We start from the raw sequence: 54,231 nt of genomic DNA, 5'->3' as shown, positions 1-54,231 counted from the left end.
ATCCGCGCCAAGACGGCCAAGCTGTTCGAAGCGTCTGCGCGCATCGGCGCCGTGATCAACGAGCGCCCGCCAGCCGAGGAACTGGCACTGGCCGAGTACGGCGGCCTGCTCGGTACGGCCTTCCAGTTGATCGATGACGCCCTGGATTACAGTGCCGAGTCCGCCACGCTCGGCAAGAACGTTGGGGACGATCTGGCGGAAGGCAAGCCGACCATGCCCTTCATCCATGCCATGCGCGAGTCGGACCCTGCCGGACAGGCCGTCCTGCGTCAGGCGCTGGCGGAGGAAGGGCTGGGCAGCCTGGATCAGGTGCTGGAAATCATTGCGTCGACAAAAGCAATTGAATATACTCTTGGGCTTGCCCGCAAGATCGCCGGCCAGGCCAAGTCCACGCTGGACATCCTGCCTGCTGGTCCACAGCGCGATGCACTGGCCTATCTAGCCGATTTCTCGGTGGAAAGACAGTTTTAGTTCTCGAAGATTGACGGGGCGTAGCTCAGCCTGGTAGAGCGCTGCCTTCGGGAGGCAGAAGCCGGAGGTTCGAATCCTCTCGCCCCGACCATATAAATCAAAGGGTTTAGCTCTCCGGCTAAACCCTTTTTCTTGCTCCGATTTTGCTCCACGAGTGTAGCCGGGCGCAAGACTTGGCACTGATTAGCGCGGAATTTGGCGCAGCATCGCCCCAGCTTGGGTCGGGCCGGCCCGCAATGATGGGGGCGGGTTGACCATGATGATCCGGCTAGGGTTGCAATTCCAGTCGCCGTTCGATGCGCTCGATCCGGTCGTTCAGCCGATCCATGCGTACACTGATTTACGCGTGACTTTCATCAAAGTGCGCCATGTCCCGACGTAACCCAGCGATGGCTAGTTCTACCCGGCCCGTACGGTGGGTCAGGTCGCGCAGGTCATCGCGCGCCGCGGCCAGATCGGCGCGAATCGCCTTGAGATGTTCCAGCACAAGATTTTCAGTGTCATCAGCCATGGCGCCCTCCATTCCATCATGCTATCAATAATGCCCCGCCCCCAGCAAATCTCAGGCCCCAGAGCCGGGTTCCCTGATCTGCTACATGGCAATGCAGTATGCATAGGTATCCTGCATGCGGGTGTTTTCAATCGTTTCCAGAACCGAGCCTTGAATTCGCCAGCCAGTGCCCCCATCCTGCCTGCAGATTCGTTCAAATAAGCAAGGAGCGTCCGCATGGCCGTCGAGCACCACAAGGAAACCCTGGAATTCCAGACCGAGGTGAAGCAACTGCTGCACCTCATGATCCATTCCCTGTACTCCAACAAGGACATCTTCCTCCGCGAACTGATCTCCAATGCCTCGGATGCCTGTGACAAGCTGCGCTTCGAGGCGCTGTCCGATCCTTCGCTGTACGAGAACGATGCCGAGCTGCGCATCCGGGTAGATTTTGACAAGGCGGCGCGGACCATCACGATCACGGACAACGGCATCGGCATGAATCGCGAGGAGGTGATCCAGAACATCGGCACCATCGCCCGTTCCGGTACCCGCGAGTTCTTCAGCAAGCTCAGTGGCGAGCAGTCCAAGGACGCCAACCTCATCGGCCAGTTCGGCGTGGGCTTCTACTCGGCCTTCATCGTTGCCGACCGGGTGACGCTCACTACCCGTCGCGCGGGCATGACGGCCGAGCATGGCGTGCGCTGGGAGTCCGATGGATCGGGCGCCTACACGCTGGAGACGGTCGAGCACCCGGCGCGTGGCACCGAAGTGGTGCTGCACCTGAAAGAGGGCGAGGACGAGTTTCTGAATGACTGGCGTCTGCGTCAGGTCATCCAGACCTACTCCGATCATATCCCGCTGCCGATCGAGATGCGCAAGCGCAACGAGCAGGATGAGCCCACCGACGAATGGGAAGTGGTCAACAAGGCCTCGGCGCTCTGGGCGCGGCCGCGCAACGAGATCAGCGAGGACGAATACAAGGCCTTCTACAAGCATGTGGCGCATGATTTCCAGGATCCGCTGGCCTGGACCCACAACCGGGTGGAGGGCAATCAGGAGTACATTTCGCTGCTGTATGTCCCGTCCAAGGCGCCCTTTGATCTCTTTGACCGCGATCAGCCGCATGGCGTGAAGCTCTATGTGCGCCGGGTATTCATCATGGACGGCGCGGAAAAGCTCATGCCGCGCTATCTGCGCTTCATTCGCGGCGTGATTGACTCCAGCGACCTGCCGCTGAACGTCTCGCGCGAGATCCTCCAGTCCAACAAGCTGATCGACAACATGCGCGCCGGCTCGGTCAAGAAGGTGCTGGGCCTGCTGGAAGGCCTTGCCAAGGACGAGCCCGAGAAATACAAGACCTTCTGGACGGAATTTGGCCGGGTGATGAAGGAGGGGCCGGGCGAGGACTACGCCAACCGCGAGCAGATCGCCAAGCTGCTGCGCTTTGCCTCGACCGAGAACGACAGCGCCGAGCAGACCGTTTCGCTGGAGGATTACATCAACCGCATGAAGCCTGGGCAGGAGAAGATCTATTTCATCACCGCCGAGAGCTACAATGCCGCGCGTCACAGCCCGCATCTGGAGATCTTCCGCAAGAAGGGCATCGAGGTGCTGTTGTTGTCGGATCGTGTCGATGAGTGGCTGATGAGCCATCTCTTCGAGTTCCAGGGCAAGGCCTTCCAGTCGGTGGCCAAGGGTGACCTGGACCTCTCGAAGATCGGCAGCCCCGAGGAAAAGGCCGAGCAGGAAAAGATCGAGCAGGAAGCCAAGGGCCTGGTGGAGCGCATCAAGAGCGCGCTCGGGGATGAAGTCGCCGAGGTGCGGGTGTCGCATCGGCTCACCGACTCACCGTCCTGCATCGTGCTCAATGAGCAGGACATGGCGCTTTACATGCAGCAGATGCTCAAACGCGCCGGCCATGATGTGCCGGTGAGCAAGCCGGTGCTGGAAGTCAATCCGGGGCACCCGCTGGTGAAGCGGCTGGAGGCCGAGCAGGACGGCGAGCGCTTTGGCGACTGGTCGCGCCTGCTGCTGGAGCAGGGCGTGCTGGCCGAGGGCGGACAACTGGAAGATCCGGCAGCCTTCGTGGCGCGCCTGAATCAGCTCATGCTGGCGCTGTCACGCTAGATGGCGTGTTGAAAGCCGGGGTATCCTGCGGGGTACCCCGGCTTTCCTGCGTTCAGGCGGCGGATCTCGGCGTTTCCCCGAAAAGACTTTTGAACTCATAACGCAGGGATTGCATCTGACACCAGGTGCGCTGGGGGATTGGCTGCTGCCCGGCCTCGATGGCCAGGTAATCCTGCAGCGACAGATCCAGACGCCGGGCAATGCTTGTGGGGTCCAGTCCTGCCTGTTCGCGTAGCTGGCGAATGCCTGTTGCGGTGGGATGATTCATGACGGTTGCTCCTCTCCGGCCTGTCTTGCCATATCATAGTTCGGCCTTGTGACAGCTTGATGAACAGGCCGCAGAGGAATGTAAGACCTTGGTCCTGGCTTGTTGACGCGTCAATCAGCGGCACTCCGCCAGCAAACTGTCGATCATGCGCCGGGCCTGGGCCAGATAGCCGCCGCCAAAGAGATTGAGGTGATTCAGGACGTGGTAGAGATTGTAGAGGGTCTTGCGCAGCGCATAGCCGGCATCGAGCGGCCAGGCTTCGCGGTAGGCGGCATAAAAATCCGGCGGAAAGCCCCCGAAAAGCTCGGTCATGGCGATATCCGTCTCGCGATCGCCATAGTAAAGCGCTGGATCGAAGATCACCGGCGCGCCGTGCTCATCGAAGGCATGATTGCCGCTCCAGAGATCACCGTGGAGCAGCGAGGCCTGCGGCTGATGTCCTTTCAAAAGCATTGGGAGACAACTCAGCAACTTTTCGCCGCGCGTTTGCAGTTCGCGCCCATGGCCCTGCTGCGCTGCCCGTTCTAACTGAAATCCCAGACGCTGATCGCGCCAGAAGGTGGTCCAGTCCGTCTGCCAGTCATTGCATTGGGGCGTGCTGCCAATGGTGTTGTCGCGATGCCAGCCAAAGCGTGGCTGGACATGGCGGTGCATTTGCGCCAGCGCCTGGCCGAGCGCTACGCCCCCCTGCCTTCCCGGCTTGCCAAGCGGGATGTATTCCAGCACGAGATAAGCCTGCCCGCCGCTGACGCCGCTGCAAACCGGCCGGGGCACGCGGATGGCCTGCGTTGCCGCCATGACGGCAAGTCCTTCGGCCTCGGCCTCGAACATGTCAGCCAGATCCGCGCGGTTGAGCTTGACGAAAAACCGCCTGCGGCCATCATCGAGCAGCAGGGCCTCATTGATGCAGCCGCCTGCCAGGTCCCGGCTTTCCCGCGGCGTGAAGGCCTCCCCGGTAGCGGCATGAATGGCGGCTGCGATGGCATCGATCAGGGACATGTGACGAGCCTAAGTCCGGGAGGGCAGGAGGGCAAGGGCATCAGCGCTGATAGCTGCGCATCTGCCCGATCACCACGCCCTGGATGCAGACCCGGCTGGCGGGATACTCCATGGCCTGCATGCTGCTGTTAGCGGGCACCAGCAGGATGATGTCGCCCTGTGGATAGAAGCGCTTGAGCGTGGCGTTCTCGCCATCCACCAGGGCCACCACCACCTCGCCGGCACGGGCGGTCGGGCGCGGTTCGATGATGACCACGTCGCCATCGAGAATGCCGTCTTCCATCATCGAGTCGCCCTTGACGCGCAGGGCATAGTGCGCGCCACTGCCGAGCAGGAACTCGCCCAGCTCGATCTCTTCCGGGATCTCCACCGCCTCGATGGGCTGGCCGGCGGCGATGGCCCCCAGCAATCGTACCGTGACCCTGCCGCCCAGTTCGGCCAGTTCGATGCCGCGCGCCCGATGTGCGGTGAGCCGGATGAAGCCATCGCGGGCCAGGGCCTGCACGTGCTTGCGCACGGCACTCTTGGCGCTGATGCCCAGGCGCTCACCAAGCTCGCTCAGGGTGGGCGGATAGCCAAATTCCTGCTGATACTCGCGAATGATGCTGAGTATGTCCTGCTGGCGTGGTGTCATGTATCCTCCCGGGTATGTTCTCCATTTGTGCGCTATCATAAGGAGAACGAAGAGAGAACGTCAAGTGGGCAGCTTGGGTCTATACTGGAAAGATAGGTTGATTGCCTACCGTTGCAGGCAGCCTGCAGGCGCTGCCTGGACCCCAGTCATGGAGAACGGCATATGATCCAGTACGGGGCCAGTGGACCGGATATCGGAAAATGCCAAGCAGCCCGGCCTTTCCTGATAACGCTTTTGCCCGTCCTGGCCTTTCTGTTTGCCTGGTTCGCAGGCGCCGGAATTGCCCAGGCGCAGAGCGCGCCGGTGCTTGTCATGCGCATCGAAGGCGCCATTGGCCCGGCGACGGATCAGTACGTCGGGCAGGGTCTGGCGCGGGCGCAGGAGACCAATGCCCAGCTCGTGCTGATCGAACTCGATACGCCCGGCGGGCTGGATACATCCATGCGCGCCATCATCAGCAGGATACTGGCCTCGCCGGTGCCCGTGGCGGTCTATGTCACGCCAGCCGGCGCCCGGGCTGCGAGCGCCGGCACCTATATCCTCTATGCCGCCCACATCGCCGCCATGACGCCCGGTACCCATCTTGGCGCAGCCACTCCGGTGCAGTTCGGTGGTGGTGGCGAGAAACAGCCGACAGATGAGGCAGGCGCGCCTGATGCCATGGAACGCAAGCAGCTCAATGATGCCATCGCTTACATCCGCTCGCTGGCGCAGCTTCGTGAGCGCAATGCCGACTGGGCGGAACGGGCGGTGCGAGAGGCCGCCACCCTGACTGCGGAGCAGGCCTTGCAACTGCGCGTGATCGATCGCCTTGCGCCCAACACAAAAGCGCTGCTGCGCCAGCTCGATGGCCAGACCGTTCGCACCACAACCGGGACCCACACGCTGGCGCTCAGGGATGCCCCGGTACAAACACAGATGCCCGACTGGCGCAACCGCCTGTTGGCGACGATCACCGATCCCAACATCGCTTACATCCTGATGCTCATCGGCGTCTATGGCATCATCTTCGAACTGGCCAGCCCCGGTTTCGTGCTGCCCGGCGTGCTTGGCGCGATCTCGCTGCTGCTGGCGCTCTTTGCCTTCCAGGTGCTGCCGGTGAACTATACTGGGCTTGCCCTCATGTTCCTGGGGTTGATGTTTATCGCGGCGGAAGCCTTCGTACCGAGTTTCGGTGCCCTGGGGCTTGGGGGTCTGGTCGCATTCGTGCTCGGTTCGGTGATGCTCATGGATAGTGAAATTCCCGGTTTTGGTATCTCCTGGCTATTGATCGCCACTGCCGCGCTGGCCAGCGCCGCTGTCATATTCGGCATCGCCGTGCTGGCGCTCAAGGCGCGTCAGCGGCCGGTGGTCACCGGTGTTGAGGGGCTCGTCGGCGGCGAGGCCGAGGCCCTGGAGGACTTCATCGGGGAGGGCTGGGTGCATGCCGACGGCGAGACCTGGCAGGCACGCAGCACACAAGCCGTGCGCAAGGGCGACAGGCTGCGGATCACCGCGCTGCATGGCCTGACTCTCAGTGTCGAACCGATCAGGGACGCTGCTTCCCTGTCCTGATTACCATCCAAAGGAGTGAACATGTCCTCGGCTCTCATGTTTCTGCTGATCCTGGTCGTCGTCTTTCTCGCGGCATCCCTGAAGGTGCTGCGCGAGTACGAGCGCGCGGTGGTGTTTCAACTGGGCCGCTTCTGGAAGGTCAAGGGGCCGGGGCTTTTCATCCTGATCCCCATCCTGCAGCAGATGGTGCGGGTGGACCTGCGCACCATCGTGCTGGATGTGCCCACCCAGGACGTGATTTCGCGCGACAACGTCTCGGTGAAGGTCAATGCCGTCATTTATTACCGGGTGGTGGATGCAGCCAAGACCGTGATTCAGGTCGAAAATGCCGCGGCTGCAACCAGCCAGCTTTCCCAGACCACCCTGCGCTCCGTGCTCGGCAAGCATGATCTCGATGAAATGCTCTCTGAGCGGGACAAGCTCAACAAGGATATCCAGACCATCCTCGATGCCCAGACCGATGCCTGGGGCATCAAGGTCGCCAATGTCGAGATCAAGCACGTGGACATTCCGGAAAGCATGATCCGCGCCATCGCCCGCCAGGCCGAGGCCGAACGCGAGCGCCGCGCCAAGATCATTCATGCCGAGGGCGAATATCAGGCCTCGGAAAAACTGGTGGATGCCGCCCGCGTGCTGGCAGGCGCGCCCGCGGCCATCCAGTTGCGCTATCTGCAGACCCTGACCGATATTGCCGGCGAGAAGAACTCGACCATAATCTTCCCCTTGCCGATTGATCTGCTGCAGGGCTTCATGAACTGGCAGAAACCGGATTCTCGCGAGTAAACATGGCGACAGGATGACAAGCGCCGAGCCATGTACTACATTGCTGAAGAGGGAGGGCAGGGTAGCTCAGGACACAGGAAATCAAAAAACGGCCATCAAATCCTGCTGATTTGGATATGTTGAAGTATCTGCTGCTGCTGTTCATCATCTGGCTGGCCTGGCGCGTCTATCGCGTCTCGCGCCAGCGTCTTGCCAGAAGGTCCGAAGCGGCCCCGTCCGCGCCGCAGGACATGGTTCAGTGCGCCCGCTGCGGCACCTACCTCCCCCGGAGCAACGCCCTTACCGACAATCTGGACCCCGGCCGCTGTTACTGCCGGGATCATGCGCCCGCGAGTCACAATAAACCATGAACCCACTGCTCGTGCTGCTCCCACTGCTGGCCTTCATTACGGGTTGGTCCTTCAATGGCCAGGTCATTCCGCTGCTGGCATCGAGCATGATCCTGCTGCTCGCCTGGATCGGTCTGCTGCTCTGGCGGCGCAGCAAGGATGGATTGCAGTTGCCGCGCGGCCGGCTGACTGTCTTTATGGCTGTCTGGCTAGGCTGGTTCGGCCTTACCCTGCTCTGGTCGGGCACGCCCTATACGAGCTGGTTCTATTTCTGGATTCTCGGCAGCCTGCCACTGGCCTATCTCGGCTGGCAGCTCATCCCGGCCCCGGATCGCGCCTGGCGCGCCTTCTGGCCCTTGCTGATGCTCAGCGCCCTGGTGCTGGTCGGTTGGGGTATCCAGCAGTACATCGAAGCGCCGGGCTCCCGCCCCAAGGGGCCGCTGCTGGACTGGAACAGCTATGCGGCACTCCTGAACCTGCTGTTCTTCCCGGTACTGGCGCGCTTTTTCCTGCACCGCCAGCGCTGCGGCGGCGACTGGGCCAGCATTGGATATCTAGTGCTGCTCACCGGGCTTTTGTTCGCCTTTTTCACTACCGCCTCGCGCGGTGGCACCCTGGCCTGGTTGCTGGTCCTGCCGCTGGCCTTCTGGAGCCTGCGCCGCCAGCCCGCGTTCAAGTCCAAGGCCCTGGCGGTAATGGGCCTGGCCCTGCTGGCCTTCGTCAGTACTTCGGTCATTTCCGATAACCAGCTTGCCAGCCGCATGGACGCCCAGTTCATGAAGCAGGACCGCTCGGTGGGCTCGCGTTTCGACATGTGGGCCTCCACGCTGGAGATCTTCAGGGATCACCCGGAGGGCACCGGGCTTGGCAGCTATTTCATCTACTATCCTGAATATCGCGCCCCGCAGGAGCGCGAATCCGCCGGCACCTACGCCCACAACGACTATGTGCAGTACCTCCAGGAAGGCGGGCCCCTGAATCTGGGTTTCCTGATGGCCTTCGCCCTGGCACTCCTGTGGCTTGGCTGGCGCTCCCTGCGTCATCCTGATGATCCGCGCCAGGTCGAGGCGCTTGGTCTTTATATTGCCGGACTTGCCATCAGCGCCCACGCCGCGGTCAATTTCATCTTCTACAACCTGCCCATCAGCCTGCTGGCGGGACTGATGCTCGGGCGCGCCTATCAGCTGACACACCCACAGCAGCTCACCCGGCCATTGCTCGCGGCGCTGCAGCTACGCCCGGCGCTTGCCCGCCTGACCCTGGCCTTGCTACTGGCCTGGCCGGCCAGTGTGCTGATGCTGGACGCCGCGGTCTCGCAGCTTGGACGCCCGGACACTGCCTTCATGCGCCTTGCATCGCGCTACACGCAGATGGCTCCCGAGCAGCTCGCCCTGAAAACGGCGCAGGCGCTTAGCATTCTGCGGCCACTGGCGCCTGCGCCGCATCTGTATCTGGCGGACTGGGAAGCGCGCCTGCTGGCAAAGCCCGTGACAGCCGCGCAGAAAAAATCGCTCGCAGAGGATGCCCTGGCCGGCTATGAGGCCGCGCTGAAGGGCAACCCGCGCGCGCTGGGGCCACTGCTGGCCGAGGCGCGCCTGCTGATGGACCAGCCGGCGCTCTGGCCCGACGGGCAGGCGCGGGCGGAGGCCTTGCTGAACCGGGCGCTGAAATACAACCCGCAGGCCCTGGAGCCACGCATGATGCTGGCCCAGCGCTATTTCAACCGGCAGGAAAACGACAAGGGATATGCGCTGCTGCGAGCCGGCCTGGACCGGCCCCTGCGGCGCCAGGATCTGGCGCAGTTGCGCTACAACACGGCGGAAATCGCCTGTGATCTTGGTTTGCGCCAGGATGCCGCCAGCCTGAGCGCGGTGCTCTTGCGCGAGCTGCCGGACAATCGCGAGGCCGCCATGCTGGCCCGGCGGGTGAGCAACCCGAAGGGCTGCTCGCAGGCACCGGCGCCTAAGTCACCGGTGTAGCGCTGGCGTCCTTGATGTCTTCCATCTGAATGAACTGCATGAAGGTCTGCTCCAGCCGCAGGCCAACGGGCCGGATCTCCAGGATCTGATGCCCGGCGGCCTGGAGCATCTGCAGGTGGGCCCAGAGCGATGCGGCTTGCACCTGCTGCTCCCAGTTGCCATCGGGCCGCCTTGCGGCCTCGGGCAGGGGACTCTCGCCCTGGCTGACCACCAGGCTCTCCTTGCTGCGCCCGCCACGCAGCTCCGCGGGCGAGCCCAGCGTGCGCAGGCGGCCTTTATGGATGATGCCGAAGCGATCCCCGAGTTGCTCCACATCACTCAGGATGTGCGATGAAAAGAAGATGGTGCCGCCCTGTCGGCGGTAGGCCATGAGGATGTTGACCACGGTCTGGCGCCAGAGCGGATCGAGGCCAGACAGCGGTTCATCGAGGATCAGTAGCTGCGGATTCCCCACCAGGGCGTGGGCCAGGGCCACCCGCTGCGTCATGCCCTTGCTGAGATGGCGGATGCGTTTTTTCGCCACCGCCGCCAGCCCGAACTGCTCCAGCCAGTCCATGCAGTGCGCCTTGAGGCCGCTGCGGGCCATGCCGCGCATGCGCGCGCCGATGCGCAGCATCTCCAGCGGCGAGAGATAATCATAAAGATAGGGATTTTCCGGCACGTAACCGAGCTGCCGGCGCGCGCGGTGATCCTGCACGTCCATGCCCTGGATGAGCGCCTCGCCGCCTGAAGGCCTGAGAATGCCGGTGAGGATCTTGATGGTGGTGCTCTTGCCCGCGCCATTGGGCCCGACAAAGCCGAAGGCCTCGCCCGGATCGACGCGCAGGCTGACCCCACCGAGTGCGGTCACGGCGCGAAAGCGCTTGTCGCGATAGATTTTCTGCAGGTTGTCTAGTTCGATGGCCGGTATGGACATGGTGCCTTAGCCTGGTTTCTTTGGCGTGATGAGGATGGGCTGGCCGGTGGCGTCCAGGGCATAGCCCTGGCCCAGGGGATCGGCTGGAAGCTGCGCGATGAAGCCTGCCCGCACGAGCTCATCGAGCCTGGATGCGGGCTTGCCGCTGGCTTTTTGAAAGCGCGCAGCGGCCTCTCTGAGCGCCAGCAAGCCCTGCAGGCGTTGAACCCGCAGGCCGAGATACTGCTTCAATGCGGCGTTGCGCGTGCTTTGCATCAGGCCTTCGATCATCTGGATGGCGAAACGCGGATCATCGCCCTTTTCGTACCAGCGCCCGGCAATGTTCAGCAGGGCCTCGCGGTTCTGCGGCTCGCTGCGGTTCGCGGCCAGCTTGATCCAGTTGGCCCCTGTTGCTGGTTCATGGTCGAAGTAAAAGTAATCGAAGCCCAGAAAAAACGGTGGCAGGAAGTCATGGGGGCGCGCTGCCGTGGCGCGTCGCAGGATGTCCTGAGTCGGGGCGACCTCACCGGCCCAGGGCAGGATGGATTGCGCGGTATAGTAATTGTCTTCCTGCGCCGGGTTCAGGCGGGCGGCGTCCTGCTGCACCCGCGCCAGCACCCGGTAGCCATCGGCATCGAGGTTCTCGGTACCGACCATCATGGCGCGGAAGGTGCCGATGTTTGCGGCCAGATAGCGGTCGCCGCCGGCCAGTAGCACCTGGGCGGTCACCGGCAGGGCCACCCGAATGCTTTCCGAGGCCTTGGGGCGGGAGAGGGGCTGGCTGTGCTGCTGGCCGGCCACATAGCCCCCAATCGCCAGGATCAGCAGCAGTCCAGCAAACAAGGCTTCCCGGCTTACCATAGCCGCTGCACCTCATAGGCATCCAGGACGGTATCGGCGCTGAGGATCGGCAGCTGTTCTTCCAGACTCTGCGCCAGCAGCAGGCGGTCGAAAGGATCGCGATGATGAAAGGGCAAAGTGGCTACCCGTACCGCGTGGTTCAGCTCGATGGGCAACAGGCTGATGGTGTTGCGCTCCAGTTGCTGGCGCAGGAAGCGCCCCAGAGGTTTCGGCATGTCGAGCTTGCCAAGGCTTGCCTTGATCGCGATTTCCCAAGTGCTCGCCACACTCAAGAGCAGGTCATTGGCCGGGTCCAGAAAGGCCTCTCTGGCAATTCCACTGAGCTTTGGGTCGTCCATGAGTGCCCACAGAAAGACGTGGGTATCAAGCAGTAGCCGCATCAACGGTAGTCCTGGAAGTCATCCAGCGGCGCATCAAAATCTTCGGACAGCTTGATCTGTCCGCGCGCGCTGCCGAGTTCGCGCCTTGCCTTGGGTTGTTCAAGGGGTACCAGTTTGACCAGCGGCTTATGATCCTTGGCGATGATGATTTCTTCCCCGCTCAGGGCTGCCTGAATCAGCCGGGAGAGCTGTGTTTTCGCTTCATGAATGTTGATCTGGGTCATCGTGTCTTCCTCGCTCATTAGCCATATTAGTTGGCTAACCAAAGAAAGCAAGCCTCAGGCAAACTCGCGTCGCCGGAAGATCAGCACCGCAATGGCCAGCAGGATGCCGATGTAGCCGATGGCCATGAGCGCCGGCCAGAGCAGGGCATCGATGCTGGGCCACTGGTTGTAGAGCGCGAGCGGGCGCAGGTCGAGGCGCGAGAGATCGGGCAGCAGCCAGCGGATGAGATCGAGGCTCGGTTGCAGCTCTTTCGAGAGATCCTGGGCGGCGCTGCTGCCACTGCTCAGAAATTCCAGGGCAGGACCAAGGCTACGGGCGGCCAGCGCAAAGGCCAGGCCCAGCGCAAAGGGCAGCAGCGGCGTGGCGGCGAAGCTCGCCACGAACACTGTGAATGCGGCAATCACCGCGAGATCGAGAAAGCTGTAGGCCAGGGTCCAGGCAATGTTGGCGCCGAGGCTCACGGGCAGGGCCTGGGCATAGCCGCCAGCCACCAGGTACACGGTAGCGGTCAGGAGTGCTGCAAGCAGCAGCAGGGCCAGCGCGAGCAGGCCGAGGATGCCGACATAGCGGCCCAGCAGATAGGAAGATCGTGGTACGGGATAGGCGAGGGCGGAAAAGACGGTGCGCCGCTCGATGTCCTTGGCAATCAGTTCCTGGGCCCAGAAGAGCACCAGCAGAAGCCCGATGGCGCGGATGGCGGACAGGCCGACATCGAGGGCCACCGTGGCGGGCTGCCGGCCGGAGAATTCGGCGGCGAGATAGGCGCCGCCCATGGCCAGCAGGCCGAGAATGAAAAGCGCCTGGAAACTCCGGCTACGAAGGCCGGAGCGCCAGGCGATGAGGAAGTGTTGCAGCATAAAGCTAAAGTATTTTAACAGCCACTAGAAGAAGCCGTAGGAGCAGCAACGGCTGTCATATCCGAAGAGCATTGGTTTACAGATCCGCCTTGTGTGCTGCCGCCATATCCATGCTTGGAGCTAGCGTGTTTTGTTTGTACCGCTCCAGTTGCATCACTAAAGGTCCATCCAGCACTTACGCCTTTTGAGAGCTGGACGGTAAATGCGTTAGTAATCATTCCTCCAGTAGTGACGGCAGCAGATTTTGTCTCAGCTGCTGTAGCCGTTACAGTACCGGTGCTGTCCGCAGAAGTAGCAATGAGGGGGGCTGATGCCAAAACTCCGCCAATCAGAAGATATATAGCTTTTTTCATAACGTTTCCTTTGGAGTGACTAGCTTCACTCGGCGTTGGCAGTTGCTGAGGTGAGGAGGTTTCGCGCATCACTTTGAGCCGCCTTGTCATAGGCCCTTTCCCGATACTGCGTAAACTGCGGAATCGCGATCGCCGCCAGAATGCCGATAATCGCCACCACGATCATCAATTCAATCAGGGTGAAGCCCTGCTCCTTCCTTTCTTTTGCGCTTCTTAGCTTGAGCATTTTCTACTCCTCTTTGTGGTCATGCATTAGGGTTCATGGTCCCTGATGGCCTCGCTGTGCAGGATGGCCTGGCTCAGAAATTCCGGGCATCACTGCGGGCGCTGGCGTCAAAGCCTCGTTCCCGGTACTGGCTGAAGGAGGCTTTGCGTGCCCTCCTTGCTTCCACTTTTCGTTTAGCAAGGGGCGTGCCAGCGCCCTATCCCTTGTGAATGCTCAAGATTCTGCTGGCTGGGCAGCTTTGTAGATGACAAAAATCGTCAGTGAGGCGTGTGAAAAATCCCACTTGTGTCAGTGCTGGCGCGCATTCGCCAGGCGGACAGGCTATTGATGCCGGGCCTGACTGGCGCGCCGTTGGGCATGAAACCTGCTTGGGTCTCTTATTCAACTATTCAACAGGCTTTCAGGGTGGGCAGGACGTGAACAAAAAAGAAGCAGGTTTTACCTTGATCGAACTCATGATCGTGATAGCGATCATCAGCATTCTCGCTGCCATCGCCATCCCCAACTACAACGAGTACACCAGCAAGGCCAAGCTGACCGAGGCCAAGAGCAACCTGCTGCAGTTGCAGACCCTGCAGGAGCAGTTCTATCAGGATTACCGGGTCTATGCGGGTGGGGTAGCTGCGGCTGCCTCCGCGCCCAGTTCTTCGACCAGTACTGATGGTGTTCTCGCCTGGAATGCGTCCACGCAGGCAAGATACTTCGACTATGCCATTGCCACTGCCAACAGTGGCCAGAATTTCACTGCCAATGCCGCAGGTAAAAATGCGAATGGGCTGGGCAGCTACCAGTTCGCCGTCAACAATCAGAATGTGAAGTGCTGGCGCGAGAATGGCAGCGCCTTCACGCTTGCGCCTGATGCCACGAGCTGCCCTGCGGGCAGTAAAGCCTGGTAAAACTTGCAACCCGGCCAGGCTCGTAAAACGGGTCTGGTCTGTCACTGTTCCTGCTGTTGCCATCCTCCGCCCAAAGTCCTAGCAGCATTGCCCCAGCCGCGCCCGTATCATAGTCATCAGATGCATCAGTCTCTGGGCGAGCGTGTCCCACTCGGGTATGCTTGCCGGATCGAGGCGCAATTCCAAAACGACAAAGGAGACGCTATGGCAGTTCCCGCAGGTATCTTTCGTGAGTACGACATTCGCGGCATTGTCGATCGTGATCTGACCGATGAGCTGGTCTATGACATCGGTCGGGCGATTGGCAGCGAGGCCCGCAGCCGGGGGCTTTCCCGCATGGTGGTCGGGCGCGATGGCCGCCTGTCGGGCCCGCGTTTCCTGGATGCGCTGAGCAAGGGCTTGGTCAGCACCGGCTGCACGGTGATCGATGTGGAGCGCGTGCCGACGCCCACGCTCTATTACGCGGTGTTCCAGTTGCAGGCCGAGGGCGGCGTGATGGTGACCGGCAGCCATAATCCTGCCGACTACAATGGCTTCAAGAGCATGCTTGGCAGTGGCACCCTGCATGGCAAGCAGATCCAGGAAATCCGCCAGCGCATCGAGAACAAGGATTTCGTCACCGGCCAGGGCCATGTCGAGAACGTCGATATTCGCTGGGACTATATCCAGCGCATCGTCGGCGACGTGAAGCTGGCGCGGCCGCTGCGCATCGGCATCGATTGCGGCAATGGCGTGACGGGTGCGGTGGCGCCGCAGCTTTTCCAGGAACTCGGCTGCGAGGTGCACGGCATCTTTACCGAGGTGGACGGCAATTTCCCCAATCATCATCCGGATCCCACCGTCGAAAAGAACCTGCAGGACCTGATCCGCTTGGTGGATGAAAAGGATCTCGATCTTGGGCTGGCCTTTGATGGCGATGGCGACCGGCTGGGCGTGGTGGCCCCCGGTGGCGAGATCATCTGGGCGGACCGGCAGATGATCCTGCTGGCCCAGGACGTGATTTCGCGCAATCCCGGCGCGCCGATCATCTTTGACGTGAAGTGCTCGCGCTTCCTGCCGGCAGCCATCAATGAGGCGGGCGGCAAGGCGGTGATGTGGAAGACCGGTCACAGCCTGATCAAGAGCAAGATGCAGGAAATGCAGGCGCCGCTGGCGGGCGAGATGAGCGGGCACATCTTCTTCAAGGAGCGCTGGTACGGCTTTGATGACGCCATGTACACCGGCGCGCGCCTGCTGGAGATCCTGAGCCGCGATCCCCGCGCGCCGGGCGAGGTGCTGCGCAGCCTGCCCAAGGGTTTTTCCACGCCGGAGCTGCGCATCGACACGCCGGAGGGCCGCAATTTCACCCTGGTGGATGATCTCAAGAAGGCGGCGAATTTTCCGGATGCGAAGATCATCGATCTCGATGGCATCCGCGTGGAGTTCCCGGATGGCTGGGGCCTGGCGCGGGCCTCCAATACCCAGCCGGCGGTGGTGGTGCGTTTCGAGGCGGACAGTCCCGAGGCGCTCAAGCGCATTCAGGAGCAGTTCCGCAGCCTGCTGTTGCAGGTGGAGCCGGGGCTGGAACTGCCGTTCTAGTTGCTGGAGCTGCTTTCAAAGCTGGAAAAAAGGCCCTGGAAACAGGGCCTTTCTGCTGGATGGTTCCGGTGCAAGGCCAGTTCAACCTGACTGCTTCGCTTCCAGTTCCTCCCAGCGTGCATAGGCGCTTTCGAGTTCGCGACCGATGCTTTCGGCCTCGGCCTGCAGGGTGGCGGCCTTTTTGGGATCATCCTTGTAGATGACAGGGTTGCCCAGTTCCTCCCCGATGCTGCGCTGACGCGCTTCCAGTTGCTCGATGCGGGCGGGAAGTTCCTCCAGTTCCTTTTTTTCCTTGAACGATAGCCTGGATGGGCTGTTGGCTGGTTTGGGGATGGGGCTGGCGGCAGGCTTCTGGACCGTGGGAGCGGGCGCGGCCTTGGCCGCGGCAGTCTTTGCGGCATGGGCGCGGGCCCAGTCGTCATAGCCGCCGGCGTATTCCTCGATTCGGCCGTCACCCTCGAAGGCGATGATCTGGGTGACGGTATTTTCCAGAAACTCACGGTCATGGCTGACCAGAAACAGCGTGCCCTGATAGTCCGTCAGCAGGTTCTCGAGCATTTCCAGGGTTTCGAGATCGAGGTCATTGGTGGGCTCGTCCAGCACCAGCACGTTGGCGGGCTGGGTGAACAGCCGGGCGAGCAGCAGGCGGTTGCGCTCACCGCCGGAGAGCGCCTTGACCGGCGAACGGGCGCGTTCCGGCGGGAACAGGAACTCGCCGAGATAGCCGATCACATGACGGCGCTCGTTGCCGATCTCGATGAAGTCGGAAGCGGGGCTGACGGTGTCGATCAGGGTGGCTTCCGGGTCGAGCTGTTCGCGCAACTGGTCGAAGTAGGCGATCTGGAGCTTGGTGCCGAGGCGCACGGTGCCGCTGTCGGGCTTGAGCTCGCCGAGAAAGAGCTTCAGCAGGGTGGTCTTGCCGGCGCCATTGGGGCCGAGCAGGCCGACGCGGTCACCGCGCAGGATGCGGGTGGAGAAATCACGGATGACGGTCTTGTCGCCATAGGATTTCTGCACGTCCTTGAGCTCGACGACCAGTTGCCCGGAGCGTTGGCCGGTATCGAGGTTGAGGCTGACATTGCCCTGGCGCTCGCGGCGTTCGGTGCGCTCGCGGCGCAACTGCTCCAGGCGGCGCACGCGGCCCTCATTGCGGGTGCGGCGGGCCTGGACGCCCTGGCGGATCCAGGCTTCTTCCTGGGCCAGTACCTTGTCGAACTGGGCGTTGTGCTCGGCTTCGACCGCCAGCAGTTCGGCCTTCTTGCGCTGATAATCGCGAAAGCGACCGGGAAAGCTGGTGAGCTGGCCGCGGTCGAGCTCGATGATGCGGGTGGCGACATTATCCAGGAAGCGCCGGTCATGGGTGATGAGCAGCACGCTGCCGCTGAAGTCCTTCAGGAGTCCTTCCAGCCATTCGATGGCGGGCAGATCAAGATGATTGGTGGGCTCGTCGAGCAGCAGGAGATCGGGCTCGGCCACCAGCGCCTGGGCCAGGGCCACGCGCTTGCGCCAGCCGCCGGAGAGTTCGGAAACAAGCCGCTCGGCGGGGAGGTTCAGGCGGGTGATGACGCTGTCAACGCGGCTTTGCAGGGCCCAGCCATTCTGGTTGTCGAGCTCGCTCTGCAGGCGCTGCATGCGGGCGAGCAGGGCATCGATGTCGGCATCGGGCTGGCTCAGGGCCTGGGTGACTTCGTGATAATCGCGCAGGGTGTGCTGGATGCCGCCAAGACCGGCGGAAACGGCCTCGAACACCGTATGCTCCAAGTCCAGCGGGGGTTCCTGTGGCACGTAGGCGATGCGCAGGGTGGGCTCGCGGCGCAGCACGCCGCTGTCGAGCGGCTGCAGTCCGGCGATGATCTGCAGCAGGCTCGACTTGCCGGCGCCATTACGGCCGATCAGGCCAACGCGCTCGCCACTGTCCAGGCTAAGATTGGTGTCGTCGAGCAGGGCCCAGTGACCATAGGCGAGGTGGGCTTTTTCAAGGGTGATCAGGGGCATGGTGGTTGTCTGCGCAAAACACGAATTTTCGCACAGGCGGGCAGGGGGGGAAAGCGCGGATCAGAGAAATACCGGGGCATCGGGCAGTTCATTGGGGCCGGCCTTGCCCGGCGGGAAGTACTCGGCGAGCAGTTCGCCGGTGCGTTCGATGCCGCGCAAGACGCCTGCCTCGAACTGGCCGGCGCGGAAGGCGGCTTCCATCTCGTGGCAGATTGCTTCCCAGATGTTTTGCGGGATCTTTTCGCTGACGCCGCGATCGACCAGGATTTCGACGTCGTGATCGGCCAGCAGCAGATAGATCAGGACGCCGTTGTTCTCCGCCGTATCCCAGACGCGTAGCTGGGAAAAGACCTCGATGGCGCGCTCGCGGGCGGACATGTCGCGCAGGAGCAGGGGGAGATCCAGTGCATGTTCGACGGCAAAGCGGATCTGGCCACGATGGGTGCTCTCGGCGCGGGCGATGGCGGCTTCGATGCGCTGGCGGGCAGGGGCCGGGAAGGCGCGCTTGAGGCGCCAGGGGCTCATGAAGAGATGATGCATGATCCGGCGAATATCCATGATGTCCTTTTACCAGCGGCCGGAGGCGCCGCCGCCCCCGAAGCCACCGCCTCCGCCGCTGAATCCCCCACCACCAAAGCCGCCCCCGCCGCTGGACCAGCCGCCACCGCCCATGCCGCCGAATCCGCCGAAGCCACCGCGCATGAGCCCGGTCAGGGTCAGGATGAATGCGCCGATGCTGGCCAGCAGGGCAAATCCGAGCGAGCCGGCCAGCAGCCAGGCCAGGCCGCCAGCGACAACGCCGGTGGCGGTCGAGCCGAGGAACTGGCCGAAGATCATGCGCAGGATGCCGCCGCCGATCATGACCACGGCAAAGAGCAGAAACAGGAGCTGGCCATAGTCCGCGGGCCTTGCTGTCGGGCTCTGCTGCGGCGCGGGCAGGGGCTCGCCATCGATGACGCGCATCATGGCGTTCAAGCCGGCCTGGATGCCGGTGTAGAACTCGCCGCGCTGGAAATAGGGCGTGATGATCTCGCTGATGATGCGCTTGCTGGTGGCGTCATTGAGCGCGCCTTCCAGGCCATAGCCGACCTCGATGCGCATGTTGCGGTCGTTCTTGGCAATCAGCAGCAGGGCGCCGTCATCGACGTCCTTGCGCCCGAGCTGCCATTTGTCCACCACACGGATGCCATACTGGGCGATGTCCTCGGGCTCGACGCTCGGCACCATCAGCACGGCGATCTGGCTGCCCTTGCGGCTCTCGAATTCGCGCAGCAGGGTGTCGAGCGCCGCGATCTGCTGCGGGGTGAGAGTGTTGGTCTGGTCCACCACCCGGCCAGTCAGCGGTGGCACCGCTACCTCGGCGCGTGCCCCGCCAGCCCAGAGCAGCAGGCCGAGCAGGAAGATCCCGAGCCATGCGCGCATGATCAGCGCGCGGGGGCCGCGGCCGGCGGTGTCGAGAAGTCCACCGTGGGTGCATTGGAGATGGCGCGCTCGTTTTCCACCGTGAAACTGGGCTTGGTCTCGTAGCCGAACATCCTGGCGGTGAGATTGTTGGGGAAGGAGCGGACGTAGACATTATAATCACGTACCGCTTCGATGTAGCGGTTGCGGGCCACGGTGATGCGATTCTCGGTGCCCTCCAGCTGGGCCTGAAGGTCGCGGAAGCTGGCGTCGGCCTTGAGCTGCGGATAGTTTTCACTGACGACGAGCAGGCGCGACAGGGCGCTGGTCATCTGTGACTGGGCCTCCTGGAAGCGGGCGAAGGCGGCCGGATCGTTCAGCAGTTCGGGCGTGGCCTGAATGGAGCCGACCCGGGCGCGGGCCTCGGTGACTTCGGTGAGCACCTGGCGCTCATGGCTGGCGTAGCCCTTGACGACATTGACCAGATTGGGCACCAGGTCGGCCCGGCGCTGATACTGGTTGAGCACCTCGGCCCAGCGGGCCTTGACCTCCTCATCCAGGGCCTGGATGCGGTTGTAGCCACAACCGTTCAGGCTGAGGGTGAGCAAACCCAGAAAGACGAGAATCAGACTGCGCATGTGTCCTCTCACTTGAAAATTGCTGGATTGGAATGACTTGCCGATCTAGCCCGGTGCCGTGCGGCTGTCCTGCTCCATGAAATTACGATAATCGGCCGGTTTTTCAAACAGGGCATCCGCCTGCGATCCGGCCTTGAGCTGCCGCCATTCCAGTCTGATCCGCTTGTTGGCCGATTGCAGGCGCAAGGGCTTGCCTGTGCCGCTCTCAGTCCATAAGTACAACAGGCCTGCCGGTGAGTCGATCCGGTATTTGTCTGTTTTCTGTCCTGCCTTGACTTCGCTGGCCTCGAATTGCGGCGTTGCCGCCTTGCCAAACACGCTCACCAGCACCAGCTCCAGTTCCCTGGGCGGCAACCGCATGAATTCCTTCTGGGCGGGCATCAATACGCAGGCATGTGTCTTTTCCGGCTTCAAAATCACGATTTCGGACACGCCATGCACCCTGGTCTCAACGCGAATCCGGCCCGCGCTGACATTGATCGCTCCTGGCATGGAAACATCGCCCACTTTAGCCATCTGCTGTGCGGAAAACTCCCGGAGGACTTCTGCCGCGGCAAGGGGGCTGATGGAGGTAATCATAAGACAAAGCAACATTATGATCTGCCTGCTTGTCATGCCTGCAGTTCCCCAGTTGTGCATTTTGCTTTGACTTCATGACGATTATAGCCCGTTTCTGGCATGATGAGCGGTAATTGATCAAATGTCGATGAGGATCCATACGCATGAGCCAAGCAGACAATGCCCCCACGGGGCTTGATTTTCTGCGCCATGGCGAGCCCGTGGGGGGCTCGCAGCGCTATCGCGGCCAGATCGATGATCCCTTGAGCGAGCATGGCTGGGCGCAGATGCGCCAGGCGGTGGCGGGGGGACGGCCCTGGACGCGCATCGTCAGCTCGCCGCTAATGCGTTGCCGCGCCTTTGCCGAGGAGTTGGCCGTCGCCATGGGGCTTGAACTGGAGTTCGACGAACGCCTGAAGGAAGTGGGTTTTGGCGTCTGGGAAGGGCGGACACGCGCGGAAATCAGTGCGGCGACCCCAGGCGCGCTGGAGCGCTTTCGCGCCGATCCGCTGCAGCAGCGCCCCGAGGGCGCGGAGCCGCTGGGAGAATTCCTCGCGCGCGTCGGCCGGGCCTGCACGGATCTCGTGACCCGCCACGCCGGGGAGCAGGTGCTGGTGGTCTGTCACGCCGGGGTGATGCGGGCGGTATTCCATCACGCCCTGCAGGTGCCGCTGGCGGCAATTTATGACATTCAGGTAAGAAACGCGGAGTTCAGCCGCTTTCGGCACGAAAACGGACGCTATACCCTGCTGGGCCACGGCCTGAAAGCCCTGCCAGTGGATCGAGGGCGCTAGAGTTGCCGGGCCAGCAGGCCGGACAGGGCTTCGACGACTCTTTCCGTCCAGGGGCGCGCCTGCCACTGGCGCAGCTCGATGCGCTTTGACCGTTGCAGGTCCTGCTGGAAGATGCGGACCTGCTCCTCGGCAAAGGCGGAGTCATAGATATTGAGGTTGGCCTCGTCATTGAGCTGAAAGCTGCGGTTGTCGAAGTTGGTGGAACCAACCGAGACCAGATGGCTGTCCACGATCATGACCTTGCAATGATACATGGTAGGCTGATATTCATGGATCTCGGCGCCTGCTTCCAGCAGCTCACCCCAGTGCGCCCGCGAAGCCTGGCGAGCCACGGCAGTATCGATATACTTGCCCGGCACGAGGATCTGCACCCGTACCCCGCGGTGCAAGGCGGCGATGAGTTGACGTCGCGAGACCGAGTCGGGGATGAAATAGGCGTTGGCCACGCGGATGCTTTCCTGGGCGGCGCTGATGGCCATCAGGTACATCAGGTGCGCGCTTTGCGCCCCTTCCTGCGGGGAGCTCTTGAAAAGCTGGGCCGCGTGTTCGCCCACGGGTTCCAGGGCCGGGAAATATTCCGCCCCATGCGGCACTTCGCCCTCCATCTCGATCCAGTTGTCGAGAAAGGCCGCCTGCAATTGCGCGACTACCGGGCCTTCCACGCGGAAATGCGAGTCGCGCCAGTGCTCGGGGTCCTGGGCATGGCCGGTCCAGAGGTCGGCGATGCCGACGCCGCCGGTGAAGCCGATGCGCCCATCCACGATCAGCAGCTTGCGGTGGGTGCGGTTGTTCAGGCGCGACAGGTTGTACCAGCGCAGCGGGTGATACTTGCGTACCCTTACCCCGGCGGCACGCATCTCGTTGAGATATATTTCTTCCATCTTGTAACTGCCTACCCAGTCGAGCAGCACCAGTACCTTCACGCCAGCGCGGGCGCGCTCCGAAAGCGCTTCGGCAAAGGCCTTGCCGATCTCGCCGGACCAGTAGATATAGGTTTCGAAGTTGATGGTGTGCTGTGCGCCGAGGATAGCGGCGAGCATGGCCGGAAAGATCTCGTCGCCATTCTGCAGGTCTTCAATGCGATTGCCGGGCAGGATGCCGGGGCCGAGCAGCACGCTCATGGCGCGCTGGAACTGCGGGTCGCGCACGCCATAGAGGTGCGCAATCCGATGCTGGATCTCTTTCTTGCTGGCCGACAGGTTGATGAAGATGAGCGTCGCCAGACTGGCCAGCAGCACTGCGATCAATGTGGTCATGGGAGCTTCCGGAGCCTATCCTGGTGGGTTCATGATCCTACAGGGGAGAGATCACGCCTGCCAGCCCAGAACCCTCAGGTTCTTGTTATGTCTAATTAGCAGTATAAGAGATAAACAGCCTTATCCCATCCGCCCTTCTCACCAAAGTCGACCGGTCCAGCGCCAGCCCTGACCGGAAGAGACTGTCGGGGCCTGCAAACGATGAAATTTCTTTGCGATGAAATGCTGAAGGGCCTGAGCCGCTGGTTGCGGGCGGCGGGCCATGATACCGCCGTGGGCGTGGATGGGGCACCGGACCGCGAGTTGTTGCACATGGCCATCAGTGAGGATCGCCTGTTGCTGACCCGCGACCGCAAGATGCTGGAAATGCGCCATGCCGCGGATACGGTGCTGCTGCTCGACAGCATGGATCTCGATGCCTGCGCCAATGAACTGAGCGATAAGCTGTCCCTGAACTGGTTCTACCGGCCCTTCAGCCGTTGCCTGCTCTGTAACACACCGCTGCAGGATGCTGGCATCGACCTGCGCCGGCTGGCCCCTCCCGGCGTGCTCAGCGGCGACATGCCCCTGCGACACTGCCCGCGATGCGAAAAGCTGTTCTGGCCCGGTGGGCACGTGCAGCGCATGCAGCGCCGCCTGGCCATCTGGCAGGGGGCTTCAGTCGGAGAGCACGATGAAGCCGGCGCGATGCCAGGCATGCAGGATGCCGATGCTCTCGCGGTTCAGGCGGGCGGGCAGTTCAAGTCGCCGCTGGTTGGCAAGTGAGCTGAAGCTGGCTGCATCGGCCGGGCTGATCTCGGTGGCCTCTCCATTCATGAAGAAACCCTGGCCGCGATAGAGCAGGCGGCTGGGCAGGGCCAGTTCGATGCTGCCGGCCTGCTTCAGGATCTTGCTGAAGGCCGCCAGGCCGAGGGCTATTTCGGGCGGATCAAAGACCACGTGCGGCCGGGGCTCGGTCAGGAAGCGGCCGAGAAAGTCCTCGAACATGGCTTCGTCCCAGCGCAGGGCGTCGAGCATGGCGCGGCTTTTATCAAGGGTGAAGCTGCTGAGTTCGGCGGGATGGGCCTGCAGCGGCAGGTCGGGATCACTGTAGAGCCCTTCGGGTTGGAGCTGCTCGTGCAGGTAATCGAGAAAGCCCCCCAGCAGTTCCGCCCGACTGGGCGCGCGAAAGCCGATGGAATAGGTCATGCAGGCATCCTGCGCGATGCCGTGGTGGGCGATGCGCGGCGGCAGGTAAAGCATGTCACCGGGTTCGAGCACCCAGCTCTGCTCGGCCTGGAAATTCTTGAGGAGCTTCAGCGGGGCGTCCTCGACCAGCGCAAGATCCGTCTGGGCGCTGATGCGCCACTCGCGCCGCCCCTGGCCCTGCAACAAGAACACATCGTAGGAATCGAAATGCGCGCCCACCGAGCCCTGGGGGGCGGCATAGCTGACCATCAGATCCTCCAGCCGGGCGAAGGGGATGAAGCCAAAGCGCAGCAACAGATCCCAGGCCTCGGGCAGGAAATGATTGACCTCCTGCACCAGCAGGCTCCAGTGACTGTCCGGCAGCTTCCTGAAGTCACGCGCGCCAAAGGGCCCCTGGCGCAGTTGCCAGTGGCTGCCTTCAGGCCCAGTCTTCTCGATCACCAGGCGCGACAGGGCGCTGTCCTCGCAGGCGAGCCCAGCCAGTTCATCGGCATCCATGAGACCCATGAAGCCGGGTATGGCCTGGCGGATCAGCAGGGGCCGCTTCTGCCAGTAGTCGGCAAGGAATTCTTCGGCGGACAGGCCGCCAAGCAGGGGGAGGGCGCTCACGGGAGGTCCTGTGCAAAATTCGCTAGTATAACGGCTGGACAATGAATCTCCAGTCGCCTTGCGGGCTTGCGTGCCTGCTGGCGAATGCCTAGACTGCCAGACGGATCAGGATGGAGAGAACGATGAGGGACTGGGACATCGCGCAGGCGCGTGAGCTGTACAACATGGCCTATTGGGGCAATGGCTACTTCGACATCAGTCCCGAGGGCCATCTGCTCGCCTATCCCGACGGCGATCAGGACAAGCCGGGCGTGGATCTCCATAAGCTCGCGTCTGAACTCAAGGCCGCCGGCCTGACCCTGCCGGTGCTGGTGCGCTTCTCGGATATCCTGCGCCATCGCGTCGCGACACTGTGCAATGCCTTTGCCCAGGCCATGCGCGATGACGGTTATCAGGGTCATTACACCGCCGTCTATCCCATCAAGGTCAATCAGCAGCGGCGCGTGGTCGAGGAGATCCTTGTCAGCGGCGCCGAGCGGGTGGGCCTGGAGGCCGGCAGCAAGCCCGAGCTCCTGGCGGTGCTGGCGCTCTCGAAGCCCAATGGCGTGGTGGTCTGCAATGGCTACAAGGACCGCGAGTACATCCGGCTTGCTTTGATCGGCCAGAAGCTCGGGCATCGGGTGTATATCGTGGTCGAGAAGCTCTCCGAGCTGGATCTGATCATCGAGGAATCCCGGGCGCTGCAGGTGCGTCCCTTGATCGGCGTGCGCGTGCGCCTGGCCTCGGCGGCCTCGGGCAAGTGGCAGAACTCGGGCGGGGAGAAGTCCAAGTTCGGGCTCTCATCCACCCAGATCCTGGCCCTGTTGCAGCATCTGCGCGAAGTGGACATGCTCGATTGCCTGCAGTTGCAGCATTTTCACCTGGGCTCGCAGATCGCCAACATCCAGGACATCAAGCGCGGCATGGGCGAGTGCGCGCGCTTCTACGCCGAACTGCGGCGTCTTGGCGCGAGCATCCGCGTGGTGGACGTCGGCGGCGGGCTGAGCGTGGACTACGAGGGTACCCGCTCGCGCGCCTACTGCTCGATGAACTACTCGGTGCAGGAGTACGCCAACGACGTGGTGCATGCGCTGTGGGAGATCTGCGCCCAGGAGAATCTGCCGCACCCGGACATCATCTCCGAGTCGGGTCGGGCGATGACCGCGCACCACGCCATGCTCATCACCAATATCGTCGATATCGAGCGCGCGCCGGGCGATCTGGCGGTGAACCCGCTGCCGGCGCAAGCACCGCAGATCCTGCAGGACCTCTGGTTTGGCTTGCAGAATCTCAGCAGTCGCTCGGTGCTGGAGGCCTTCCACGATGCCAATTACCTGCTGGGCGAGGCGCAGGGCATGTTCAACCACGGCATGCTGACCCTGGAGCAGCGCGCCTGGGCCGAGCAGATCTATTTCGCCACCTGCCACCGGGTGCGCGAGCTCCTTTCCGGGCAGTCGCGGGCGCAACGCGAATTGCTCGATGAGCTCAACAACCGGCTGGTGGACAAGTACTTCGGCAATTTCTCGCTGTTCCAGTCGCTGCCGGATTCCTGGGCCATCAACCAGATCTTTCCCATCCTGCCCCTGCATCGCCTCAACGAGCGGCCGGAGCGGCGCGTCACCCTGCAGGACATCACCTGCGATTCCGACGGCCAGGTGGACGACTATGTTGCCTTCAGCGGCATCGAACCGAGCCTGCCATTGCACGCGATCCAGCCGCAACAGCCCTATCTGATCGGTATCTTCATGGTCGGCGCCTATCAGGAGATCCTGGGCGACATGCACAACCTCTTTGGCGACACCGATTCCGTGCACGTCGAGTTGAGGCCTGATGGCGGGCACCGGCTGGTGCATCCGCAGCAGGGCGATACCGTGGATTCGGTGCTGCGCTACGTGCATTTCGATGCCGATACCCTGCTCAATGCCTTTGGCGGCAAGATCGATGCCCACCCCGAACTGTCAGATGACCAGCGCCAGGAATTCCTGCGGGAGATCGGCGAGGGTCTGCGCGGCTACACCTACCTGGAAGACTGAACAATGCTCGTGACCACGCCCGAAGCCCTGCAAAGCCTCTGTGACACCCTGCGACAGGGCGACTATATCGCCGTGGACACCGAGTTCATGCGCGAAAAGACCTACTATGCCAAGCTCTGCCTGATCCAGGTGGCCAATGACGAGGTCGTGGCCGCGGTCGATCCGCTGAGCATGGACCTGAGGCCGCTTTGGGAAGTGCTGGCGGATCCGCGCATCGTCAAGGTGTTTCACGCCGCGCGTCAGGACCTGGAGATCATTCTCGATCTCACCGGCAAGTTGCCCGCGCCGGTGTTCGATACCCAGATCGCCGCCACCGTGGCCGGTCATGAGGAGTCGGTCAGCTATGCGCGGCTGGTGGAAGCCATCACGGGCGAGCAGCTCGACAAGACCCTGACCCGCACCGACTGGAGCCGTCGCCCGCTGGACGAGGCGCAGCTGCGCTATGCCGAGGATGACGTGCGCTATCTGCGCGTGGTCTACAAAAAGCTGCGCGACGAGCTGAAGGATACCGGGCGCCTGAGCTGGGTGCAGGAGGACTTCGAGCGGCTGGCCGATCCGACGCTGTATCAGGCCGATGTGCGGGAGATTTTCCGGCGCATCAAGAAAGGCCAGATGCTGCGGCCCAAGCAACTCGCCATCCTGCGCGAGCTGGCGGCCTGGCGCGAGGAGACGGCGATGGCGCGCAACAAGCCGCGCAAGTGGATCGTGGATGATGATGTGCTGTTCGAGATTGCCCGCCAGGCCCCCGCCAGTGCCGAGGCGCTGGGCCGGATACGCGGCCTGCACGAGAGCCAGGTGCGCGAATGGGGCAAGGCCCTGCTCGCCGCCGTGGCGCGCGGGCTGGAGATACCCGAGACGGAGCGGCCGGTCTGGCGCGAGAAGCGCAAGCTCAAGCCCGCGGACATGGTGCTGGTGGATCTTTTGCAGGCCTTGGTGCGCCAGCGCGGCCTGGAGCAGGGGGTTGCGGCGCAACTGCTGGCCGGGCGCGCGGAACTGGAGGCCCTGGTGGCCAATGACCCGGATGCGGAAGTGTTTCAGGGCTGGCGCGGGCGCCTGGTGGGCCGCGAGCTCAAGCGGGTGCTCGATGGCGAGCTGTCCCTGCGGGTGGTTGGTGGACAGCTGGTGACCCTGGAAGGCGCAGGCTAGGGCAGGGCCTGCTTCAGCGCTTCCTCGGGCGCCACATAGGTAAACCCAAGATCCTCGGCCACCGCCCGGTTGGTCACCATTCCCCGAAACACGTTCAAGCCGGCCAGCAGACCGGCATTTTCCTGCAAGGCCCGTGTCCAGCCCTTGCCGGCGATCTCCAGGACATAGGGCAGGGTCGCCTGGGTGAGCGCCTGGGTGGATGTGCGCGCCACCGCGCCAGGCATGTTGCTGACGCAGTAGTGCACCACGCCTTCCTCGACATAGGTCGGCTGCTCGTGAGTGGTGGGCCGGGAGGTCTCGGCGCAACCGCCCTGATCGATGGCGACGTCCACCAAGACCGTACCCGGTTTCATTCCCCTGACCATCTCCCGGCTGATGAGCTTGGGCGCCTGCCTGCCGGGAATCAGCACCGCGCCGATCAAGAGATCCGCCTCGCGACTCAGCGTCTCCAGCGTGTGTCGATCGGCATGGCGGGTCTTCAGACGCGGTCCGAAGAGATCATCGAGCTGGCGCAGCCGCTGCAGGTTGATGTCGAGAATGCTCACATCCGCGCCCAGGCCCAACGCCATGCGCGCGGCCTGGGTACCGACCACGCCGCCGCCGAGGATGAGCACCTTGCCGGGTGCCACGCCGGGCACGCCGCCGAGCAGGGTGCCAATGCCACCGTCAATCATCTGCAGGGCAGTGGCACCGGCCTGCACCGATAGCCGCCCGGCAACCTCGCTCATGGGCGTGAGCAGGGGCAGTGCGCCCTGGGCATCCGTCACCGTCTCGTAGGCAATGCCGATGGTCTCGTGCTCCAGCAGGGCCTTGGTCAGATCCGGGGCCGGGGCGAGGTGCAGATAGGTAAACAGCAACTGGCCGGGACGCAGGAAATCGTATTCCTGGGGCTGGGGTTCCTTGACCTTGACCACGAGGTCGGTGTCCCAGGCGGCTTCCGGGCTGGGCGCAATCGCGGCCCCGGCCTGGCGGTAAACCTCATCGGGGTAGCCGATGCGGCTGCCGGCCTTGCTTTCCACCACGACCTCATGGCCCATCCCGACCAGGGCGCTGACCCCTGCCGGCAGCAGGCCGACCCGGTATTCCTGGATCTTCACTTCCTTTGGCACGCCGATACGCATGAATCCTCCTGGAGTCCCTGATTGGAGTTATGGGAGAAAAATCCGCGGCCGTCCACCCGCTGAGGCAGGAGTGCGCCGGACTCAACCCTTGGTTGGATCAGCGCGGCCTTGCCCGGCGTTATCATGAAAAGCCGTTTCTCGTGGCACAGGAGTCCGGTATGACGACGCGCAAGAGCACCCCCAAACTTCGTGGCGAAAAATTCACCGCGCCCAAATACGAGCAGGTCCGCTATCCCTTCGAAACCATGCCCGCCACCTCGGAAGTCCAGGGCAGCCGCACCCAGATCGAGCGCGGTAGTGGCGATCTTGCCCACTTTGCTGCTGGCGAGCCAGCCCCCTGGCAGGGCATCTATACCTGCTCCTTTTGCGAGGAACCCCTGGGCGTTGAGGCCGATGGCGTCATCCAGCAATGCCCGAGCTGCGGCCGCGCGGACGTCGAGTTTACCTACAGTGGGCAGCGCGAATAAAAGTGCAAGCCGGAGAGGGTCTCGACCCTCTCCCATGCTGAACAGGCCTCATTCATCCTCTCCAACCGACCCCGACCTGCAGATAATGCACGCTGAACAGATGTTCGGCATCCGTCCAGACCCGCAAAGGCTTGAAACCGGCGGTTTCAGCCATCTGCCGGAATTCCTCGGTGGTGTATTTGTAGGAATTCTCGGTATGGATGCTCTCGTTACGCCGAAAATCAAAAATCACATCCGCCACGCGCACGCGCTGGTCCGCAAGGCTCTCCAGATGCATCTCCACACGGCCCTGGTCGGCATTGTAGAAGGCCCGATGGCGGAAATTGGCAAGGTCAAAGTCGCCGTCAAGTTCCTGATTGATGCGCCTGAGCAGGTTCAGATTGAAGGCAGCCGTGACACCCTGAGTATCATTGTAGGCCGCATTCAGTCGCGCCGGATCCTTCTTCAGATCCACCCCGATCAGCAGGGCGCCCGAGGGCCCGAGCAGGGTGGCGGCAGTTTTCAGAAGCTGGGTGGCCTGTAGCGGCGTGCAGTTGCCGATGGTGGAGCCCGGAAAGAAGAGCATGTGGCGGCCATGAGCCTTGACCTCGGCGGGCAAATGGCGCAACTGGGTATAATCGGCGCAGATGGCGTGGATCGGCAAGCCGGGGAAGTGCTGCGTCAGTTCGGCGGCGGCATCCTGCAGATAGCTGCGGCAGATCTCGATGGGCACATAGCCGCACGGCCGCATGGCCTGAATCAGCAGCCTGATCTTCTGGCTGCTGCCGCTGCCATACTCGAGGATCAGCGAATCTGGCCCAGCCAGTCGCGCGATCTCCTCAGCCTGCGCCGCCAGTATCCCGATCTCGGTGCGGGTCGGATAGTATTCCGGCAGTTCGCAGATGGCGCTGAACAGCTTTGAGCCTTCGGCATCATAAAAATACTTGGGCGGGATTTCCTTGCCGGGCTTTGCCAGGCCCTGCAGCACATCGGCGCGGAAATCATCGCTGCCCGGCTCGAGATCATGAAAGGCGAAATCGACAGGTGTAGCTTGCATCAGAGGTCCTCGGCAAGGCGCAGGCCCGTGAACTGCCAGCGGGCGTCTGGCGGGAAGAAATTGCGATAGCTCGGGCGAATGTGGCCTGGCGGGGTGGCGCAGGAGCCACCGCGCAACACCATCTGGTTGCACATGAACTTGCCATTGTATTCGCCGATGGCGCCTGATACCGGCCGGTAGCCCGGATATGCGGTATAGGGGCTCTGCGTCCACTCCCAGACATCGCCAAAGAACTGCTGCGGGCCGTCACCACTGGCGGGCTTCGGGTGCAGGCGTCCACTGTCGGCAAAATGGCCTTCGCAGGGTTGATCCCGGGCGGCGACTTCCCACTCCGACTCGGTCGGCAGCCTCCTGCCGGCCCAGCGCGCAAAGGCATCGGCCTCGTAATAGCTCAAATGGCAGACCGGCTCATCGGGATCGATCATGCGCGCGCCCGAGAGCGTGAACTGCCACCAGTCGCCATTTTCCTGGAACCAATACAGCGGCGCATTCCAGCCTTCGCGTCCCACCGCGCGCCAGCCGTCCGAGAGCCAGTGTTCCGGGCGGCGATAGCCCCCATCATCGATGAAGGCCAGGTATTCGCCATTGCTCACTGGCTTTGATGCGAGCCGGAAGGGCGGGACATACTGCGTGTGCGCCGGGGTTTCGTTGTCGAAGGCAAAACCATCGCCACTGTGCCCGATCCGTTGCAGGCCACCGCTGAACTCAAGCCATTGCAGGGCCGGGGTTGCAACGGCCGGTCCCTGGTGCTGCTGTCGATAGACAGGCCGCAGGGGATTCTGGGCGAGGATGTGCTTGATGTCGGTGACCAGCAATTCCTGATGCTGCTGCTCGTGCTGCAGGCCCAGGGTCAGCAGCGGCGTGAGGGTTGCCAAGGTTTCGCTATCTGCTGCCGCCATCAGCCGCATCATCGCGGCATCGACATGCTGGCGATAGGCCAGGGTTTCGTCCACGTTCGGGCGCGACAGCAGGCCGCGCCGCTCGCGCGGGTAAAAGCTCCCGATCGTCTCGTAATACGAGTTGAAGAGATATGCGTATCGCGGGTGAAATACCCGGTAGCCGGGCAGGTGTGGGCGCAGCAGGAAGGTCTCGAAAAACCAGCTCGTGTGCGCCAGGTGCCACTTTGGCGGGCTCACGTCCGGCATGCTCTGGATGACGTAATCCTCGATGGCCAGCGGCGCGCAGAGTGCCTCGGACTGGCCGCGCACGGCCAGAAAACGCTGCTGTAGTCGCGTTTGCGGCAAGAATGATCCGGGCTGCTGCCGGGCAATCGAATGGTCCATGTATCCTCCTGCTTGCTCCGGACATTGAAGGACAAGGGGCCTGCTTTGGATATAGGCCCGATGGCGCAGTCTGGATGCAGACATTGATGGAACGCCATGCTGCCTGCATACTCTAACAGGTGTAAATTACACTATTGTGAATCCTGGAGAGAATGCAAATGGAAAACACGCAGCTTGATACCGTAAAGCGGCAGTTGATCACCGTGGCCCGTCAGCTCGCTGAAAAGGGGCTGCTGTTCCGTGGCGAACACGCCAATCTCTCGGCGCGCATTGGTGAACAGGTGCTTCTCACGCGCGGCGGGCATGTCAGCCAGCTCGGCAATGATGACTTCGTCCTGCTGGATATGAACGGAAAGGTCCAGACAGGCAGTCTCGAATCCACCAATGCCGAAATCGTCGACATGCACACCCGTGTCTATCAGGTTCGACCGGATATCGGCAGCATCATTCACTGTCATGCGCCGCATGTGACCGCCTTTGCCGTGGCCCAGCAGCCTTTGCCCCTGGCCTACGAGCCGCTGCTGCGCTTTGGCCACGCCGAGCCGACCCCGGTGGTGCCCTGGGCACCGCGTGGTTCCACGGCCTCGGTGCAGGGCATCATCGATGCCGTGGATGGGCATCCGAGCCTGCAGGCGGTGATGCTCGCCAACCACGGCGTCCTGGCCTTTGGGCGGGACCCGATGCTGGCTGCCCAGTTCCTGGCGACCCTGGACGAGGCTGCCGAGCTGGTCCTGGCAGCGAGCTTGCTCGGTGGCGCCAAGCCGCTTCCGGCCGCGGCCTTCGAAGAGGTGCAGGCCCGCATGCGCCAGTTTGCCGGAACACCGGGCGCAGCCGTTCACTAGCCCGCCATGCCACGGACACCACGGACGGGTAACCGCAGCCGCCACCTGCCGGCCTTCCTGCTGCTCTTCCTGCGCGAGGGGCCGGCACATGGGGCGATACTGAAAACCCGGCTCGACCAGTTGTTGCCAGAGTTGGGCATCGAGGCAGGCGCCATCTATCGCACTTTGCGAGATCTGGATGAGCGGGGTGCCCTGGTTTCGACCTGGCAGCCGAGCGAATCGGGGCAGGCGCGGCGTATCTATTCGCTCACCGAGAAGGGACAGGCAGAACTCGCCTGCTGGCAAGCCGACATCCGCCGGCGCCTGCGGGCCCTGCAGACCTTTCTCGATCTCTATGAGCGGGGAGGAGAGCATCATGAATCAGCCGGATGACAGCTCGCTGCGGTCACGGCTGGCCAGTTCCGCCATCTATCCCTGGCTGGTGTTCGCCACCGTCGCCACCGGGACCTTCATGGTCAATGTCGATGGCAGCATCCTCAACATTGCGCTACCCGTATTGCAGCAGGAGTTCGGGGTCGGTCTGGCCCGGCTGCAATGGGTGGTTTCCGGTTACCTCCTGGTGATCACCGCCATCCTGCCCGCCATGGGCGGGCTCTCCGACCGTTTCGGACGACGCAACTTCTATATCAGCGGCCTGGTGTTCTTCAGCCTGGGTTCTCTGCTCTGCGCCCTCGCCACGTCCCTGGACCAGCTCATCGGCTTTCGGCTGGTGCAGGCCCTGGGGGGCGCCATGATGATGGGCAACGGCATGTCCATCATCATTGGCGTGTTTCCCACCGGACAGCGGGGCCGAGCGCTTGGCACCATTGGCAGCGTGGTCGCCGTCGGCGCCCTGGCAGGACCGCCCCTGGGCGGCGTGCTGATCGATCAGTTCGGCTGGTCCGCGATCTTCTGGATCAATGTGCCCATCGGCCTGATCGCGATTGCGCTGGGATGGCTACTGCTGCCCGTGGGCGGCGGAACGGGTCGCGACACGCGCTTCGATAGCCTGGGCGCATTTCTGTTTTTCGTGGGCATGAGCAGCCTGTTGCTCTTTCTTTCCAATGGCCATCTCTGGGGTTGGCTGAGCGCCTATAGTGTGGTGAGCCTGATGGTGGCCCTGCTCGCAGGCGTGCTCTTCATCCGCCAGGAACTGCGGGTGGCTGCCCCCCTGATCGATCCAGCCCTGTTTCGCCGTCTGAGTTTTTCTCTGGGGCTCACCGCCGCCTATCTGTCTTTCGTGATCCTGAGCTTCCCGGCATTGCTGCTGCCTCTATACCTGACCCGGGTGCTTGACATGCCCCTGCCGGAAACCGGCTGGATCATGAGCGCGCAGGCCCTGGCCATGATGCTCAGTGCGCCTGTGGGCGGCTTGATCGCTGACCGCTATGGTTACAGCAAACCGGCTGCCGCCGGGATGGGACTGATTTTCCTGTCGCTGCTATGGATGGCGAGCTTTGGCCTGCACACGCATTACTTCCAGGTGCTGGGCAGCTTGGTGCTGTTTGGCCTGGGCTTGGGGCTCTTCTCGTCTCCGAACAATACCGCCGTGCTGGAAAGCGCGCCGGCGGAAAAGGCGGGGCTGACCGGCAGCCTGCTGGCGACGGTGCGCAATTTCGGCCGGGTCAGCGGCGTGGTCTTTGCCGTGCTGCTGTTCGGTGACGCCGCCACCAGCACCCTGGCTCCCGCCAGCTTTGCCCGGCATACCGGCTTGGTGCTGGGGTTCGCGGCCGCACTCAGTCTGGTGGCGCTGCTGTTGTCGCTGGGGCGGATGCGGATCCGCAGGGCACCCAGCCACAAGGGAATGCCGGTCGATACGATCGAACCTGAAAGCCCGCCGCCAGGCCGTATTCGATGAAATAAAAAACGGCGCGATTCGCGCCGTTTTTCCGTTCCAAGCTGATCAGATCTTCATGATGCCGGGATCATTCGGCTCGATGCCGATCAGGCGCGGCCGGCTGAGTTTCTCAACCTTGACCGTCTTCTGCTCACGCAGCCAGCCGGCCACCAGGTCCCAGATTTCCTGGCCACCCTGCTGCGGCTGCACGCTGGCCCAGCCCGCCACCTTGTACTTCTTGCTGGCTTCCACCGCTTTGCCGCGGATCTGCAGGTTCTGGATGCGCTTGCCGATCGTCGCGGTCGGATCCATGGTGTAATCGATGCCGCCCACGCGCACCATGTCGCCACCCTGCTGATAATAGGGGTCCGGGTTGAACAGATTGTCGGCAACGTCTTCCATGATGTCCTTGATCTGGGCCCCAGTGAACTCGTTCAGGGTCACGATGGGGTAGGTCAGGGCCGTCTGGTCCATGACGTGCTCCATGGTGATCTGCTGGCCGGGCAGTACCGTGGTGCCCCAGCGGAAACCGGGCGAGAAGGCCGCTTCGGCATTCTTGACATCCATCAGGGCCTGCACGATGAGCTGGTCGAAGGTGCCGTTGAAGTTGCCGCGCCGGTACAGAAGATCCTCGCTGACCGCCAGCTTCTCGGTAAGCTTTTCCTTGTAAGGCGCGCGTACCTCGTTGATGAGCTGCTGCATGTCCGGATCGGCCTTGATCAGGTTGGAGAACACCGGCAAGAGGGTGTATTTGTAGCCCTTCACCTTGCCCTTGGCGACATCCAGATCCAGGCGCGACAGGAACTTGCCGTTCGAGCCCGAGTTGATCACCAGGGTCTTGCCGACCACGACCGGCTGCGGGATGGCATCATGGGTGTGACCGCCCAGGATCACGTCGATGCCCTTGACCCGGCTGGCCATCTTGATGTCCACGTCCGCGCCATTGTGCGAGAGCACCACCACCACGTCGGCCTTCTCGTCCTGGCGCACCTTGTCCACCATGCGCTGCATGTTCTCGTCCTGAATGCCGAAGCTCCAGTCCGGGATCAGATAGCGGGGGTTGGCGATGGGCGTGAAGGGGAAGGCCTGGCCGATCACGGCAATGCGAACGCCATTGCGTTCCTTGATGACATAGGGCTTGAACACCGGGTCGCCGAAGGCATTGTCCTTGATGTTCTGCGCCAGGAAGTCAAACTTTGCCTCGTTTTCCACCAGTTCCTTCACGCGGTCCTGGCCATAGGTGAACTCCCAGTGGCCGACCATGCTGTCCACGCCGAGCTGGTTGCAGGCCTTCACCATGTCCAGGCCCTTGGTCCAGAGTGAGGTGCCCGAGCCCTGCCAGGTATCACCGCCATCGAGCAGCAGCGTGCGCTTGTCATTCTCGGCGCGATAACGCTTGACCAGCGTGGCGAGATGGGCGAAGCCGCCAACCTTGCCATATTTCTGCGCGTCCTCGACATAATCGATGGGCGTGTAGGCATGGCTGTAGATCGAGTTCGGCTGGACCTTGAAGTAATCCAGGAAGGCCTTGCCGACCAGGTGTGGGGGGCGGCCCTTGGCGTTGCCGACACCAATGTTGGTATCCGGTTCACGGAAATAGACCGGCATCAACTGCGCATGGCAATCGGTGAAGTGCAGCAGGGTGACATTGCCATAGGTCGGGACTTCATAGATATCGCCGGGCATCTTGCGTGCAGCGAACACGCTCTCGGGACGGATCACGCCGGCGGCCCCGGCGATCGCCATCATCTGCAAAAATTCTCTGCGGGAAAGACTCATGGGCTCGATCCTTGTTCTGCTCTCTAGAAACTGCCTTCCTTGGCCTTGGACATGATGTACAGCATGTCCGACTCGATGCGCTCGGCGATCTTGCGGGTTTCCTGCGGGAAATTCTTCAGATGGGTCAGCGCATAGGTGGGACGATAGGTCAGCAGCTTGTACTTGCCATTCTTTCCATAAAGGATGATCTTGCAGGGCGCAAAGGCACCGAACTCGGGCGCGCCCTTGATGATTTCAGCCCCAAGGCCAAGGTTGCAGACTTCATAGATCATGTAAGGGTCCTTGGCCTCAAAGCCCCGGCCCTTCATGCCTTCCTGTATGTCGAGCTTGTTGACGATATTCATGTTGCGTTCCTGAGAGGCCAGTTCCAGCCCCTGCCGAACGTCCTCCAGGCTGACGCCCTGGTCTACATCTACCTGATACAGCGGGTCCTTGGGGTCGATGGCGGGCATGCCCTCGGGTACCTTGACGCTGCTGGCAAGCGCGGTCGCGGCGGCCTTGCCACCGTGATGGTCCGCCAGAGCGGCGGGTGCGGCCAAGCTCAGGCTCAATCCCAGGATCACGCCGGATAAAATGGTGTTGCGCATGGAAGGTAGCATGGTAGCCTCTCGTGGAAAAAAGCCCGGCAGGGCCGGGCTGGCGATGGTTGGAAATTGACTACTTTCGATAACCGGGCACCTCGATGGGCAAACCGTTGCTCATGTAGGTGTGGAAGAACTCCAGGTTTCGGTAGTTTTCACTTTCAAAAGGCTCAGGCTTGGCGCGAACCTGGGAATTGCAGCCACGGTAGCGATTCTGCAAGGTGCCTACCCGGTTCCAGGCGCCGCGATAGCTCGGAAAGTGGTTGGTCTGGCCCATGGTCATGGAAAGCAGGTCGGCGCGGATGTGCTTGCCGGCATTGTCCACGTGACAGGAGGCGCAGGAGAAATTGAGCTGGCCGCGACGCGTGTAGTAATACTGCTTGCCAGCCTCATACTTGGCCAGGGCTTCCTTGCCACTCACCTTGACGTTGACCGGCATGCCGTTGGACAGTGACTTCAGGTAGGTTTCCAGCGCGACGATCTCAGGCTTGCCGTATGCCAGCGGCTTTTCACCGTTGGCTTCCCGGCACATGTTGATGGTCATCGGCAGCGTCACCACCTGCTTGAGCTTGGCGTCATACTGCGGATAGCCGGTAGCCACGCCCTTGCCGCCATTGGGATAGCAGCTTGCGTAGGTCTTGCCGTTGGCAAAGGGCTTGCTCCAGGCCTGCTTGCCCTCATCGAGCGTCATGTCACCCGGATTGAACTCCATGGCGGCATCGAACTGCGCCTTGAGGTCCGGATCCAGGGCATAGGCACCCAGGTTGTAGTCCTTGTAATCAAGATTCGGAAACTTCTCTTTATAAATCTTCTTCAATGCCTGGAAGTCCTGCTCCGGCGTGGCCTGAGCCGGTGCCATAGTCCCCAACATGCCCAGTGCACTGAATGCGATCAACCATTTTTTCATGGCTTTTCCTCTCTGGTGGTGCGGGATGGCTTGCGCCATCCCTGGACTTCATTATCAGGAGACCTGAACCTTGGCCTCTTCGCTCCAGCTACCGCCTTTGTTATCGGTAAAGGTCAGTTTCAGGGTGCCGCTTTCTTCCGGCTTGATGTAGAAGGACAGAAAGGGATTCTTGCTCACGCCCACGCCCCAGTCCGCTTCCATCACTTTCTTGCCGTTATATTCGGCGCTGACCTGCTGGATGAAATGCTCGGGGATCTTCTCACCGGTCTTGGTGTCCTTGCGCTGTCCGGTTTCCATGGGATGTAGAATCAGCGCACGCACCTGGATGGCCTCGCCCTTCTTGGCACTTTCCGGTACACGAATTTTCGGGTTGCCCATTTGCTCTGCCATGATCGTGTCCTCTAAATTGGCTTGACTGGAAGGAGGATTAACCGCCGCAGCCGCCGATGGTGACCTTGACTTCCTTGGCGGCCTGCATCAGTTCGCCCTTGTTGGTCTTCACCACGGCGCGGACATTGGAGGTCTTGCCCATTTTGATGCGGGTGCTGACCTCGGCCTTGCCGCTCATGGGTGTCAGATGGAAGCTGGCAACCAGGGGCGCTGGATTGCCCTCGGCAAAGATGAAGATGTCCGAGACATAATCATCGGCCGTCATTGGCGAATCCGTCGATACGGTGATGGGCACCACGGCGCCATTCTCGGCGATGGTCGGGGCCTTGATGTCGACCTTGCCTTCCGGCACCTGCGTGGTGCCCAGCACGTCCTGCATGGCTTTGTCGAGCTTGTCGGCCTTGAAGGCATTGGCGGGCCATTCGGCGGCCATGGCGGCCGGAACTTTCAGCAGGCCGGTGCCGGCGGCAGCCACCAGTGCGCCAGTGGCCAGGCTGCTCCGCAGAAAGTTGCGACGCTTGAAATTGATGGAATTTTCCACGGATGTGCTCCTTATGGTATTCGTGAGGAGATTACAGTGACCAGATATAGTCCACGACCTTTTCCAGCTCGTCTTCGGTCAGGATGCGATGCAGTCCGAAGGGTGGCATGACCGTATTGGGGTTGTTCTGCATGGCGTTGTAAACCTGTGCATGCAGGGCTTCCCGCTTCGGGAAACGTTGCTTCATGGAGATGCCCTCATAAGGAAGGGCCGGGCCGATGTTGCCAGGCATGTCGCCTCCGGGCAAAGCATGGCAGGCAAGGCAGTTGCCCTTGGAGCGGTCAAACGCGATTTTCCTGCCTTCCTCGATCCGCGCTGCCATGGAGCTGGCGTCGCCGCTAGTCGGCTTCACGTATTTTTCCGTTTGGGCCGGTGTAGACACTGAAGGGTTGCCAATCGCCGGGGTGGGTCCTGCCTTCTGATGCTCGGCGGCGATGGCCACCTGACCCGCAACCGCCATTCCCAATACGCCTGCTGTTACACAGGTCCCAAGCAGTCGTTGCAGAGATTGTTTCATTAAGCTCTCCTCAATCGGTGGTCATCCAGTCCTATCTGCTACCAGCGTAGGCTGTGGACTAAATCGGATTATGCATTTCGCGTGCCAGAGCCAGATAAATTGGTTCTGGACGGACTTTTTGAGTGTAGACGATATTTTTCCGGGTTGCGGATGCCGTTAAGGATGGGGAAAGAGCCGGATTTGGCGTGGAAATGGGAGTGGATCAAAGAAAAGCTGTCCCAAATGGGACAGCTTTTGGTCTAATCCGCGTCGTCCAGCGGATCGTCCCGCTCGCGCTCGGTGAAAAGGTTGAAGTTCTTCATCTTGGTCCGTAATTGCTTGCGGCTGATCCCCAGAATCTGCGCCGCCCGGCTCTGGTTGCCCTGGGTTTGCTCCAGGGCCCGCACGACGGCCTGACGCTCCATGCCTGGCAGGTCACTGGGCGCCACCTCGAGTTGCGGGGTGGCTTCGCGGCGGCGGCGAATGTGCTCAGGAAGATTGTGCAGATCGATTTCGCCACCCCGGGTCAGGACCACCGTGCGCTCGATCATGTTTTCCAGTTCACGGATATTGCCTGGCCAGTCATAGGCCGCGAGCGCCTCCATGGCTGAAGGCATGACTTTCATCGGAGCCCGACCTACCGCCTCGCACACCTGTGTTACGAAGTGGCTGGCCAGCAGGGGGATGTCACTGCGCCGCTCCCGCAAGGCCGGCAGATGTACCGGAATGACGTTCAGGCGGTAAAAGAGATCCTCCCGGAAGCGATTCTCCTCGATGGCCCGCATGAGTTCCACATTGGTTGCGGCAACCAGCCGGGCGCGGAAGGGAATGCGCTGGTGGCTGCCAAGCCGGGTCAGCTCGCGTTCCTGCAGCGCGCGCAGTAGTTTTACCTGCATTGCCAATGGCATGTCGCCGATCTCGTCGAGAAACAGTGTGCCCTGTCCGGCCGCTTCGAGCTTGCCGATCTGGCTGCGGGTGGCCCCGGTAAAGGCCGCCTTCTCGAAGCCAAACAGCTCGCTTTCCACCAGTTCCAGGGGAATGGCGGCGCAGTTCACCGCCACGAAGGGTTGTTCCGCGCGTGGGCTGGCCTGGTGAATGGCGCGTGCCACCAGTTCCTTGCCGGTGCCGGATTCTCCCGTGATGAGTATATTCGAGGGGGCAGGGGCGACCAGCTCGATGGTTCCCAGGAGTTCCTGGATGGCCGGGCTTTCCCCGATGATGCCGTAGTTCTGGCTGCTGCGAAGCACGGGAAGGGGCTGGCCCCTGCGGCTCAGGATCTGGCGAAGGATGGCCAGCAATTCTCCTTCATCAACCGGCTTGGTGAGATAGTGCTCGGCACCGGCCTTGATTGCTTCCACTGCATGCTGGATCTCACCGTAGGCCGTGGCAATCACGACCGGCAATTCCGGCCAGCGTTTCTTTATCTCTCCCAGCATTTCCATGCCGCTCATGCCGGGCAGGCGCTGATCGCTCAGGACCAGGGCAGGATGCTGCTGCTCGATCAGGGACAGTCCCGCCTGCGCATCCTCGGCTTCCAGGGTGTCGAAGCCCTCGGCCTGAAGCACGGCCGCCAGTACGCGACGCAGATTGCGTTCATCCTCCACGATTAGAATTTGCTGCCGCATGGTACTGATTTCCTGCTGGTTTGACGGAATGGAGATGCATCACGAAATGCGCGCCTTCCGTATTGGGTTTCAATTCCACCAGGCCATCGTGCACCATGGCCACCTTGGCGACGACCGCCAGGCCTAGTCCGTTGCCCTTGGCCTTGGTGGTGATGTATGGCTTGAAGATTTCCTGGGCCCGGGCCGGGTCGATGCCGGGCCCGTTGTCCCGCACACTCAATGCAACGCCCTCATTACCTTCGGGAATGGCACTGATCTCGATGCGCCCGCCATTGTGCAGGGCATCGATTGCATTGAGAAGCAGGTTGCTCAGGGCCTGTTCGATCAGACTGCTATCGAGGTTCAGGGTATAACCTTCAGGACAATGATAGCCCACCTTGAGCTGTTTTTGCTCGATTTCGCAGGTGTGCCGTTGCACACTGCGGCGGATGAGATCGCAGACACTCACCGGCTCCGGGTTCAGTTTATAGGGGCGACCGAAGTCCAGGAAGCCCTCGGTCATCTTGTAGAGTCGCTGAACCTCTTCCTCGATGATGCCGACGAATTCCTGCTTGTCGCCAAGATGCCCATAGCGGGCCAGGTAGCGCGCCGCGCCGCGCAGTGAGGAAAGCGCATTGCGGATCTCGTGCGCGACCTGCGCCGACATCTCGCCGATGGTGGCCAGGCATTGTACCGCCTGCTGTTTTTTGTTGAGCTGATCGAGTTGCTGCAGATACTGGTTCAATTGGCGTTCCAGCTGATGGAAGCCCGCTTCCAGGCGCACGATTTCATCGCCATGCCGGTTCGGTTCCGGGTTCTCGCCGTCCGGCAGTAATTTCAGCCTCGTCTTCATGCCCTCGACCTCCTCGGCAAGCCGCAGTATCGGGCGGGTCACAAAGCCGCTCACCACAAAGGCCCCGATCAGGCCAAGCAGGGTGGCGAGCGCACCCAGCAGCACGAGACGCTGTACCGTGGTATCCAGACGGTGCGATACCACTGAAGTCAGTTGGGCATCGTCGAGGTGCAGAAAGGCTAGCCCGAGCACGTCGGACCTGACCATGATGGGTGTGTGCAGGTTGCCGCGCACCGGACAGCAGGGCCGGTCGGTTTCCAGCACCACAGGATTGCGCGTGCGCTGGTATGCCCGCAGGATGGCGCTCGCTTCCGGATGAATCAAGCCGAGCCGGGATATATCCGTGCTGGCAACGATGATTCCCCGGGTATCCACGATTTCCGCGGCGCGTACGGAAGGATTTTTGCGGAGCTGCTCCACCTGATCGGTCAGATCGCTCAGATCCTTGAGCAGCACGGCATTCGCCGCGCTGGCAGCGAAGGTGCGGGTCATGCGCATGTTGTCATCCCCAAGCTGGTTGAGCATTTCCCGGTGAACCGAGGTATAAAGTACCGCGGAAATGGTCGCGAAGATGACCACGACCAGCAAAAGGACGTAAATGGCGCTTTTGGTGCGAAGGTTCAAGTGATGAAATGCAAATCGGGGCATGGGCGCACCTGTTGTGGCGCGTGCAGTGAAAATTACATTGTAGTCCGACGCCGGAATATTTAGAAGTTGGAGCAACGGGTGCCGGCTTAGAGGGGATCGTCTCCGAAACGCCGTTTCATTTCACGTATCACGTCATACTGGCTGTCGTCCGCGGCTACGAAGTCGAAGGCACCGATGCGCGGGCGATTGTATCCGGCAAGCTGCCCGGTCGGCGTCTGCGCTCCCAGCAGGGCGCGCCTGATCTTCTGTTGCAGGCCCGCCGGGACCAGGGCGTTTGCCGCAATCAGATCAGGGGGGGAATCCTGTGAATAGAGTACTGCCCGGAGAATTCCCTTGCTGATGAACGGCTGGGCCGTGCTCTCGCTGCTGGCGGTCACATCATACAGTCTGGCCGCAACGGCCATCAGGGCAGCCTGGTCTGACCCGGTCTTGCGGGTTTCGAGAAAATCGTCAAGCGTGATGCCCTCCCGCTGCAGCATGGCGCGTGGGATCAGGAATGATGCGGCACAGGCCACATTGCCCAATGCCAAGCTGCGCCCCTTGAGGTCCGCAACGCGATGAATGGGGCTGTCGTGGCGAACCAGGATGACACTGCGATTTCTGCTGGATGGTTCGGTGATGCCAGCCACTGGCGTGTAGGTGCTTTTCTGCGTGACGGTCACGTAGTTCAAGGGACAGAAATAGGCCAGTTGTGGCACCGGCTCGCTGACCTTGCTGCTGAAGTCCTCCAGATTGCGGCTCAGCACCAGTTGCACTGGCTGGCCGCTTTTCCGCGAGAGATAATCCGCGAGCGGCTTGAAGCGGGCATACACCTGGGTAGGGCTGTCGAGTGGCGGGATGAGCAGGCGGATGGACCCGCTTGCGGCCAGACTGGCCTGCGACAGCAGCATTTCGGCCATGATCAGCAGCATTGCTGAAATCAGCACCATCAGTGTTCGATTTTCGCGCCGTTGCATGCCCTTTGCCCATGTCAAGTTTTGTCTTTCCCCTGGGGATTGCCGGAACGCTTCATTTCCACCATGCGCGCATCGATGGCCGCTCGCGCCTTCGTGTCGTTTCCGGAGATCGAACGCGCAATCTCCAGTTGCTGGATGGCGGAAGGCAGTGCGCCAGTCAGAAAATAATATTCAGCCAGGGCGCGATGGGCCTCGGACTTGTTCCCGGCCTTATCCAGTGCCCGGGCCAGCAACTGCTGGTAGAGCGCATTTTGCGGGTGTTCGCCCGCAAGCTGCCTTGCCATGCCGACCGCTGCCTGTTCCTCGTCAGTCTCAAGCAAGGCCTGTGCCAGGCCCGCCCGTGCCAGTGTCGAATCCGGGTGGGCTCTCTGGAGCTGACGATAGGACTTCAGGGCCGATGCATATTTGCCGCTGTCAAGAAGGATCTCTGCCAGGGCCGCCTGATATGCGAATACCGATGGATGCTGCCCGTTCAACTGTTCCAGCCGGGCTATTGCTTCTTTGTACTGGCCCTTTTGAGCCAGCGCCAGACCCAGACCATAGCTCCCGAGCTCCTTTTGATAACTGTCCTGGCTACTGGCCTGTATCCTGAAAAATGAAACGGCTTCATTGGGTGTCATCGAGAACGCGCGCACCCGGGTCTTGAATCGGTCAAAGTCGTGATCCTGTTCAGGATCGGGCCGTTTTCCGGACAACTGTTCCGCCCGGTTGCGGGTGTCGGCAATACGGTCCAGGGTCAGGGGATGCGTGCTCAGAAACTCCATCGGGTTGCCGCCCTGCAGTCTGCTCCAGTTCTGCAGCTTTTCGAAGAAGGCCGGCATGCCTTCCGGATCATAGCCCGCGCTGGCCAGGGCCTGTATCCCGATCCGGTCGGCCTCGCGCTCGAAATCCCGGCTGAACTGCAACTGGTTCTGTATCCCATAGGCAGTGGAGGCCGTCATCGCCGCCTGCCCGGCCTGGCCTCCACCGGCCGCGGACAGCAGGATGCCTGCGAGCATCGCCGCCAGCATGGGCCACTGCATGCGTTGACTTTCATCGATGGCGCGGGAGATATGCCGCTGATTGATGTGCGAAAGTTCATGCGCAACGACACTGGCCAGTTCGCTGGCATTATCGGCCGCCAGCACCAGGCCGCTGTTGATGACGATATAGCCGCCGGGCGCAGCAAAGGCGTTGATGTTCGGGTCTTTCACGAGTATGAACCGGTAATGCGTGAACGGCGGGTTCATATGCTCGAGCAGGCGGTAACCCATGCTGTGCAGGTAATCATTGATCTGATCATCATGCATGATGTCCAGCCCGCTACGCGCCTCCTGCATGAACTCCTTTCCGAGCGCCTTTTCTTCGGATAGGCTAAGTGCCCCCGTCGAGCCACCGAGGTCTGGCAGTTGCAGATCATTGGAGGCATGCACTGGCGTTGCCAACAGTGTGGTACTCAAGGTCAGTGCAAGCAGGATGGTGCGCATGAGGCTGTATCCTTCAGGTAAGCGGTCGGGGTGCGCGGGACAGTGATCAGAGCGGTCCTTCGGCCTTGTGGAGATATTAGACATGAATGACGACGAACTGGAAGGGTTGACGCATTTTGGCAGCGAGGGACAGGCTCGCATGGTCGAAGTCGGAGAAAAGGCCGAAACGCAGCGTACCGCCACCGCGCAAGGCCTGATCGAGATGCATCCGGACACCCTGGCGCGCATCCGCGCCGGCCAGATGGGCAAGGGGGACGTGCTGGGGGTGGCGCGGATCGCCGCCATCCAGGCCGCCAAGCGTACCCACGAACTGATCCCGCTCTGTCATCTGCTGGGCTTGACCGGTGTTGATGTCGAGTTCTCGGACCAGGACCAGCCGGCTGCCGTGCGTTGCCAGGTGACCACGCGGACCAGGGGGCGCACCGGGGTGGAAATGGAGGCCCTGACAGCCGTCAGCGTGGCGCTCCTGACCATCTATGACATGTGCAAGGCCATCGACCGGGGCATGGTCATGCGGGATATACGGCTGCTGGAGAAGCAGGGTGGGAAGACGGGGTTGTGGCGGGCGGATGCGGGGAATGCCGAATAGCATCCCCCGGTTCGTTTCAGGCCTTGCCGAGATTGGGTGCGGAACTGGCGTGAAACATGGTGGTGCGGCTCTTCCAGATCTTCTCGTCGAGAATGGCATTGGGCAGGGTGAACCGGAACTCGGGGTCCACACGCTCCGTCTTCACGATCTTCAGGACATCGGCATAGGGCAGCTTGCGCAGCAGGCCCTCCTTGTCGCGGGCGCGCACGATCATGCTGTCCTTGAACAGCTTGTAGACATAGAAGTTGCCTGGACGCAGCTTGCCGTCTTCGTCACGCCAGGTGACCGTCACCCGGGTATGCTCATTGAAATCTTTCTGTTCCACGAATCGCTCTCCTGAATGCTGGACTGGTGCAAGTATAAAGGTATGCTACCGGAGCCCGTCATTTCAAATAAGGTGGGCTTATCACAAAATCAAAAAAATTAAATTGTTTTATTGGCTTGCAGCCGCCAGAATAAGTCTAGGTTTTTCCAAAGGTTACCGAGGTTTCCATGCCATCCGGATTGAAGTTCGAAGATCATAGCAAACAGCAGATCAAGTATACCACCTGTTACATGTGTGCCTGCCGCTGTGGCATCAAGGTAACTCTGGAGGACAACAAGGTCCGCTTCATTCAGGGCAACCGGGATCATCCCATCAACCGGGGAGTACTCTGCGCCAAGGGTTCTGCGGGCATCATGAAGCAGTATTCGCCGGCCAAGCTGCGCAACCCCTTGCTGCGCAAGCCGGGCAGCGAGCGCGGCAGCAGCGAATTCGTCGAGATATCCTGGGACGAGGCGATCAACCTGCTGACCGATCGCCTGGCCAAGATCCGCGCAACGGATCCCAAGAAGCTCGCCTTCTTCACCGGTCGCGACCAGATGCAGGCCCTGACCGGTCTCTGGGCGCAGCAGTACGGCACGATCAACTGGTCGGCCCATGGCGGTTTCTGTTCCGTGAACATGGCTTCGGCCGGGCTGTACATGCTTGGGCATGCCTTCTGGGAATTCGGCGATCCTGACTGGGACCTGACCAAGTATTTCATGCTCTGGGGCGTTGCCGAGGATCACAACTCCAATCCGATCAAGATCGGTCTGGAGAAGGTCAAGCGCAACGGCGCCAAGTTCGTGTCCATCAACCCGGTGCGCACCGGCTACTCCGCCATTGCCGACGAGTGGGTACCGATCCGGCCCGGCACTGACGGCATGCTGGCGCTGTCCATGGTGCACGTGCTGCTGTCCCGCGAGCTCTTCGACTGGGAGTTCATGGTGCGCTACAGCAACGCGCCCTTCCTGGTGGTCGACACCCCCGGCAAGCCCGGGCATGGCCTCATGCTGCGTGACGCCGACGGCAAGCCGCAGGCCTTCGACATGGAGAAGCAGGCCATCATCAACGGCATGCAGGCCGACATCACGCCCGCGCTCTTTGGCGAATACACCGCGCCCGACGGGCGCCCGGTCAAGACCGTCATGACCCTGCTGGCCGAGAAATATCTCGACGAGCAGTATGCGCCCGAGAATGCCGCCAAGGTCTGCGGTCTGTCCGCCGAGACCATCGAGCGCCTGGCCCTGGAAATGGCGCATGTCGCCTTCAAGGAAACCATCGAGATCGATTGTGAGTGGACCGACTGGGCTGGTCGCAAGCAGACCAAGTTCATCGGTCGTCCGGTGAGCATGCACGCCATGCGCGGCATCTCGGCGCATAGCAACGGCTTCCAGGCCGCGCGTGCCATTCACCTGCTGCAGGTGCTGCTGGGCACCATCGACGTGCCGGGCGGGTTCCGCTCCAAGGCGCCTTACCCCAAGCATGTGCCGCCACCCGTCAAGCCGGCCAGGGACATGGCGCCCAATACGCCGCTCAAGTCGCCGCCGCTGGGCTTCCCGACCGCGCCCGAGGATCTGGTCATCGACGCCCAGGGCAACCCGCTGCGCATCGACAAGGCCTATTCCTGGGAAGCGCCGCTGGCCAATCACGGCCTCATGCACATGGTGGTCACCAACGCGGTGAACGCGGATCCGTATGCCATCGACACCCTGATCTTCTTCATGGCGAACATGTCGTGGAACTCCACCATGAACACCAAGAACGTCATGGACATGCTCAGGAGCAAGGGCGAGGACGGTGAATACAAGATTCCCTTCCTGGTCGTGGTCGATGCCTTCCAGTCGGAGATCGTCAGCTTCGCGGATCTGGTGCTGCCGGATACCACCTATCTGGAGCGCTACGATGCGATCTCGCTGCTGGACCGGCCAATTTCCGAGCCGGATGCCCCGGCGGACTCCATCCGCCACGAGCTGATTAAGCCCGACCGCAATGTCCGGCCCTGGCAGGAGGTCATGATTGATATCGCCGGAAGGTTGAAGTTCCCGGCCTTCACCAAGGAAGACGGCACGCCCAAGTTTGCCGGCTACAAGGATTTCATCATCAACTACCAGAAGTCGCCCGGCATCGGCTTCCTGGCTGGCTGGCGCGGCAAGGACGGCGAGAGCCACATGGTGGGCGAGCCCAATCCGCTTCAGTGGGAGAAGTACATCGAGAACGGCGGGTTCTTCCAGTATCACCTGCCGAAATCGATGCACTACTACAAGTTCGCCAACCGCGATTATCTCGAGTGGGCCAAGAAGGTCGGGTTCAATGGCTCAAGTGATCCCATCGTGTTCGAGCTCTACTCCGAGACCCTGCAGAAGTTCCGCCTGGCCGGCCAGGGGCTCTACGATGGCCCGAAGCCCACGGATCCGGCGGATCGCGAACGTCTGGTCAAGTACTTCGACCCGCTGCCGGATTTCTACAAGCCGCTTGAGGAGCAGCGCGTTGACGAGGAGGAGTATCCCTTCCACGCCATCAACCAGCGTCCGATGATGATGTATCACTCCTGGGATGCCCAGAATGCCTGGTTGCGCCAGATCGTTGCCCAGAACTTCCTGTACATGAATCGGGAGCAGGGCGAGCGCATGGGCATTCAGGACCAGGCCTGGGTCTGGGTCGAGTCGCACAACGGCAAGATCCGGGTGCAGGTCAAGCTGATGGAAGGCGTGCAGGAGAATACCGTCTGGACCTGGAACGCCATTGGCAAGCAGTCGGGTGCCTGGGGCCTGAAGGATACGGCGCCGGAAGCGACCCGTGGCTTCCTGATGAACCACCTGATTTCCGAACTGCTGCCGGCAAAGCAGGGCGAGCGCCGCCTGACCAATTCCGACCCGGTCACCGGGCAGGCTGCCTGGTACGACCTGCGCGTCAAGGTCTATCCGGCAGCGCCCGGAGAAGAGGGCGTCTGGCCCACCTTCGAGACGGTCAAGCGCGTACCGGGCCAGGAAGACCCGGTCGATGTGCTCCGTTATCACACGCACAAACCCGTCAACCTGAAATCCTGATGACGGGTGTAGAGAGGCAATCATGAGACTTGGTTTGGTAATTGATCTGGACGTTTGCGTGGGTTGCCACGCCTGTGCCGTGGCCTGCAAGGAGTGGAACACCTCCGGCACCACGGCCCCGCTGACCGACTACGACCCCTATGGGGCGAAGCCGAGCGGCGTGTGGTTCAACCGCATCCGTCACTATGAAGTGGGTGACTACCCGAACAACAAGACCATCAACTTCCCGATGTCCTGCATGCACTGCGAGAACGCGGAGTGCGTGACGGTCTGCCCGACGGGTGCTTCGCACAAGCGCCCTGAGGACGGAGTGGTGCTGGTGGATCAGAGCAAGTGCATGGGCTGCAACTACTGCTCATGGGCCTGTCCTTATGGCGCGCGCGAACTCGACCGGGTATCGGGCACCATGAAGAAATGCACGCTCTGTATCGACCGCATCTACGACATGCAGATTCCTGAAGAAGAACGGCAACCGGCCTGTGTGCTGACCTGTCCGGCGCATGCCCGCATGTTTGGCGATCTCGATGATCCCAACAGCACGGTCAGCAAGGCCGTTCGCAACCGTGGTGGTTATGCCCTGATGCCGGAACTGAACTACCGGCCGACCAACCACTACCTGCCGCCGCGCAACCGGCCGAGCATCGTCGTGGACAACAAGGCCCCCAGCCTCAAGAGCAAGATCAAGGACTGGGCCAACCGGGCCGTTCAGCGTTAAAAGGGCTAGCACATGCACGCATCGATTTCGACCATCTTTCTGACACTGTTTTCCGGGGCTGGCTTCGGCCTCATGAGCCTGACCATCCTGGCCAACTGGCTGCGCCTGGATGGCGGCCTGTCGGTCATGGAAACCCTGGTGGCTGGCGTGCTGGCACTGGTCTTCGTGACCATCGGCATGATCTCCTCCACCTTTCACCTGGCCAACCCGAAGAACGCCTGGCGGGCATTTAGCCGCTGGCGCACTTCCTGGCTGGCGCGCGAAGGCGTGTTCGCCGTTGCCTTCTATCCTTTCGCACTGCTGTATCTGGGCGCGATCTGGCTGTGGCAGGATGCGCTGAATCCGGTGGCGCTCATCGGGGGCGTCGGCGCCCTGCTGCTCAGTCTGGCGACCGTGTTCTCGCAGGGCATGATCTACGCCTGCCTGCGCACCATCCGCCAGTGGAACACGCCGCTCATTCCCACCGCCTTCCTTTTCATGGGCTTTGCCCTGGGCGCCACGACGCTGGCAGCGGTGCGACTCTACACCGGCGCGGGTGCGGGTGCCCTGGTCACCATGGCGGTGGCACTGACCGTCGCTGCCGCCATCGTCAAGGCGATCTATTACTACTGGATTGCCCAGCCAGGCGGTCCAACCATCAATACGGCAATCGGCTTTACCCGGGCCAAGGTGCGTCTGCTGGATCAGGGGCATACGGCTGGAACCTTCCTGACCGAAGAGTTCGGCCATGTCGTTGCACCGCAGACAGCCGGCATCCTGAAAGTCGTGGTCTTCGTGCTCGGATTTGCCGTGCCAGGCTGGTTGCTGGTCAGTGCCCTCTATACGGGCAATGCCATGCTGGGTGCCATCGCGGTGCTCTCTGCCTTCCTGGGGATCTACGTCGAACGCTGGCTGTTCTGGACCGAAGCCCAGCACGTGGTAAACCTCTACCATGGACGCCAGCAGTGCTGAACTATATCAGGGAAATCTGATCCAAATTATAGTCATGTAATCTAGACAACCTACTCCGAGCCCTCTTCCCTAAGGCCATGAGCGCTATGGGACCGGGGCCGGGGTCAGGCTGGAAACGGCCTGGCCTTCCCTTGAAAAGGAGTTTGCTTCATTGGCCATATCAGCATCCATGTCATGCGAGGGTGGCACTCACTCTGGCGGGGGCATGCATACCCCCTTTCTGTCGGACCGCTTCGGACGGCGCATCAACTACGTCCGCATTTCCATCACCGAACATTGCAACTTCCGCTGTGTTTACTGCAGTCCGGCCGAGGGAACACCCTATTTCGATCGGGAAGACCACCTGAAAGCCGCGGAATATGACCGGCTCCTGCAGATCTTTGCCAGGCTCGGCGTGCAGCACGTGCGTCTCACGGGAGGGGAGCCACTCATCCATCCGGGTCTTCTCGACCGGGTGAGGTGTGCAAAGCGTGCTGGCATCCCCAAGGTGAGCCTGAGCACGAATGGTTATCTGCTCGATCGGCTTGCCGGCGCCCTGGCCGAGGCCGGGGTTGCCAGGATCAACGTTAGCCTGGATAGTCTGGAGGCAGACCGCTTCAACCGCATCACGCGAGGCGGGAAACTGGGGCGGGTTCTGGCGGGCTTGGATGCGGCGCGTCAGGCGGGAATCCCCTCCATCAAGCTGAACGTGGTGCTGCAAGGCCAGGACAGTCTGGACGAGCTGCCGGACCTCGTGGAGTACGCAAGGCAGCACCGGTTCGACATCCAGTTCATCGAAACCATGCCGCTGGGGATGGCAGGTACCGCCATCCTGGCGAGCGACTACGTCTCCGTTGCCGCAGCGAAACAGCGTCTGGAGCGGCATTGGCGTCTTGAGCCGGTTCAGTCGCCAGGCGATCAGGGGCCGGCCAGGGCGCACCGTCTGGAAGGCTCGGACATCCGCGTTGGTTTCATCAGCCCGATCAGCGAAAATTTCTGCAGTACCTGCAACCGCGTGCGCCTGACCGCAGCGGGCCGGCTTGTCTTCTGCCTAGGCCAGGAGGCCGGTCTTGATCTCCTGCCCTTGCTGCGGCAGGACCCCGATGACGCCGCCATCGCCTCGATGATCCGGGAACGGGTCTGGTTCGAAAAACCGGAACGACATTTCTTCAATGAGGATCAGAGCCGGTCGGCCCGCGTTTACATGATGCGACTGGGTGGATGAACGGCTTGAGAATATTAGCGAATGGCGCTATGATTACTTATTTATTTCCTGCCAGGGAAGGCAGGGTGCGAAGGCTTGAGAACGGCTAGGAGCGCTCATGTACGGATTCAGGGAAATAGACGCGAGTCAGCTCAAGACCTGGCTTGATGAAGGCAAGGAAATTCAGCTGGTCGATGTGCGTACGCCTGCAGAAATGGCAAGGGGGATGATTCCTGGAGCCACGGCGTTGCCGCTTACGGTTTTACCCTTGAAGACGGGCGAGCTGAGCAAGGATAAGCCGGTGGTGTTCTACTGCATGAGTGGTGGGCGCTCGGCGCAGGCCGCAGCCTTTCTGGCAAACCAGGGCTATCCGGAGCCAGTCAGCCTGCGGGGTGGCATCACGGCCTGGTCACGCAGTGGCTATCCGGTCGCGCAGGGTTGATTGCTGGCGAGAATAAGTCTGGCTTATCAGCAAATCAAAATTTTTAGATTGTCTTGCCAATGGTCCGTGTTACATTTTCATGACCTATCTACCCACCAAATCATGGAGTATGCAGAATGGTACAAGAAGATAAGCTGTTGGATGCCCGTGGCCTGAATTGCCCGCTGCCCATTCTTCGCACGAAGAAGGCCCTGGGTGAGCTGAGCGCAGGGCAGGTGCTCAAAATCGTGGCAACCGATCCAGGTGCCGTCAAGGACTTTGAGGCCTTCTCCAAGCAGACCAAGAATCCCCTCTTGGAGCATAGTGAAGCCGGCGGCGAATACACCTTCTTCATTCAGAAGGCCTAAAGCCACGGTATGGCGGGGACAGGTGCAGGCCTGCCCCCTATAAGGAGATCAAGATGGACGAGAAAAAGCTGGCAATCATTGCAACCAAGGGCACACTGGATTGGGCCTATCCGCCTCTGATCCTGGCTTCGACGGCTGCGGCGCTGGGTTACCAGACTGAAATATTCTTCACATTTTACGGGCTTCAAATCCTGCGCAAGGATCTGAGCCACCTCCGGGTCAGCCCGCTGGGCAACCCCGCCATGCCGATGCCGATTCCCATGCCGAATCTCGTCCAGATGCTTCCAGGCATGGAAGCCATGGCCACGATGATGATGAAGAACAAGATGAAGGCCAAAGGCGTTGCCAGCCTCGAAGACCTCCGGGAATTGTGCATTGAAGCTGATGTAAGGATGATCGCCTGCCAGATGACAGTCGATCTTTTCGAGTTCGACAAGCGCGAGTTCATTGAAAATGTCGAATTCGGTGGAGCCGCGATGTTCTTCGAATTCGCAGGTGAGTCCGATATCTGTCTTTACATTTGAGGTGAGCGGGGGGCCGGACAGGCTCCCCGTTTGCGCTTGAGTAGAAAGCCGAGGAGTACGAGATGGCGACATATGCCGAAATGAAAGAAATCTTTGACGAGATCCGCCAGGATTTTCGTTATGACCACGAGCTGAATGGCTGTCTCAACTGTGGTATCTGTACCGCTACCTGTCCCTCAGCCCAGTTCTACGATTATAGCCCGCGTGAAATCGTTCAGTTGCTGTGGACTGAAAACGTGGAGCAGATTTATGACGCGATGCAGGAAAAGATCTGGGCCTGCGCCCAGTGCATGACCTGTGCCGCGCGTTGCCCCTTCAAGAACAGCCCTGGTGGTCTGGTGATGATCATGCGCGAGGTTTCCATTCGCCATGGCATGCAGTCCGCCAAGGATGTGTTGCGACCCTTCGGCCGCGTGATGCTGAAGCTGATCACCACCGGCAATCAGCTCTCTCCCGACATGATCCAGCCGGACCACTTTCCTGACTGGGGCCCGAACATCCAGAAGGTGGAAGGCGACCTGAAGACCCTGCGCAAAGCCATCCCGGTGCGCACGCTGCAGACCACCGACACCGCCTGGGAAGTCTCGCTGAAGACTTCCGTGGAAATGTACACCATCTGGGAAATGACGGGTGTGCTGAAGTCCCTGGAAACCATGGACGAGAATCTCTACGACGTAATCGAGGACTTCATCGACGAGAAGCGCGAAGATTACGAAGATTGGCTGGAAAGTCAGGAAGAAGATTGATCCGATCCGGATTTCCTGAAGACTGGCATAAAGGAGTCAACGAATGAGCAGCAATGACAAGATCAAGGGCACGCAGGCAGCCGACCAGGGCTTGGCGGGTCACGGGGCGTTTTTCCAGGCCACGAATCTGAATGCGCAGGAAGCCGAAGCGGCGACGGCCTGGGTGCGCAAGCACGTGGACCGGCGCACAGTGGATCTGGGCGAGCGCATGGATGACGTGCGCGAGCACATGTGGGAACTGGAGAAGGAAGGCGAGATCATCGTCCACCGCATCAGCGACCAGCACCAGCCGCAGGTGGTCAACACCCTGTTTGGCTGGGAGAAGCGCATTCCCACCAACAACCTCTGGCACCACAAGAGCTGTGGCCAGTGCGGCAACATCCCGGGCTACCCCACCAGCCTTTTGTGGTTCATGAACAATCTGGGTCTGGATTATCTCGACGAGACCGACCAGACCTCCTGCACCGCCTGGAACTATCACGGTTCCGGCATCGGCAACGTCGAGAGCCTGGCCGCCGTGTTCCTCAGAAACTTCCACCAGGCCTATGTCTCCGGCAAGCAGCACGGCCATGAGCTCGGTCACTACTATCCCCTGGTGCACTGCGGCACGAGCTTCGGCAACTACAAGGAAATCCGCAAGTATCTGGTGGAATCCGCCGAACTGCGCGAGAAGGTCACCAAGATCCTCGGCAAGCTCGGGCGCCTGGTGGACGGCAAGATCGTCATCCCCGAGGAAGTGGTGCACTACTCCGAGTGGCTGCACGTCATGCGCAACCGCATAGCCAGCGAGCTGCAGACCATCGACGTCTCCCACATCCGCGTCACCATGCACGCCGCCTGCCACTACTACAAGATGGTGCACGAAGATGCCATCTATGACCCCAACATCCTCGGTGGCAACCGCACCGCGGTCGGCAGCTCCATGGCCCAGGCGCTGGGCGCGCAACTGATCGACTACTCCACCTGGTATGACTGCTGCGGCTTTGGCTTTCGGCACATCATCAGTGAGCGCGAGTTCACCAGAAGCTTCACCATTGATCGCAAGATCAAGGTGGCCCAGGAAGAGGCCAAGGCCGACGTGATGCTCGGCAT

58 protein-coding genes, 1 tRNA gene and 1 riboswitch (1 of these 60 only partly in view) are annotated in these 54,231 nt (G+C 61.6%); of the genes, 27 read left to right on the top strand and 32 right to left on the bottom strand.

The window, feature by feature from the left end; all coding sequences use genetic code 11:
* Positions 1-471, top strand: partial view of a polyprenyl synthetase family protein gene (locus WOB96_RS11930; RefSeq protein WP_341371522.1) — the final stretch only. It extends 498 nt beyond the left edge of the window; only the last 471 of its 969 coding nucleotides appear in the window; its start codon lies off the left edge, out of view; it ends in the stop codon at positions 469-471.
* Positions 472-485: 14 nt separating this feature from the next.
* Positions 486-562: transfer RNA gene (locus WOB96_RS11925), tRNA-Pro, on the top strand.
* 249 nt (positions 563-811) lie between these two features.
* Here WOB96_RS11925 and WOB96_RS11920 read toward each other — a convergent pair.
* The gene (locus WOB96_RS11920; protein ID WP_341371521.1) at positions 812-982 is read right to left on the bottom strand and encodes a hypothetical protein; all 171 of its coding nucleotides are present in this window, start codon (positions 980-982) and stop codon (positions 812-814) included.
* Between the two features lie 216 nt (positions 983-1,198).
* On the opposite strand from WOB96_RS11920, the gene htpG reads away from it, so the two are divergent.
* Positions 1,199-3,091, top strand: a complete 1,893-nt coding sequence (gene htpG, locus WOB96_RS11915) for a molecular chaperone HtpG (protein WP_341371520.1) — start codon at positions 1,199-1,201, stop codon at positions 3,089-3,091.
* A gap of 52 nt (positions 3,092-3,143) precedes the next feature.
* On the opposite strand, the gene WOB96_RS11910 is transcribed toward htpG, so the two are convergent.
* The 3 genes from WOB96_RS11910 to lexA form a co-directional block, all read right to left on the bottom strand.
* Entirely contained in the window at positions 3,144-3,359 is a 216-nt protein-coding gene (locus WOB96_RS11910) for a helix-turn-helix domain-containing protein (protein ID WP_341371519.1), read from the bottom strand.
* Between the two features lie 114 nt (positions 3,360-3,473).
* The gene (locus tag WOB96_RS11905) at positions 3,474-4,358 is read right to left on the bottom strand and encodes a fructosamine kinase family protein (protein WP_341371518.1); all 885 of its coding nucleotides are present in this window, start codon (positions 4,356-4,358) and stop codon (positions 3,474-3,476) included.
* 40 nt (positions 4,359-4,398) lie between these two features.
* Positions 4,399-4,992 carry a transcriptional repressor LexA gene (lexA, locus tag WOB96_RS11900; protein ID WP_341371517.1) on the bottom strand — a complete coding sequence of 198 codons (594 nt, stop codon included), beginning with the start codon at positions 4,990-4,992 and terminating at the stop codon, positions 4,399-4,401.
* Positions 4,993-5,154: 162 nt separating this feature from the next.
* Here lexA and WOB96_RS11895 point away from each other — a divergent pair, with 162 nt between their 5' ends.
* From WOB96_RS11895 to WOB96_RS11880, 4 genes are all read left to right on the top strand, one after another.
* On the top strand, positions 5,155-6,546 hold the full coding sequence (locus WOB96_RS11895) for an NfeD family protein (RefSeq protein ID WP_341371516.1): 1,392 nt from the start codon (positions 5,155-5,157) through the stop codon (positions 6,544-6,546).
* Positions 6,547-6,567: 21 nt separating this feature from the next.
* Positions 6,568-7,329 (top strand): slipin family protein, encoded by a 762-nt coding sequence (locus tag WOB96_RS11890; RefSeq protein ID WP_341371515.1) that lies wholly within the window; start codon positions 6,568-6,570, stop codon positions 7,327-7,329.
* 116 nt (positions 7,330-7,445) lie between these two features.
* On the top strand, positions 7,446-7,679 hold the full coding sequence (locus WOB96_RS11885; protein WP_341371514.1) for a PP0621 family protein: 234 nt from the start codon (positions 7,446-7,448) through the stop codon (positions 7,677-7,679).
* Positions 7,676-9,637, top strand: coding sequence for an O-antigen ligase family protein (locus tag WOB96_RS11880; protein WP_341371513.1), 1,962 nt, complete (start codon positions 7,676-7,678; stop codon positions 9,635-9,637). Before WOB96_RS11885 ends, WOB96_RS11880 begins: the two co-directional genes overlap by 4 nt.
* Here WOB96_RS11880 and WOB96_RS11875 read toward each other — a convergent pair.
* From WOB96_RS11875 to WOB96_RS14510, 7 genes are read right to left on the bottom strand one after another with little or no spacing between them, the layout of a single operon-like run.
* On the bottom strand, positions 9,621-10,553 hold the full coding sequence (locus tag WOB96_RS11875; protein ID WP_341371512.1) for an ABC transporter ATP-binding protein: 933 nt from the start codon (positions 10,551-10,553) through the stop codon (positions 9,621-9,623). The two genes, WOB96_RS11880 and WOB96_RS11875, sit on opposite strands and share 17 nt — an antisense overlap.
* Before the next feature lie 6 nt (positions 10,554-10,559).
* The gene (locus tag WOB96_RS11870; protein ID WP_341371511.1) at positions 10,560-11,393 is read right to left on the bottom strand and encodes a hypothetical protein; all 834 of its coding nucleotides are present in this window, start codon (positions 11,391-11,393) and stop codon (positions 10,560-10,562) included.
* The gene (locus tag WOB96_RS11865) at positions 11,387-11,773 is read right to left on the bottom strand and encodes a type II toxin-antitoxin system VapC family toxin (RefSeq protein WP_341371510.1); all 387 of its coding nucleotides are present in this window, start codon (positions 11,771-11,773) and stop codon (positions 11,387-11,389) included. Before WOB96_RS11865 ends, WOB96_RS11870 begins: the two co-directional genes overlap by 7 nt.
* Complete coding sequence (locus WOB96_RS11860; protein ID WP_341371509.1) at positions 11,773-12,015, bottom strand: type II toxin-antitoxin system Phd/YefM family antitoxin; 243 nt, start codon at positions 12,013-12,015, stop codon at positions 11,773-11,775. Before WOB96_RS11860 ends, WOB96_RS11865 begins: the two co-directional genes overlap by 1 nt.
* 36 nt (positions 12,016-12,051) lie before the next feature.
* Positions 12,052-12,855 (bottom strand): hypothetical protein, encoded by an 804-nt coding sequence (locus WOB96_RS11855; RefSeq protein WP_341371508.1) that lies wholly within the window; start codon positions 12,853-12,855, stop codon positions 12,052-12,054.
* A 14-nt stretch (positions 12,856-12,869) separates the two neighbouring features.
* Positions 12,870-13,208, bottom strand: a complete 339-nt coding sequence (locus tag WOB96_RS11850; protein WP_341371507.1) for a hypothetical protein — start codon at positions 13,206-13,208, stop codon at positions 12,870-12,872.
* A gap of 25 nt (positions 13,209-13,233) precedes the next feature.
* The gene (locus WOB96_RS14510; protein WP_423229742.1) at positions 13,234-13,434 is read right to left on the bottom strand and encodes a prepilin-type N-terminal cleavage/methylation domain-containing protein; all 201 of its coding nucleotides are present in this window, start codon (positions 13,432-13,434) and stop codon (positions 13,234-13,236) included.
* A gap of 416 nt (positions 13,435-13,850) precedes the next feature.
* On the opposite strand from WOB96_RS14510, the gene WOB96_RS11840 reads away from it, so the two are divergent.
* Positions 13,851-14,330, top strand: a complete 480-nt coding sequence (locus WOB96_RS11840) for a prepilin-type N-terminal cleavage/methylation domain-containing protein (protein ID WP_341371506.1) — start codon at positions 13,851-13,853, stop codon at positions 14,328-14,330.
* A gap of 204 nt (positions 14,331-14,534) precedes the next feature.
* Positions 14,535-15,908: a phosphomannomutase/phosphoglucomutase gene (locus WOB96_RS11835; protein ID WP_341371505.1), complete on the top strand. Its 1,374-nt coding sequence runs from the start codon at positions 14,535-14,537 to the stop codon at positions 15,906-15,908.
* A gap of 81 nt (positions 15,909-15,989) precedes the next feature.
* Here the strand turns inward: WOB96_RS11835 and WOB96_RS11830 are convergent, their stop codons facing one another.
* Genes WOB96_RS11830 through WOB96_RS11810 form a run of 5 tightly spaced genes read right to left on the bottom strand, consistent with a single transcriptional unit; the run spans position 15,990 to position 20,434 of the window.
* Positions 15,990-17,903 (bottom strand): ATP-binding cassette domain-containing protein, encoded by a 1,914-nt coding sequence (locus WOB96_RS11830; protein ID WP_341371504.1) that lies wholly within the window; start codon positions 17,901-17,903, stop codon positions 15,990-15,992.
* A 60-nt stretch (positions 17,904-17,963) separates the two neighbouring features.
* On the bottom strand, positions 17,964-18,461 hold the full coding sequence (locus WOB96_RS11825) for a TPM domain-containing protein (RefSeq protein ID WP_341371503.1): 498 nt from the start codon (positions 18,459-18,461) through the stop codon (positions 17,964-17,966).
* 9 nt (positions 18,462-18,470) lie between these two features.
* Positions 18,471-19,325: a TPM domain-containing protein gene (locus WOB96_RS11820; protein ID WP_341371502.1), complete on the bottom strand. Its 855-nt coding sequence runs from the start codon at positions 19,323-19,325 to the stop codon at positions 18,471-18,473.
* Between the two features lie 2 nt (positions 19,326-19,327).
* On the bottom strand, positions 19,328-19,942 hold the full coding sequence (locus tag WOB96_RS11815) for a LemA family protein (protein WP_341371501.1): 615 nt from the start codon (positions 19,940-19,942) through the stop codon (positions 19,328-19,330).
* 45 nt (positions 19,943-19,987) lie between these two features.
* Positions 19,988-20,434, bottom strand: a complete 447-nt coding sequence (locus WOB96_RS11810) for a hypothetical protein (RefSeq protein ID WP_341371500.1) — start codon at positions 20,432-20,434, stop codon at positions 19,988-19,990.
* A gap of 230 nt (positions 20,435-20,664) precedes the next feature.
* Here WOB96_RS11810 and WOB96_RS11805 point away from each other — a divergent pair, with 230 nt between their 5' ends.
* Positions 20,665-21,294 carry a histidine phosphatase family protein gene (locus WOB96_RS11805; RefSeq protein ID WP_341371499.1) on the top strand — a complete coding sequence of 210 codons (630 nt, stop codon included), beginning with the start codon at positions 20,665-20,667 and terminating at the stop codon, positions 21,292-21,294.
* On the opposite strand, the gene WOB96_RS11800 is transcribed toward WOB96_RS11805, so the two are convergent.
* The gene (locus WOB96_RS11800) at positions 21,291-22,550 is read right to left on the bottom strand and encodes a phospholipase D-like domain-containing protein (protein WP_341371498.1); all 1,260 of its coding nucleotides are present in this window, start codon (positions 22,548-22,550) and stop codon (positions 21,291-21,293) included. The two genes, WOB96_RS11805 and WOB96_RS11800, sit on opposite strands and share 4 nt — an antisense overlap.
* A gap of 201 nt (positions 22,551-22,751) precedes the next feature.
* Between WOB96_RS11800 and WOB96_RS11795 the strand changes: the two genes are divergently transcribed.
* Positions 22,752-23,315, top strand: coding sequence for a DUF5615 family PIN-like protein (locus WOB96_RS11795; protein ID WP_341371497.1), 564 nt, complete (start codon positions 22,752-22,754; stop codon positions 23,313-23,315).
* Here the strand turns inward: WOB96_RS11795 and WOB96_RS11790 are convergent.
* A complete protein-coding gene (locus tag WOB96_RS11790; RefSeq protein WP_341371496.1) occupies positions 23,208-24,347 on the bottom strand; it encodes a JmjC domain-containing protein in 1,140 nt (379 codons plus the stop codon). The two genes, WOB96_RS11795 and WOB96_RS11790, sit on opposite strands and share 108 nt — an antisense overlap.
* Before the next feature lie 122 nt (positions 24,348-24,469).
* Between WOB96_RS11790 and speA the strand changes: the two genes are divergently transcribed.
* Together speA and rnd are read left to right on the top strand one after the other, a co-directional pair.
* Positions 24,470-26,359, top strand: a complete 1,890-nt coding sequence (gene speA / locus WOB96_RS11785) for a biosynthetic arginine decarboxylase (RefSeq protein WP_341371495.1) — start codon at positions 24,470-24,472, stop codon at positions 26,357-26,359.
* 3 nt (positions 26,360-26,362) lie between these two features.
* Entirely contained in the window at positions 26,363-27,505 is a 1,143-nt protein-coding gene (gene rnd, locus WOB96_RS11780; RefSeq protein WP_341371494.1) for a ribonuclease D, read from the top strand.
* Here rnd and ald read toward each other — a convergent pair.
* Positions 27,502-28,626 (bottom strand): alanine dehydrogenase, encoded by a 1,125-nt coding sequence (gene ald, locus WOB96_RS11775; protein ID WP_341371493.1) that lies wholly within the window; start codon positions 28,624-28,626, stop codon positions 27,502-27,504. The two genes, rnd and ald, sit on opposite strands and share 4 nt — an antisense overlap.
* A gap of 158 nt (positions 28,627-28,784) precedes the next feature.
* Here ald and WOB96_RS11770 point away from each other — a divergent pair, with 158 nt between their 5' ends.
* Complete coding sequence (locus WOB96_RS11770) at positions 28,785-29,093, top strand: hypothetical protein (RefSeq protein WP_341371492.1); 309 nt, start codon at positions 28,785-28,787, stop codon at positions 29,091-29,093.
* A 52-nt stretch (positions 29,094-29,145) separates the two neighbouring features.
* On the opposite strand, the gene egtD is transcribed toward WOB96_RS11770, so the two are convergent.
* A complete protein-coding gene (gene egtD / locus WOB96_RS11765; protein ID WP_341371491.1) occupies positions 29,146-30,129 on the bottom strand; it encodes an L-histidine N(alpha)-methyltransferase in 984 nt (327 codons plus the stop codon).
* The gene (gene egtB / locus WOB96_RS11760; RefSeq protein ID WP_341371490.1) at positions 30,129-31,412 is read right to left on the bottom strand and encodes an ergothioneine biosynthesis protein EgtB; all 1,284 of its coding nucleotides are present in this window, start codon (positions 31,410-31,412) and stop codon (positions 30,129-30,131) included. The genes egtD and egtB overlap by 1 nt, the downstream gene beginning before the upstream one ends.
* 158 nt (positions 31,413-31,570) lie before the next feature.
* Between egtB and WOB96_RS11755 the strand changes: the two genes are divergently transcribed.
* Genes WOB96_RS11755 through WOB96_RS11745 form a run of 3 tightly spaced genes read left to right on the top strand, consistent with a single transcriptional unit; the run spans position 31,571 to position 34,091 of the window.
* Positions 31,571-32,254 (top strand): class II aldolase/adducin family protein, encoded by a 684-nt coding sequence (locus WOB96_RS11755; protein WP_341371489.1) that lies wholly within the window; start codon positions 31,571-31,573, stop codon positions 32,252-32,254.
* 6 nt (positions 32,255-32,260) lie between these two features.
* Positions 32,261-32,626, top strand: a complete 366-nt coding sequence (locus WOB96_RS11750; protein WP_341371488.1) for a helix-turn-helix transcriptional regulator — start codon at positions 32,261-32,263, stop codon at positions 32,624-32,626.
* The gene (locus WOB96_RS11745) at positions 32,610-34,091 is read left to right on the top strand and encodes a DHA2 family efflux MFS transporter permease subunit (protein WP_341371487.1); all 1,482 of its coding nucleotides are present in this window, start codon (positions 32,610-32,612) and stop codon (positions 34,089-34,091) included. The genes WOB96_RS11750 and WOB96_RS11745 overlap by 17 nt, the downstream gene beginning before the upstream one ends.
* Before the next feature lie 45 nt (positions 34,092-34,136).
* On the opposite strand, the gene soxB is transcribed toward WOB96_RS11745, so the two are convergent.
* The 10 genes from soxB to WOB96_RS11695 form a co-directional block, all read right to left on the bottom strand.
* Positions 34,137-35,849, bottom strand: a complete 1,713-nt coding sequence (soxB, locus tag WOB96_RS11740; protein WP_341371486.1) for a thiosulfohydrolase SoxB — start codon at positions 35,847-35,849, stop codon at positions 34,137-34,139.
* A 23-nt stretch (positions 35,850-35,872) separates the two neighbouring features.
* Complete coding sequence (locus WOB96_RS11735) at positions 35,873-36,436, bottom strand: DUF302 domain-containing protein (RefSeq protein WP_341371485.1); 564 nt, start codon at positions 36,434-36,436, stop codon at positions 35,873-35,875.
* Positions 36,437-36,506: 70 nt separating this feature from the next.
* Positions 36,507-37,337, bottom strand: coding sequence for a sulfur oxidation c-type cytochrome SoxA (gene soxA, locus WOB96_RS11730; protein ID WP_341371484.1), 831 nt, complete (start codon positions 37,335-37,337; stop codon positions 36,507-36,509).
* Between the two features lie 54 nt (positions 37,338-37,391).
* A complete protein-coding gene (soxZ, locus tag WOB96_RS11725) occupies positions 37,392-37,727 on the bottom strand; it encodes a thiosulfate oxidation carrier complex protein SoxZ (RefSeq protein ID WP_341371483.1) in 336 nt (111 codons plus the stop codon).
* Positions 37,728-37,764: 37 nt separating this feature from the next.
* Entirely contained in the window at positions 37,765-38,268 is a 504-nt protein-coding gene (gene soxY / locus WOB96_RS11720; protein WP_341371482.1) for a thiosulfate oxidation carrier protein SoxY, read from the bottom strand.
* 31 nt (positions 38,269-38,299) lie between these two features.
* Positions 38,300-38,785 carry a sulfur oxidation c-type cytochrome SoxX gene (soxX, locus tag WOB96_RS11715; protein WP_341371481.1) on the bottom strand — a complete coding sequence of 162 codons (486 nt, stop codon included), beginning with the start codon at positions 38,783-38,785 and terminating at the stop codon, positions 38,300-38,302.
* Positions 38,786-39,024: 239 nt separating this feature from the next.
* Positions 39,025-40,389, bottom strand: coding sequence for a sigma-54-dependent transcriptional regulator (locus WOB96_RS11710; RefSeq protein WP_341371480.1), 1,365 nt, complete (start codon positions 40,387-40,389; stop codon positions 39,025-39,027).
* A complete protein-coding gene (locus tag WOB96_RS11705; RefSeq protein ID WP_341371479.1) occupies positions 40,358-41,869 on the bottom strand; it encodes a sensor histidine kinase in 1,512 nt (503 codons plus the stop codon). The genes WOB96_RS11710 and WOB96_RS11705 overlap by 32 nt, the downstream gene beginning before the upstream one ends.
* Before the next feature lie 86 nt (positions 41,870-41,955).
* Positions 41,956-42,825 carry a phosphate/phosphite/phosphonate ABC transporter substrate-binding protein gene (locus tag WOB96_RS11700; protein WP_341371478.1) on the bottom strand — a complete coding sequence of 290 codons (870 nt, stop codon included), beginning with the start codon at positions 42,823-42,825 and terminating at the stop codon, positions 41,956-41,958.
* A gap of 14 nt (positions 42,826-42,839) precedes the next feature.
* Complete coding sequence (locus WOB96_RS11695; protein WP_341371477.1) at positions 42,840-44,291, bottom strand: M48 family metalloprotease; 1,452 nt, start codon at positions 44,289-44,291, stop codon at positions 42,840-42,842.
* 82 nt (positions 44,292-44,373) lie between these two features.
* Between WOB96_RS11695 and moaC the strand changes: the two genes are divergently transcribed.
* Positions 44,374-44,880: a cyclic pyranopterin monophosphate synthase MoaC gene (moaC, locus tag WOB96_RS11690; RefSeq protein WP_423229741.1), complete on the top strand. Its 507-nt coding sequence runs from the start codon at positions 44,374-44,376 to the stop codon at positions 44,878-44,880.
* A 16-nt stretch (positions 44,881-44,896) separates the two neighbouring features.
* On the opposite strand, the gene WOB96_RS11685 is transcribed toward moaC, so the two are convergent.
* On the bottom strand, positions 44,897-45,205 hold the full coding sequence (locus WOB96_RS11685; protein WP_341371476.1) for a hypothetical protein: 309 nt from the start codon (positions 45,203-45,205) through the stop codon (positions 44,897-44,899).
* 167 nt (positions 45,206-45,372) lie between these two features.
* Between WOB96_RS11685 and WOB96_RS11680 the strand changes: the two genes are divergently transcribed.
* The 9 genes from WOB96_RS11680 to WOB96_RS11640 form a co-directional block, all read left to right on the top strand.
* On the top strand, positions 45,373-48,231 hold the full coding sequence (locus WOB96_RS11680; protein WP_341371475.1) for a molybdopterin oxidoreductase family protein: 2,859 nt from the start codon (positions 45,373-45,375) through the stop codon (positions 48,229-48,231).
* Between the two features lie 22 nt (positions 48,232-48,253).
* Positions 48,254-48,946, top strand: a complete 693-nt coding sequence (locus tag WOB96_RS11675) for a 4Fe-4S dicluster domain-containing protein (protein ID WP_341371474.1) — start codon at positions 48,254-48,256, stop codon at positions 48,944-48,946.
* Between the two features lie 12 nt (positions 48,947-48,958).
* Positions 48,959-49,897: a dimethyl sulfoxide reductase anchor subunit family protein gene (locus WOB96_RS11670; RefSeq protein WP_341371473.1), complete on the top strand. Its 939-nt coding sequence runs from the start codon at positions 48,959-48,961 to the stop codon at positions 49,895-49,897.
* A 41-nt stretch (positions 49,898-49,938) separates the two neighbouring features.
* A riboswitch (molybdenum cofactor riboswitch) is annotated at positions 49,939-50,055 on the top strand.
* Between the two features lie 47 nt (positions 50,056-50,102).
* Positions 50,103-51,101, top strand: a complete 999-nt coding sequence (gene moaA, locus WOB96_RS11665) for a GTP 3',8-cyclase MoaA (RefSeq protein ID WP_341371472.1) — start codon at positions 50,103-50,105, stop codon at positions 51,099-51,101.
* Between the two features lie 97 nt (positions 51,102-51,198).
* Positions 51,199-51,522: a rhodanese-like domain-containing protein gene (locus WOB96_RS11660; RefSeq protein WP_341371471.1), complete on the top strand. Its 324-nt coding sequence runs from the start codon at positions 51,199-51,201 to the stop codon at positions 51,520-51,522.
* A gap of 116 nt (positions 51,523-51,638) precedes the next feature.
* On the top strand, positions 51,639-51,869 hold the full coding sequence (locus WOB96_RS11655; RefSeq protein WP_341371470.1) for a sulfurtransferase TusA family protein: 231 nt from the start codon (positions 51,639-51,641) through the stop codon (positions 51,867-51,869).
* Positions 51,870-51,922: 53 nt separating this feature from the next.
* The gene (gene dsrE2 / locus WOB96_RS11650; RefSeq protein ID WP_341371469.1) at positions 51,923-52,393 is read left to right on the top strand and encodes a sulfur carrier protein DsrE2; all 471 of its coding nucleotides are present in this window, start codon (positions 51,923-51,925) and stop codon (positions 52,391-52,393) included.
* A gap of 62 nt (positions 52,394-52,455) precedes the next feature.
* Positions 52,456-53,139, top strand: a complete 684-nt coding sequence (locus WOB96_RS11645; RefSeq protein WP_341371468.1) for a 4Fe-4S dicluster domain-containing protein — start codon at positions 52,456-52,458, stop codon at positions 53,137-53,139.
* Between the two features lie 43 nt (positions 53,140-53,182).
* The coding region (locus WOB96_RS11640) for a heterodisulfide reductase-related iron-sulfur binding cluster (RefSeq protein ID WP_341371467.1) at positions 53,183-54,231 on the top strand (1,049 nt) is incomplete at its 3' end.

It is taken from the genome of Thermithiobacillus plumbiphilus (assembly GCF_038070005.1).
In the GTDB taxonomy this organism is placed as follows: domain Bacteria; phylum Pseudomonadota; class Gammaproteobacteria; order Acidithiobacillales; family Thermithiobacillaceae; genus JBBPCO01.
The sequence above is the reverse complement of the archived record's forward strand: the minus strand, read 5'-3'. Positions and strand labels throughout refer to the sequence as shown.

What these genes read in the sequence shown, in the direction of transcription:
- WOB96_RS11920 (WP_341371521.1), bottom strand. Translation starts at nt 982, where the DNA reads ATGGCTGATGACACTGAAAATCTTGTGCTGGAACATCTCAAGGCGATT.
- htpG (WP_341371520.1), top strand. Translation starts at nt 1,199, where the DNA reads ATGGCCGTCGAGCACCACAAGGAAACCCTGGAATTCCAGACCGAGGTG.
- WOB96_RS11910 (WP_341371519.1), bottom strand. Translation starts at nt 3,359, where the DNA reads ATGAATCATCCCACCGCAACAGGCATTCGCCAGCTACGCGAACAGGCA.
- WOB96_RS11905 (WP_341371518.1), bottom strand. Translation starts at nt 4,358, where the DNA reads ATGTCCCTGATCGATGCCATCGCAGCCGCCATTCATGCCGCTACCGGG.
- lexA (WP_341371517.1), bottom strand. Translation starts at nt 4,992, where the DNA reads ATGACACCACGCCAGCAGGACATACTCAGCATCATTCGCGAGTATCAG.
- WOB96_RS11895 (WP_341371516.1), top strand. Translation starts at nt 5,155, where the DNA reads ATGATCCAGTACGGGGCCAGTGGACCGGATATCGGAAAATGCCAAGCA.
- WOB96_RS11890 (WP_341371515.1), top strand. Translation starts at nt 6,568, where the DNA reads ATGTCCTCGGCTCTCATGTTTCTGCTGATCCTGGTCGTCGTCTTTCTC.
- WOB96_RS11885 (WP_341371514.1), top strand. Translation starts at nt 7,446, where the DNA reads ATGTTGAAGTATCTGCTGCTGCTGTTCATCATCTGGCTGGCCTGGCGC.
- WOB96_RS11880 (WP_341371513.1), top strand. Translation starts at nt 7,676, where the DNA reads ATGAACCCACTGCTCGTGCTGCTCCCACTGCTGGCCTTCATTACGGGT.
- WOB96_RS11875 (WP_341371512.1), bottom strand. Translation starts at nt 10,553, where the DNA reads ATGTCCATACCGGCCATCGAACTAGACAACCTGCAGAAAATCTATCGC.
- WOB96_RS11870 (WP_341371511.1), bottom strand. Translation starts at nt 11,393, where the DNA reads ATGGTAAGCCGGGAAGCCTTGTTTGCTGGACTGCTGCTGATCCTGGCG.
- WOB96_RS11865 (WP_341371510.1), bottom strand. Translation starts at nt 11,773, where the DNA reads ATGCGGCTACTGCTTGATACCCACGTCTTTCTGTGGGCACTCATGGAC.
- WOB96_RS11860 (WP_341371509.1), bottom strand. Translation starts at nt 12,015, where the DNA reads ATGAGCGAGGAAGACACGATGACCCAGATCAACATTCATGAAGCGAAA.
- WOB96_RS11855 (WP_341371508.1), bottom strand. Translation starts at nt 12,855, where the DNA reads ATGCTGCAACACTTCCTCATCGCCTGGCGCTCCGGCCTTCGTAGCCGG.
- WOB96_RS11850 (WP_341371507.1), bottom strand. Translation starts at nt 13,208, where the DNA reads ATGAAAAAAGCTATATATCTTCTGATTGGCGGAGTTTTGGCATCAGCC.
- WOB96_RS14510 (WP_423229742.1), bottom strand. Translation starts at nt 13,434, where the DNA reads ATGCTCAAGCTAAGAAGCGCAAAAGAAAGGAAGGAGCAGGGCTTCACC.
- WOB96_RS11835 (WP_341371505.1), top strand. Translation starts at nt 14,535, where the DNA reads ATGGCAGTTCCCGCAGGTATCTTTCGTGAGTACGACATTCGCGGCATT.
- WOB96_RS11830 (WP_341371504.1), bottom strand. Translation starts at nt 17,903, where the DNA reads ATGCCCCTGATCACCCTTGAAAAAGCCCACCTCGCCTATGGTCACTGG.
- WOB96_RS11825 (WP_341371503.1), bottom strand. Translation starts at nt 18,461, where the DNA reads ATGGATATTCGCCGGATCATGCATCATCTCTTCATGAGCCCCTGGCGC.
- WOB96_RS11820 (WP_341371502.1), bottom strand. Translation starts at nt 19,325, where the DNA reads ATGCGCGCATGGCTCGGGATCTTCCTGCTCGGCCTGCTGCTCTGGGCT.
- WOB96_RS11815 (WP_341371501.1), bottom strand. Translation starts at nt 19,942, where the DNA reads ATGCGCAGTCTGATTCTCGTCTTTCTGGGTTTGCTCACCCTCAGCCTG.
- WOB96_RS11810 (WP_341371500.1), bottom strand. Translation starts at nt 20,434, where the DNA reads ATGCCAGGAGCGATCAATGTCAGCGCGGGCCGGATTCGCGTTGAGACC.
- WOB96_RS11805 (WP_341371499.1), top strand. Translation starts at nt 20,665, where the DNA reads ATGAGCCAAGCAGACAATGCCCCCACGGGGCTTGATTTTCTGCGCCAT.
- WOB96_RS11800 (WP_341371498.1), bottom strand. Translation starts at nt 22,550, where the DNA reads ATGACCACATTGATCGCAGTGCTGCTGGCCAGTCTGGCGACGCTCATC.
- WOB96_RS11795 (WP_341371497.1), top strand. Translation starts at nt 22,752, where the DNA reads ATGAAATTTCTTTGCGATGAAATGCTGAAGGGCCTGAGCCGCTGGTTG.
- speA (WP_341371495.1), top strand. Translation starts at nt 24,470, where the DNA reads ATGAGGGACTGGGACATCGCGCAGGCGCGTGAGCTGTACAACATGGCC.
- rnd (WP_341371494.1), top strand. Translation starts at nt 26,363, where the DNA reads ATGCTCGTGACCACGCCCGAAGCCCTGCAAAGCCTCTGTGACACCCTG.
- ald (WP_341371493.1), bottom strand. Translation starts at nt 28,626, where the DNA reads ATGCGTATCGGCGTGCCAAAGGAAGTGAAGATCCAGGAATACCGGGTC.
- WOB96_RS11770 (WP_341371492.1), top strand. Translation starts at nt 28,785, where the DNA reads ATGACGACGCGCAAGAGCACCCCCAAACTTCGTGGCGAAAAATTCACC.
- egtD (WP_341371491.1), bottom strand. Translation starts at nt 30,129, where the DNA reads ATGCAAGCTACACCTGTCGATTTCGCCTTTCATGATCTCGAGCCGGGC.
- egtB (WP_341371490.1), bottom strand. Translation starts at nt 31,412, where the DNA reads ATGGACCATTCGATTGCCCGGCAGCAGCCCGGATCATTCTTGCCGCAA.
- WOB96_RS11755 (WP_341371489.1), top strand. Translation starts at nt 31,571, where the DNA reads ATGGAAAACACGCAGCTTGATACCGTAAAGCGGCAGTTGATCACCGTG.
- WOB96_RS11750 (WP_341371488.1), top strand. Translation starts at nt 32,261, where the DNA reads ATGCCACGGACACCACGGACGGGTAACCGCAGCCGCCACCTGCCGGCC.
- WOB96_RS11745 (WP_341371487.1), top strand. Translation starts at nt 32,610, where the DNA reads ATGAATCAGCCGGATGACAGCTCGCTGCGGTCACGGCTGGCCAGTTCC.
- soxB (WP_341371486.1), bottom strand. Translation starts at nt 35,849, where the DNA reads ATGAGTCTTTCCCGCAGAGAATTTTTGCAGATGATGGCGATCGCCGGG.
- WOB96_RS11735 (WP_341371485.1), bottom strand. Translation starts at nt 36,436, where the DNA reads ATGCGCAACACCATTTTATCCGGCGTGATCCTGGGATTGAGCCTGAGC.
- soxA (WP_341371484.1), bottom strand. Translation starts at nt 37,337, where the DNA reads ATGAAAAAATGGTTGATCGCATTCAGTGCACTGGGCATGTTGGGGACT.
- soxZ (WP_341371483.1), bottom strand. Translation starts at nt 37,727, where the DNA reads ATGGCAGAGCAAATGGGCAACCCGAAAATTCGTGTACCGGAAAGTGCC.
- soxX (WP_341371481.1), bottom strand. Translation starts at nt 38,785, where the DNA reads ATGAAACAATCTCTGCAACGACTGCTTGGGACCTGTGTAACAGCAGGC.
- WOB96_RS11710 (WP_341371480.1), bottom strand. Translation starts at nt 40,389, where the DNA reads ATGCGGCAGCAAATTCTAATCGTGGAGGATGAACGCAATCTGCGTCGC.
- WOB96_RS11705 (WP_341371479.1), bottom strand. Translation starts at nt 41,869, where the DNA reads ATGCCCCGATTTGCATTTCATCACTTGAACCTTCGCACCAAAAGCGCC.
- WOB96_RS11700 (WP_341371478.1), bottom strand. Translation starts at nt 42,825, where the DNA reads ATGCAACGGCGCGAAAATCGAACACTGATGGTGCTGATTTCAGCAATG.
- WOB96_RS11695 (WP_341371477.1), bottom strand. Translation starts at nt 44,291, where the DNA reads ATGCGCACCATCCTGCTTGCACTGACCTTGAGTACCACACTGTTGGCA.
- moaC (WP_423229741.1), top strand. Translation starts at nt 44,374, where the DNA reads ATGAATGACGACGAACTGGAAGGGTTGACGCATTTTGGCAGCGAGGGA.
- WOB96_RS11680 (WP_341371475.1), top strand. Translation starts at nt 45,373, where the DNA reads ATGCCATCCGGATTGAAGTTCGAAGATCATAGCAAACAGCAGATCAAG.
- WOB96_RS11675 (WP_341371474.1), top strand. Translation starts at nt 48,254, where the DNA reads ATGAGACTTGGTTTGGTAATTGATCTGGACGTTTGCGTGGGTTGCCAC.
- WOB96_RS11670 (WP_341371473.1), top strand. Translation starts at nt 48,959, where the DNA reads ATGCACGCATCGATTTCGACCATCTTTCTGACACTGTTTTCCGGGGCT.
- moaA (WP_341371472.1), top strand. Translation starts at nt 50,103, where the DNA reads ATGCATACCCCCTTTCTGTCGGACCGCTTCGGACGGCGCATCAACTAC.
- WOB96_RS11660 (WP_341371471.1), top strand. Translation starts at nt 51,199, where the DNA reads ATGTACGGATTCAGGGAAATAGACGCGAGTCAGCTCAAGACCTGGCTT.
- WOB96_RS11655 (WP_341371470.1), top strand. Translation starts at nt 51,639, where the DNA reads ATGGTACAAGAAGATAAGCTGTTGGATGCCCGTGGCCTGAATTGCCCG.
- dsrE2 (WP_341371469.1), top strand. Translation starts at nt 51,923, where the DNA reads ATGGACGAGAAAAAGCTGGCAATCATTGCAACCAAGGGCACACTGGAT.
- WOB96_RS11645 (WP_341371468.1), top strand. Translation starts at nt 52,456, where the DNA reads ATGGCGACATATGCCGAAATGAAAGAAATCTTTGACGAGATCCGCCAG.